Consider the following 43,685-nt stretch of genomic DNA (forward strand, 5'->3'; position numbering starts at 1 on the left):
AGAAAAACAAAGAGATTATGGCAAGAAAGGAAGAGATAAAGAAAATAGTTTCCGACAATTCATCTAATGAAATTCCAACTGAGTTAAAACTATGGGATGGAGAAGTTGTAAATGTAGTAGGACCATTAGAAAAGAATACATCCTTATTAGAAGTTCTGTACCCAGTAACATTTACCTTATCAATTGTAATAGCAGGTATATTAGTCTTTATAATGGTACTTCGTCGCTCGACGGATGCAGCGATTTTACGGATATTAGGTGTAAAGGAAAAAGAAGTGAGATGGAGTCTATTTAGAGAAAATCTTATACTGGTATTAATAGGAACAGTCATAGCGTGTATAACAGTATTTGCTATATCCATAAAATCTTATCCGATAGATTTAATGAAATATATAATGGTAATAGGGGGATATATGCTAGGTACTACAGCAGGACTGATACTGGGTATAGGAAAGGTAACCAATAAAAAGCCGCTGGAAATGCTTCAGGTAAAAGAATAGATAGAAGGGGGAAATCAATATGGCAAGGTTAGAACTGGAAAATATTTTTTTATAGATATAAAAGTGCAGATAAAGATGTACTAAGGGATATTAATTGTACATTTGAAGGAGGAAAATTAAATGCAATAGTAGGACCTTCTGGTAGTGGAAAAACCACTTTACTCTCTATCATGCAGGACTTGATGAACCTACCCAAGGAAAAATCTCCATAAATGGCAGTGATTTAAAAGACATGGACTTAGATGAATACAGGAGAGATAATGTTTCAATGATATTTCAAGCATTTCAGTTATTCCCGTTGCTTACTGCTTTGGAAAATGTAAGTTTTCCTATGGAATATAAGGGAGTACCTAAAGAAGAGGCAAGAGAAAAAGGAAAAACGGTGTTGGATTCCTTGGGTATAGATGGAGATAAGCTATCTCGCTACCCTTCCAATCTATCAGGAGGAGAACAGCAAAGAGTAGCCATAGGAAGGACATTAGCCACAGGGGCAAAGGTAATACTTGCTGATGAACCTACGGGAAATTTAGATGATGAAAATAGTGATAAAATCATCGATATATTGAAACAACTAGCTCATCAACAGGATTTTTGTGTAATCATAGTAACTCATGATATGGAAATCGCAGAAGAATCGGATCATGTATGGAGAATTAAGGATGGAACTATTGAGATGATAAAATAAAGATTTGGGAGAGAGTATCTATGCAAGTCTTTCTCCTAATATAATAAGCGAGGTTTTATTATGTTTAAAGATTTTCGGAATAAATATAAAGATAATATAAAGGATTTTGTACAGGTATTCTCTTGGTGCATCAGTCTTTCTTGGAAAGTCTCCCCGATATATACATTGTTGAGAGTATTCTCGGAACTATTTAATCCTATATTAAATATAGTAGGTGCTTTTGTTTCAAAACAGATAATCAATTATATATCTGGATATACAGGGGGCTATCATAGCAGATACATATATAATCTTTTGATTTTGATGGCATTGATAGCATTGGTAAAAGTAATTATGATAAAGGTTCAAATATATACTAGAATGGTTCATTCAGAGGAATTAGATCAGTGGATGGTAAGAAATATGATGGATTTTTCTTTTGATGTAGATTTGGCTTATTTTGATGACCCCAATTATCAAGATAAGATTACATCAGCTATGAGGGATGGATCAATTCTTATTCAAGCCTTAGGGTCAAGTATTTCAGCTATATCTGCTGCTATATCATTTTTAATAGCTTTTATAATTCTCTCAAAAGAAAATATATTTTATTCCCTATTAATGATAGCAGTTGCGATACCATCTGGAGCAGCCCTAAAATATTATACGGAATCTCTTTACGACTTAAGTTTAGACCAAATAGCAAATAGGAGAAAGCTATCTTATATTCAAAATATTGCTTTTGATAGAAGATTTAGCCAAGATATGAGACTTTTTCAATCCAGCAAAATGCTTAAGGATTCTTATGACAAGCTATGGGGCAGACTATTTATTCAGCGTAAGAAAATTTTAAAAGAAAGGTCGAGAGTAACACTAATCTTAGATTTTTTACCTGAGATAGTCTTGGTTATCGTTAGCGGACATATTATTTTCAATATATTAGATGGAAAATTATTAATAGGAGATTATGTATTTTTAAGCGGATTATTAGGACAACTATGGTACTCTACATCGGGGTTTATAGCCTCTACTATGGAAATAGTTGAAAATAAGCTGAGGATGAATAATTATCAGTCTTTATTTAAATACATCAACAGAATCCAGGATGAAGGTGAATTGGAGTTAAATAAAGTAGAGAGTATTGCTTTTGAAAATGTTAGTTTTATATATCCACTTAGTGAAAAGTATGCCCTAAAAGATATTAGCTTCTATATTGATGCTCCAGAGCATGTAGCTTTTGTAGGGTTAAACGGTTCAGGAAAATCAACTCTTATAAAGCTGTTATTGAGATTTTATGAGCCGACTTCCGGAATAATTAAGATTAATGGCATAAATATAAGCTTATACTCTATTAATTCTTTAAGAAAAGCTTTCAGTGTTTACTTTCAAGATATGAATAACTTTGCTTTTAGTATTAGAGAAAATTTTCATTTAACAAATCCAAATGAAATAAATAAAGATGATGAGATAATAGAAGCGTTGGATAAATCCGATTTTATGGAAATATTAAGTTTAAATGATGCTGGATTAGATGCATATATATCAAAATTCTTTACTTCAGAGGGTTTGATTTTATCAGGAGGACAAACACAGAAACTAGCATTAGCTAGGGTGTTATATAGAAAAGATACTATTCTTATTTTAGATGAAGTTTCTTCCAATTTAGACCCTAAGGCAGAGCATGAAATTTTTAATAAGCTACAGGAGATGACTAAGGGCAGATTAACTTTATTTACATCCCATAGACTTTCTAATTTATCTCTGGCTGATAGGGTTATAGTATTGGAAAAAGGTGAAATTATAGAGGATGGTAAACCAGAAAAACTATTAAAAGATAATAAACGATATGCTGAGCTCTTTAGATACCAGCAAAAGAAATATATGGTAAAGGCCGAGGGATAGATTATGAAAATAGCTGTAATAGATGAAGGTGTAATATCGGAATTTAAGGATGAATTAAATATAATAGAGGACTTGATTGTAAATGACAAGAACTTGGTGGTAAATAGGTCAGATGATATTCGAGAGATAACAGACCATGGTTTTAATGTGTGCAAAATTATAAATTTATATGCTCCGGAAGCGGAGCTGGTGAGTATAAGAATATTTAGTACATTAGAAATGAAGACAAGTATTGAGGCTTTGATGGCTGCCTTTGAATACTGTTTGGATAAGAGAATTCCGATTATACATTTAAGTGGAGGTACGGTAAATCTTTCTGATGATTATCGTTTAAAAAATATAATTAAAAAGATTATAAATAATAATCAAATAATCGTGACAGCTCATAGTAATAATAAAGGTCTTTCTTTCCCAGCTGCTTATTTAGGTGTTTTTTCTGCTAGAGCTGGTGAATTGTTTAATTCTTATAATAATGTTAGAGATAGATGGGGATATAGCTTTTTGATGCCCTCTAAGCATAGAATAAATATAAACAAAAATTTGAATTATGTTACCCAAATAGCCAACAGTTATGCAGCACCAGCCTTAACAGCAAATATACATAATATTATCAAATCTAATAACAGTAGTAAGTCAGCAACAATATTAAATGAATTAGGTGTGACTAATAATATGTTTCTATGTGAACATCCAATTTTTTTTGATAAGGTTATTATAATTAATCTAGATGGGAAAGTAATTCTAGAAGAAGCTCTACCCTTTGAGATTATAAATATATATAATGATATAATATTTGAAGCAGATGGTGAAGATTATGTATTTATCCCTCATAACGATAAAGAGGTTAATGTTAAAAAGCTCAGAGGATTTTTAAATGCACTTCCTGTTAATGATAATATAATTCGTGTACTTTACTTAGGTATAATGGATGGTGATATTGAGTCAATAATGAAATGTTATCCATTTGAATTTTGGTTGTTGCCAGCTGATGATACTTATCCAATTTGTGCTTCTAATACTCAATTAACTAATTGTGCTACTATATATTTCCAAGGTAATAAAGAGGTTGTGTACTATATCATGACTCGATTAAGAGATGCTTTCCTAGATGATGGGTTTAATTGTTTTGCTATTTCAGATTATTTAGAAGCTGCTTTATATGGCATATACTATTTTAAAGATTTAATTAACTCTATCAGAAGGAAGCAGTTAGAATATGTTTTTGAACCAGATGTTGAATTAGTATATCCCAAATCTGAATCTTGCAGAGAAATAGAGGATTCAATGTTAATTGAAGTTATGGAAGAATGTAATAAGATAAAGCTATCAATTAGTGTTGGAAATATCAAAGAAGAAGTAGATATATGCGGTGAAGAAGATATTAAAAAGCTGTTTGCTAAAATTATAAATATGGGATAAAATTTTAGATACGAGAATATAGAATATGGCAACTAATATAATACAACATATTACAAGGGGGAAGATGAAAACGTTATATGCTAAAATAATCAAAAAAGCTATTTATATTTTGTTTATTGCCTTTGTTCTAATATATACTATTCCATTTCCAATTAATAAGGAGTCTGATGCCGTGGAAATAAAACTGGATGATCCCGCCTATCTAGAAACACATAAGATTTATATTTCAGGAAAATATAGATTAAATCTATTTACAGACAATACTTTTCAAGGTGAAATTTCTGTTCCTGAATATGAATTAACCTCTAATGAAATGGAAAGGCTACAATTTATAAAAGGTATAGATCATGAATCGCCATTAGTATATACTTACAAAGAGGGTGTTGATACTGATGGACGTCTAATCACAAAATACTATCATTTTGGAAAGATTGTGTCTAGGCCGCTTTTGTATAGAATGGTGATAGTGTTATATGAACAGTATGAAGGTAAAGATGGTGACTATGGTGGACACTTCAACAATAATACAGGCCATTGTATTGTTCCATTTGTAAGTGATCGTGAAGAAGCCTTGAAAATATTGGAGAAATATGATATACTCCCATCTAAATAGTAATAAACAAAATCCCCTGCAAAGATCCTTTATAAAGAGTCCTTGCAGGGGATTTCTTATTCCCAGTCCTTACAAACATCTATCCATTTACAGCTTTTAGATATTCTTTCCAACTCATCTAAATTAAGTTCAATAGCAGAATTGCTGCTGCCACAGGCAGGAAACATCGTAGGAAATCTTCTCATAGAATCATCTAGATATACTTTTACATTGTCAGGCAGAGCAAAGGGGCATACACCTCCGACCTCATGACCTGTAAAGCTTACGGTATCCTCTGGAGATAACATTTTGGGCTTAAAATTAAATTCACTTTTAAACTTTTTGTTGTCAACCTTTGCGTCTCCTGCAACTACTACAATCATGGCTCTATCTCCATCATAGAAGGATAGAGATTTTGCGATTCTTGCTTCTTCAGTACCCAAAGCAATTGCTGCCAATTGAACTGTAGCAGTTGATTGTTCCATTTCGAGAACATCTTTATCCTTATTGAATTGCTTTAAATATTCTTTTACTTTTTCTATAGACATTTTTCCGTTACTCCTCTAAATTATTAAGTATTTCAACCATAATACAGCAAATCCTAAAAAAAATCAAGTTTAAGTAAAAATAAAAGACTCCATATGTCCAAATAAAAAAGGATGGTTCTTCTGCACTATAGAAGAATCATCCGCTCGTGTCATATATCTATAATTTACATAATTCAGATGCTATTTGCGCTCCTAGCTTTACATTGTTATATACCAATTGAATATTTGCTGTAAGACTTTTGCCTTCTGTTAGTTTCTGAATTTTATCAAGTAAATAAGGGGTTGTTTCCTTTCCTTTGATACCAAGTTTTTCTGCTTCTACAATTGCATCATTTATAGCATTATTTATATATGAATAATCCATAGCATATTCTATAGGAATAGGGTTGGCAATTACCATAGAGCCTTTCATATTTAAATTTTCCTTTGCCTTTAAAGCTCTTGCAATTTCATCAGGAGTATCCATTCTATAATTTACTTTAAATCCACTTTCTCTAGTATAAAATGCAGGGAGATCATCTGTTTGATAGCCAATAACAGGAACACCTTTGGTTTCTAGATATTCCATAGTTAAACCAAGGTCCAAAATGGATTTTGCTCCAGCACATACAACGGCTACCTCAGTATTAGAGAGTTCCTCGAGGTCAGCAGAAATATCCATAGTTATCTCTGCACCTCGATGAACTCCGCCAATTCCACCTGTAGCAAAAACTTTTATTCCGGCAAGAGAAGCGATTATCATTGTAGCGGCAACAGTTGTGGCACCATCTTCTTTCCTTGAAACAAGAATGGGAATATCCCTTCTGCTGGCTTTTGTTACGTTAAGTCCTTTTTTACCAAGATGGTCAATTTCCTCATGAGTAATACCTACAGTAAGTTTTCCTCCTATTATAGCAATAGTTGCAGGGATGGCTCCATTTTCCCTAACTATCTTTTCAACTGTTAGAGCTGTCTCTACATTCTGAGGATAAGGCATGCCATGGGATATAATAGTAGATTCTAATGCTACTACAGGTCTATTTTCATCAATAGCCTTTTGTACTTCAGGATTTATTACTAAAATATCTTTTAAATTCATCATATTGCCTCCAATTATTTTCCATTATATTTTCAATATTTTGTGCTGATATATCTTTTGATACTGTTTGATTTGATCTTACACAAATATAAGATGCGGCTAGGCCGGCTTTAGCTGATTTTTCTAAATCAAAATCCTTTAAATACGCCCAAGCAACAGCAGCTATATAACTATCACCTGCTCCAGTAGTATTGATTATTTCAGTTGGTATAGGTAAGATACTTCCTTTAATAGTCCCATCAGTATAGTATACACCCCTAGCACCTAAAGACACAAACAGTCTTTTAATACCTTTTTTAAGGATAATACTAGTTGCCTTTTCTAAATCTTCTGCGGTGATAATTTTCATATTAGAAAGAATTTCTGCTTCTATAATATTAGGTTTTAAGGTATGAACGTTACGAATAGAATCTTTGATTTTTTCAGTCTTTTTAGTAGAAACGGTATCAAGAAATATAGGAACTTTAGAATTATCCATTAGATATTCCAATGACTCTTCAGGGATGTTAGTGTCTACTACACATGCTGCTCCGCCATTGATTATTTCAAGCTTTTTTTCTAAATAACTGGGAGTTATATATTTGTAAATCTCCATATCAGAAATGGCTACTTGCATTTCACCTAATTCATTATTAATACAAATATAAGTAGAAGTTCGTTCATTAGGCATAATCTGAGAATGTTCTAAGCTAATATTAAGTTCCTTACAGCTATCTTCTATTTCACGAGAATAACTATCATTTCCTAATACAGTTATAAATTCTATATTGACTCCTAATCTACTAAGGTTTTCAGCAATATTTCTTGCAACTCCACCTAATGTCAATGTTGTTCTACCTGGATTGGAATCATTGGGAGTTAAATTATAATAGGGTGTACCTATAATATCAATATTGGCACCACCAATAACAGACACATATTGTCTTTCCATCTATTTACCTACCTCCTGAATACCATAATATATCTTTATAGTAAACTTAGTATCTAAGATTGTCAACGGCTTACAAATGGATTTGTGAGAAAAAATAAAGAAGTAAATTGGATTTTCTGAAATAAGAACTAAAATCAAAATAAAATCCAATTCTTCAGAAGAAGAATTCGATTTTATAGATAGAACCTGCCCAGTTCAAGACACTATGACAAATTCACCTACTATGAAAACTGAGTTTGTTGTAGAGAAATAAGAGTTAGATAAATGGTATAAAATATAAGGTGGAGTATACTGATAAGCTCCACCTTTATCTATTCTAATATTTAAAACAATATATGCATAAACAATGCAGTTATAGGTATAGCTATAATAGTTCTTTCAAAGAAACATATGATTAATTCACTTAATTTTACTGGCAATTTTGCTGCCATCATTACAACTATAGTTTCAGAGAAGAAAATAATTTGGACTATTGAAATAGTTGTGACTACATATCTAGCACCGATATCTAACAACTCTACTTTATCAGCAATTAATAATACTGGTAAAAACATTTCAGCGATTCCTACTGGGAGAGAAGGTGCTATTTCAACGGCATTAGGTACTTGAAACAACTTAAGTAGTGGAACAAATAGAGCTCCGAGCCAATTAAAAAAAGGAGTATATTCAGCAACAATTAGTCCTAAAATTCCCATGGAAGCTAATAAGGTCAACACCTTAGGAAATACAATATATCCATCAATTAAACTAGATTTTATTTCACTGAAAATATTATTAGCAGTATAAGATTTTTTTATAGCTCTATCCAATCCTGTTTTAATAATTCCTTTTCCCTTATTTTTTTGAGTTTTAATATCGTCTTTCGTTTGAGCTTTACCATTATAATAAATATCTTTTTTTCTACATAAAGGTGATATCCTTGCCATTATTGCACTAATCAATAGAGTGATGAATAATGCTATAAAATACACTTTTAAGAAATGATCAGCTAAACCTGCCGTTTTAATTACCATATAAGCAAATCCTACACTTACTGCACTAAATCCTGTGGCAACGAGGACAGCTTCTTTCTCTGTATAGACTCCTGTATGATATAGCTTATTTGTAATCAAAACTCCTACTGAGGAGGAACTGACAAAAGATGCTATAGCATTTACTGCTGCTCTTCCAGGAACTTTAAAAACAGGTCTCATCAGAGGTTCCATCAATGACCCGACAAAATCTATTACTCCATAATTTAATAGAAAAGGCATAAAGAAACAGCCAACTGGGATTATCCAAGCTACACCCATTACTATTGCTGGGACAACAGTTCCGCCGGTGCTAGCTCCTACTATCCATTCTGGACCTGTAAATCCAGGAACTGTTGCATCCAGAGTATATAATAAGGTAAAGAAACCACCTAGTAAAAACATGAAGGGATGAAACACAGAATCTTCACCAAAATAGTTACCTAACATAGTATCTTTTTTAGCAAAAAATTTTCCATATACGCTCAAAACTCCAGTAAATACTATAACTAAGGTTATTAACCATAGTCCAAAATTTCCTAAAGCCTTTATAAAGAAATTGTAGATAAAACCAAAAGGAACATCTGCCGCTCCATTTATGGTTAAAGGTATAAAGAATACGAATATGGCAATTGCAGTAAAAAAAACAGATTTTATCAAACCTATTTGGCTGCTTTTTTTGTTTAAGGATAAAGAGTCTAGAACTGTAACATCATTTAAATCTAGATTTAATTTTTTTAGTTCTTCTAAATTATCTCCCCTAATCAAAGTATCGGACATATATAAATCCTCCAGTCTTTGGTTTATTTTTATCTTATTATCTACTATTTTTTTTCTTTAGAGCAAGGATTGATAAAAACTCAAAAGCAATATTAGCAGCCATATATGATGTAATCTCTCCAAAATCATATGGTGGTGCAACTTCAACAATATCAAAACCTACAAAGTTTAATTCCTTAATTCCTCTAATTAAATTTAAAGTTTCAAGGGAAGTGAATCCTGCTACTTCTGGTGTTCCTGTACCAGGAGCATAGGCTGGGTCTACAAAATCAATATCAAAGGTAAGAAAAGCTTTTTTATCTCCTACCCTTTCTTTAATTTGTTTTAATAGCTCTTCAAAGCCCATTTCTCTGATTTTGTGAGCTGGGATTAGCTTTAGACCTAGTTCAGCAGCCATTTTATGTTCATTAGGGTCATATAAGGAGCCCCTCATACCAATTTGGATAGAATGTGAAGGATCTATTAAGCCTTCTTCAATAGCTCTTCTAAAAGGAGTTCCATGATTGTATTTTTCACCAAATACTTCTTCATTAATATCCGCATGGGAATCAAAATGAACCAATGCTACTGGACCATGTTTTTTGGCAATTGCTCTTAATTCAGCAAGGGTTATTGAGTGATCTCCTCCTAAAGCTATTGGTGTAACATCTGCATTGACGATTTTAGTCATTTCCTCTTCGATTTTTTCATAGCTAGGTAGTATATAGCCTGGGACTATATTTATGTCCCCATAGTCTCCGCCCTTTAGCTCATCTAAGATATTGATTTCCATTATTACATTATTAGGCTTCATCATTACAGAAATGTTTCTGATTCCATTAGGACCAAATCTTGCACCTGTTCTAAAGGAACTTGCTGTGTCAAAAGGAATGCCCACAATAGCAAAGTCTAAACCTTCTAATTTATCAATTCTTGGCATCCTCATAAATGTACCCATATTAACAAATCTTGGTGAGGATGAAGCACTTGCTGGTTGGTTTGCATTAATATTTTCCATTTTTATACCTCCAAATAAATTTTATTTTTCGATATACTATATAGCAAGTCCTATGCCAAAAAAACAACCTGATAAATCAAGGGTTTACAACAAGAAAACTGAAAACAGGAGGAATAATTTCCTCCGCAAGATGCTTAAATGATTATAAAATAAGAGCCAGTCAATACCAATAATTTAAGGAGGAATAATTTCCTCGTGGGAAATCAGTCCTCCTTAAATTCTAGTTTGATATTTAGCCTTTTGAATTTCTTTCTTATGGTACTCCTATCTAAGTCTAGTATTTCACCCATTTCATAGGTGCTTTTGCATTGAGACATTATATCTAGGAGTAGTTTTCTTTCATATTCTGCAATAATATTTTTATAGCTGCTGATTTTATTTATATCAAAGTTTGAATAATCTCCTATAGAAACTAATTGGCAATCAATGATATCCTGTCTATTAATAATATCATCATTAGTTGTGACCACTAGTCTTTCAATAAGGTTTTCAATTTCTCGAATATTTCCAGACCAATTATAACTCAACAATATTTTCATAGCTTCTGGACTTATCTTTTTATTATAATTATATTTTTCATTAAACCTATTTAAGAAATTTAAAATGAGAGGGGGTATATCCTCTTTTCGCTCTCTTAGTGGAGGAATTGTTATGGGAACAACCTTGAGTCTATAATACAAATCTTCTCTAAAAGCTTTATTTTTTACCATATCTTGTAGATTTCTATTAGTAGCTGCAATAATTCTAATATCAATAGGAATAGTAGTTGTGCCTCCAACCTTAGTTAATTCTTTATTTTGTATTACATTTAATAATTTTACTTGTAAGTTAAGTGGTAATTCTCCTATCTCATCAAGAAATAAAGTTCCTTTATCTGCTAATTGAATTAATCCCACTTTTCCATCTTTATTTGCACCAGTGAAAGAGCCTTTTTCATAACCAAATAATTCTGATTCTAAAAGATTCTCGGGTATTGCACCACAATTAATTTTAATAAAAGGCTTATTATATCTAAGACTGTTGTTGTGTAAGAAGTAACTTAAAACTCCCTTACCAACACCAGACTCACCTTCAATAAGAACTGTTGAATCAACTTTAGCAACCCGAAGCTAGATCTATTATTTTATCCATCTTGTCACTATTATAGATGATATTGCTATTCTTTGCTTTATCCTTAGAGCTGATAATATCCAATTCTTGTTGATATTTTTTGTTGATTAATTTAGCTTCTTCGAGACCTCTTTTCAAATCCCTTAATTCAGTTATATCTCTAGAATTGATGACAATTCTATATAATTCTCCATTTTTAAATATTGGAGTTCCAGTTCCTATAACTTCTTTACCATTTACTTGTTGGAGCATGGAAATTTGTTTTTTTTCTTTAATTACAGCTAAAGCAACGGACTCTGAATATATACCTTCTGCTACTAATTCTTCCATATGTTTTCCTATTACATAATCAGCCTTTACACCATCAATTCTTTCACATGATTTATTAAATCTTAAAGTTACCCCTTTTCCATCAGTAATATGTATTCCATCGTTTGAGGCGTCGAGAATAGCATTAAATTCTTCCATTAAATCCTCATAAGCATTTTCGCAGTCTTTTATTCTATTATGTTTTACGGTAATAGGAAAAATATCTGTAAAGTTATTTTCATTCATAATTATATCCTCCACAAAAGTTAAAAATCTTTCTAAGTTTTCATTTCTATTTTCTAATACTTATATTATATCATTTGAATTTATTTTATTTAACAAAATAGATTATATACTATTAATTCGGTATAGTATAATAATATACTTACTTTATTATACTAACTATGGTATAATATTAATAGGTGGTGAATGAAAATGGAAAAATATCATTTATGTCCAAAATTTGAAGATGCATTTGAATTGTTAGGAAAAAGATGGACTGGACTAATTATAAGAACATTATTAAATGGACAAAAACGTTTTACTGATATATCAGCAGCAATACCTAATATGAGCGCACGAATGCTCACAGAAAGATTTAAAGAACTAGAGCAAGAAGGCATAGTTATACGAAAGGTATATCCAGAAACCCCTGTAAGAATTGAATACGAGCTTACAGACAAAGGAAAGGAACTTAGCACAGCCATGGATGAAATACAAAAGTGGGCTGAAAAGTGGGGCTAATAACTAAATGAACTATCAAAAATCCTCTATTTTAATTAGAGGATTTTTTTATAACCCACAGGAAAGTTTTATCTCATTTTAATTGTAACTTTCAATAGAATGGATTTAGAAAGATGCTTCCTAAATTGATAATTCAATGGAAGTATTTTTTATTTAAAATATTTTTAAATTCTGCTTGACATATAAATTATCTTATGTAATAATATAACTAAACTAAGTAACTAAAAGTAACTAAGTAATAAATAAAAATAAAATAATAAAAAATAACTAAATAAAGGAGAGAAGATTATGTTAAGAAAGCTAGATAATAAAAACATGGGTAGATCTGATTTAGGCTGGCTAAAAAGTATTTTTCATTTTTCTTTTTCAAACTATTACAATAAGGATAATATGAACTTTGGAGTGTTAAGAGTATTAAATGATGATTTGGTTAAAACTAATACCGGATTTGAAATGCATCCTCATAAAGATATGGAGATAGTATCCTATGTAGTAGATGGAGAGCTTACACATGGAGATAGTATGGGGAATAAAAATACTATCACAAGAGGACATGTACAATATATGAGTGCAGGGACGGGAATCTATCATAGTGAACATAATTTAGGAGAAAATACTTCAAGGTTTTTACAAATATGGATAATTCCAAATGAAAAAGGACTTACGCCAAACTATGGTGATTATAGGTTTCAATGGGAAGATAGAAGGAATAAATGGCTTCAAATAGTATCAAGTACTGAAGGAAATGCACCTATAAAAATATATCAAGATGCAAATATACACGTACTAGAATTAGAAAAAAATAAAGAAATAGATTTTAAAGTTAGAGAAGGAAGACAGGCATATTTAGTACAGATAGAAGGGATTTCAGAGATAAATGAAATTGAATTAAAGGATAGAGATGCATTGGAAGTAGTAGAAGAAGATATACTAATAAAAGCAAGAGAAACATCTCATGTTTTGGTAATAGAAATGAAAAAAGGAAATTAAATGGAGGAATAGAAAATGACTATGAATTTTAATCAAGCGGTAGAAAAAAGAAGAACATATTATGGGATTAGTAAGGATAAAGTAGTATCTGACGAAAAGGTTCAAGAAATTATAGAACATGCAGTAAAACATACACCATCAGCTTTTAACTCACAAACTGCGAGAGTAGTGTTGCTATTAGATAAACATCACACTAGATTATGGAATATAACTAAAGAAGCATTGAGAGAGAGAGTAGCAGCTGATAAATTTCTTCTACAGAAGAAAAGATTAACTCATTTAGCGCTGGATATGGTACAATTTTATTCTTTGAAGATACTAACATAGTAGAATATTTGCAAAGAGAATTTCCAACTTATAAAGATAATTTCCCTATCTGGTCACAGCAATCAAGTGGAATGCATCAATTTGTAATATGGACATCATTAGAAATAGAAGGATATGGAGCATCATTGCAACATTATAATGAACTTATTGAAGAAGATGTGAAAAAAGAGTGGAATATACCTAGCAGCTGGAAATTAATTGCTCAGATGCCATTTGGAAAACCAACTACTGAACCAGGAGAAAAAGAATATAACTCTTTAGAGGAAAGAATTAAGATATTTAAATAATAATAAATACTCCTTTCTAGGAATAATCAAATAAGATTAAACTAGAAAGGAGTATTATTTTATCGTATAACCTTTCTTAAAAAGTCTTGAGTTCTCGGATGTTCTGGATTATTAAATATTTTATCAGGAGTACCTGTTTCTACAATTCTTCCATCATCCATAAAGATAACCCTATCTCCCACTTCCTTAGCAAATCCCATTTCATGAGTAACTACTATCATAGTCATCCCGTCCTTCGCTAAGGACTGCATTACATCCAATACCTCTCCAACCATTTCCGGATCTAGAGCAGAAGTAGGTTCATCAAAAAGCATGAGATCAGGTGACATTGCCAATGCTCTTATAATGGCTATTCTTTGTTTTTGTCCTCCAGATAATTGATTTGGGTAATTATATGCCTTATCCTCTAAACCAATTCGTTTAAGCAAGCTCATGGCAATTTTTTCAGCTTCTTCACTAGTAATGTTTTTAACCTTTATAGGTGCTATGGTTATATTTTCTAAGACTGTAAGATGAGGAAATAGGTTAAATTGCTGGAAGACCATACCCATTTTTTCCCTTACCTTGTTTATATCTGTATTTTTATCAGTAATGGATTTACCCTCGAACATTATATCTCCACTACTTGGATTTTCCAATAGGTTTAGACATCTTAGAAAAGTGCTCTTTCCAGATCCACTAGGACCTATTATTACAACTACCTCACCTTTTTTTATATCTTCATCAATTCCTTTTAATACATCTAAATTACCAAATTTTTTATAGAGATTCTTTACTTTTATCACTAGCACCTAACCTCCTTTCCAAAATGCCTAATAGTTTTGAAAGTGAGAATGTAATAATAAAATAAATAATACCTGCAAATATTAAAGGAGCAAAAGGCCTATAAGTTATACCTCTTAAAGTATCAGCATTATACATTAGATCTTGTACTCCAATAACAGATATTATTGCAGACTCTTTTATCAGAACAATAAATTCGTTACCTAATGCTGGCAATATATTCTTAAAAGCTTGTGGAATAATTATATATTTCATTGCCATACTTTGAGGCATACCTAAAGACCTTGATGCCTCCATCTGACCCTTGTCTATAGATTGAATCCCTGCTCTTATTATTTCTGCTACATAGGCTGCACTATTTAAAAATACAGCTATGGTCCCAAGAAATATTCTAGAAGATGGTAGAGGGATTAATTTTGGAAGTCCGTGATATACTAAAAATATTTGTAGTATTAAAGGAGTTCCTCTCACAATTTCTATATAGGATGCAGCAATCCCTTTTAAAAACTTATTGTTTGAAAGTTTCATCAAAGCTAATAATATTCCTACTAAGCTCCCAAAGATTACACCAAATAATGAAATAAGAAGGGTTGTGCCAGTACCCTTTAAAAAATAACTATAATATTCAACAAAAAATTCTATATCCATGGATACACCTCCTAAAATCTAAGCTATATAAAAGATATGGGCAAAAGGAAATATCTGTTTCCTTTTGCCAATTATATTTTATATTAATCTTGATCTGCTAATTCGGTTGCTTCCTGAATTAGCTTATCTATTGAGCCATCTTTTATTAGCTTGTCCAGTGTTCCATTAATAGATTCCAACAAATCTGATTTACCTTTATTGATTGCCACTGATACACCAGATTCTTCACCTAAAATAACTTCAGGCATATATAAGTTTGGGTTTTGAGCTATATAAGCTTCAGCTACTGGCTCAGCCAGTATTATACCATCTATTTTATTATTATTAAGTTCAAGTACTAAATCAGTAATTTTACTTAATCCTATTACTTCAGCATCAGTAAATTTCTCTATTGCAATTTCCTCTTGGGTTGTTGATTTTTGTACCCCTATTTTAAGACCTTTAAAGTCCTCTGGTCCTTTTAATTTAGCAGCATCTTCTTTTCTTACGATCATTCTCTGTTTACCTGCATAATATGGTATAGAAAAATCTACAACTTTAGCTCTCTCTGGTTTTGGTACCATACCAGCCACTATAAAATCAATATCATCAGTAACTAGTGCTGCTAATAAACCATCAAATTTCATATCGACAATTTCAAGTTCTACTCCGATATCGGCTGCTATCTGTTTAGCAATTTCAATATCAAATCCTACTATTTCATCTTTACCATTAATTAACTTATGAAATTCATAAGGTGGATAATCTGCTGATGTACCTAGAACTATCTTGCCTTTTTCTTTTATTTCAGTAAGCTTACTTCCAGATGACTTATTGCATCCTACCATTCCAATCATCATACTTATAACAAGAATACCAATAATTATTTTTTTATACATTTTTATTCCTCCCAAAATTATATATTATAGTTATAATTTTGAGGAATGTCTGGTGTCTTCGGAATTCTTTCCAAGCTTAATTGTAATAGAATTCCAAGTGCTCTCGTAGGTGTCTGGACTTTTCAAGATTAAGGCCTCCTTTGCATAGTATAATAAATTTTAAAAACCATTATATTACAGAAAATATAAAGATGCAAGAAGTTTTTTAAAAAACTTCTTGCATCTTTTTTAAATCAGGAAATTTTTACTTATCAAAAATAGAAATCATTATAACTGCTAATAGTATTAATCCAATTCCAAAGATAGTCTTTAGTCCAAAACTTTCATTTAATATTAATATTCCTATAATAACACTGGTAATAGGTTCAAAAGTACTTAAAATAGATGTATTTTGAGGACCAACTATTTTGATTCCAATTTGAAAAAAATTTACGCCTAATCCTACTGATAAAGATAAGAATAGCGCCATCAGCCATCCTAAGGGTTTCATATTTATTGTAAATGTTCTAGTTATTATACTAAAGATTAGCATCATAATAGATGCAATTAAACATAGATAAAAAGTTAATTTCATTGTGTTCATTTGCTTTAGACCACTTTTATCTAAGTAGATAGTATAAAAGGCAAAAGTAATACTTGATGCAAAAGCAAGGAATATTCCAGCGAAATTAATATTTCCATTACCATCATAGAACATCAGGACTCCCAGCAAACAAAGTATAACTGCAATTATTTTTATGATACTTGGCTTTTCTTTAAAAAATAATATACAGCCAAGTATTACAAATACAGGATATATAAAATGGATTGTTGTTGCCATGCCAGAAGGGATGTAGTTATAGGATAAATATAATAATAATGCTGTTGCTCCATATCCTAATGTACCTACAAAGACTATTTTTTTAAACTCTTCTTTTGTAATTTTTAAAGTTTCCTTATCATTTCTCTTAATTAACAAGTATAAAAAAGGAAGTATCAATGAAAACCTATAAAATGTCAGACTTATTGCATTACCACCTGATTCATAAACAATTTTAGCCATTAGAGGCATACTTCCAAAAATAGTTGCAGAAATAATAACTGCTAATATACCTTTAGATTTGATACTCATAATCAATCCCCCATTATGTAATTCATCATAATTTCAGTATATAGAACTTTTATATTATAATCAATCAAATACTTGATATTAGCAAAAACTACTCTTTGAAAATGTATATTATTTAACATCTTGCAAGAAAAAAATAAAAACTTGCAAAAATGCACTTGATATTATTTTGAAACTATGCTAGAATTGTTTAAAATATTATTTAATACATTAAAGCAAGGAATTGGAAGGAAAAACCATATAATCGCCGTAAGGCAGTGAATAAACTAGATGAAGCAAGATGAGGCTAGACAAAAAAGAAAAAAGTCATTAGAAATCAGAGGATGTAGTAGTAAGAAAAATAAAATGTTGATTTTTTAAAAAAGAAATATAAAATAAGTAAACTTGCAAAAAAGAACATAACACAAATGAGGGGGAAGAAAAATGATTTACAGTGGCATCGATACTTTAAGACCAAATCTTTTTAAGGAAGCATTTCCTTATTCCGAAATACCAAAAGTAAAATTTAATAATATTCAATTACCAATGGATATTCCAGAAAATATATGGATTACTGATACTACCTTTAGAGATGGGCAGCAATCCATGTCATCTATGACAGTAGAGCAAATGGTTAGAATCTATGATTATCTTCATGAGTTAGATAATGGCTCAGGCATCATAAGACAAACTGAGTTTTTTTATATTCTGATAAGGATAGAAAAGCCGTAGAAGAATGTATTAAAAGAGGATATGAGTTTCCACAGATTACTTCTTGGATTAGGGCTAATAAAGAGGATTTTAAATTAGTAAAAGAGATGGGAATTAAAGAAACAGGTATACTTATGTCTTGCTCTGACTATCACATATTTCATAAACTAAATATGACTAGAAGAGAAGCAATGCAGACTTATCTTTCTATTGCTGAGGCCGCTTTGGAAAATGGAATCACTCCGAGATGTCATTTTGAAGATATAACTCGTGCAGATTTCTTTGGATTTGTAGCTCCATTGGCGAAGAATTTAATGGGATTATCTGATAAGTATAAAATACCTGTGAAGATAAGGGCTTGTGATACCTTAGGGGTAGGAATTCCTCATGTTGGAGTAGAGTTACCTAGATCGGTACCTGCCCTTATTCATGGATTAAGATATTATTGTGATGTGCCTTCATCATCTATCGAGTGGCATGGACATAATGATTTTAATTCTGTGGTTGTAAATTCAACTACTTCTTGGTTATTTGGAGGTTCCTCTGTCAATTCTACATTATTTGGAATTGGTGAAAGAACTGGGAATTGTCCATTAGAAGCCATGGTATTTGAATATGCACAAATAAAGGGAACTACTAAGAATATGGATCTTAAAATAATTTCTGATATAGCTGATTATTTTGGAAGGGAATTGAACTATATTGTACCAGCTCGTACACCTTTTGTAGGGAGTGAATTTAATGTCACTAGGGCTGGAATCCATGCAGATGGTATGTTAAAAAATAAAGAAATATATAATAGCTTTGATACTGAAAAGATTCTAGGTAGACCACCAATAGTTGCAGTAAATTCATACTCTGGATTGGCAGGTATTGCTGCTTGGATAAATGGATATTTTAAACTAAGTGATATAAAGAAAATAGATAAAAATGACCAGAGGATTTTGCCAATTAAAAAATGGATGGATGAAGAATATGCTAATGGAAGAACTTCAAATATTGGCAATGATGAGCTTAAGGAATTAGTATTTAAATTTATTCCAAATATCTTAGGCAAGGAAGAAACAAAGGCAATTTAGATGTTGATTGGAGGTAAAAAAGATGAAATTAACTGTTGCAGAAAAGATAATAAAGGATCACCTAGTTACTGGAGATTTAATAAGAGGAAGTGAAATAGGATTAAAAATAGATCAAACTCTTACACAGGATTCAACTGGAACCATGGCTTATTTACAGTTTGAGGCCATTGGAGTAGATAGAGTTAAGACAAAAAAATCAGTAGCCTATATTGACCACAATATGCTTCAAACTGGTCCAGAAAATGCAGATGACCATTTATATATTCAGACAGTTGCGAAAAAATATGGAATATATTTTTCAAAGCCAGGAAATGGAATATGTCATCAAGTACACTTAGAAAGATTTGGAGTACCTGGGGAAACGCTTTTAGGGTCTGATAGCCATACACCTACCTGCGGAGGATTAGGAATGTTAGCCATAGGGGCAGGAGGACTAGATGTGGCTGTAGCAATGGCTGGGGGAGAGTATTATATAACTATGCCTTATATTGTGAAAGTTGAGCTAACAGGTAAATTAAATCCTGGTGTATCTGCTAAGGATATTATTCTTGAAGTTTTAAAAAGATATAAGGTAGTAGGTGGACTTAATAAAATATTTGAATATATAGGCGAAGGGGTTAAATCTTTATCTGTCCCAGAAAGAGCAACCATAACTAATATGGGAGCAGAACTAGGTGCTACAACCTCTATATTTCCTTCTGATGAAATTACTTATGAATTTTTAAAACTTCAAGGAAGGGAGAAGGAATATAGGAACATAGTGGCTGATGATGATGCTTTTTATGACGAAGAAATAGTAATAAATCTTGATGAATTAGAGCCAATGGTAGCTTGTCCTCATAGTCCCGATAACGTAGTTCCAGTATCTACATTAAAAGATATTAAAGTAAATCAAGTAGCAATAGGGAGCTGTACTAATTCATCTTATATGGATCTAATGAAAGTTGCAGAAATTTTAGATGGAAAAACTATATCAGAGGATGTGTCTTTGGTTATTTCTCCAGGTTCAAAACAAGTGTTAAATATGCTTGCTGCAAATGGAGGACTTTCTAAACTTATATCAGCTGGAGCTAGAATACTTGAATCTGGATGTGGTCCCTGCATAGGTATGGGACAGGCTCCAATTACTGATGGTATATCTTTGAGGACATTTAATAGAAATTTTAAAGGAAGATGTGGAACTCCTTCTGCAAATGTATATTTAGTAAGTCCTGAAGTAGCAGCAGTGTCAGCTTTAACGGGATATATTACTAATCCATCAGGTTATATGGAAAATATAAATATATTTATGCCAGAAAGGTTTTTAATAAATGATAATTTAATTGTTAATTCAGCTGATTATGGAGAAGATATAGATATTATCCGTGGACCAAACATTAAACCTTTTCCAAAATCTAAGGAATTAGGAGGAGAGATTAAGGGAAAAGTATTAATTAAAGTGAGAGATGATATAACTACAGATCATATAATGCCTTCTAATGCTAAGCTTTTACCATATAGATCTAATATTCCATATCTATCGGATTACTGTTTAACACCTTGTGACATAGAGTTTCCTAAAAGAGCTAAGGAAAATGGCGGAGGTATTATTGTCGCAGGATTTAACTATGGGCAAGGTTCAAGTCGTGAACATGCAGCTTTAGTTCCAGTATATCTGGGGATTAGGTCTATAATAGCTAAATCCTTTGCAAGAATTCATAAACAAAACTTAATCAATAATGGGATAATTCCTTTAGTGTTCGAGAATGAAGATGATTTTAATGATATAGATATGTTAGATGAATTAGTTATTGAAAATATGCTGGATCAGATTAATGAAGATAAGATTATTGTAAATAATAGAATTAAAAGTAAAGTATATAAATTGATATTAGATATAACTGAAAGGCAAAGAGATATGCTCAAAGCTGGTGGACTTCTAAATATGAAAGGGGAATAATTATGGAACATAATATATCTTTAATTTTAGGAGATGGTATAGGACCAGAAGTTATATCTTCTGTAGTAGAAATTATTGAAGCCACCAATCTTAATATAAATTGGGAAATAGTTAAGGCTGGAGAGAGTTCCATTACAACTTATGGTACACCTCTTCCGGATTATGTACTAAATAGCATAAAGAAAAATAAAGTAGCATTAAAAGGGCCTATAACTACTCCAATAGGCAAAGGATTTAGAAGCGTTAATGTAGGATTGAGACAGGGATTAAATCTCTTTGCAAATATAAGACCAATAAAATCTTATCCTGGTGTTGATGGTTTACATAAAAATGTAGATTTCATCATAGTAAGGGAAAATACAGAGGATCTATATGCAGGTATAGAGCATATGATAGGTGAAGATGCGGCTGAGAGTATCAAAATAATAACTAGAAAAGCAAGTGAAAGGATATGTAGATATGCTTTTGAATTGGCAAAGAAGGAAGGAAGAAAAAAAGTCACACTAGCCCATAAAGCCAATATTATGAAATTATCCGATGGTTTATTTCTAGAATGTGGAAGAAAGATTTCAGAAGAGTATAAGGATATAGAATTTGAAGACATAATAATAGATGCTATGTGTATGAAACTTGTTCAATTACCAAGTGATTATGATATAATCGTTGCACCCAATCTATATGGTGATATATTATCCGATTTATCAGCAGGATTTATAGGTGGATTAGGGTTAGCCCCTGGAGCTAATATAGGAGAAGGAATTGCAGTGTTTGAGCCAGTTCATGGATCAGCACCAGACATTGCAGGAAAGAATATAGCAAACCCTACTTCAGCAATATTATCTGGAATAATGATGTTGAAACATATAGGTGAGCTTGAAGCTGCAATTAGAATAGAGAAAGCTTTGGCTTTTACATTCGAGAATAAAGATAGTAAGACAATAGATCTAGGAGGAAATCTAGGAACTAAAGAATTTACAGAAGAGATTATTAAGCATCTGGAGGTGTTATAAATGGAAAATAAATTTAAAAAGGTGTTAGTCGCCAATAGAGGAGAAATCGCAATAAGGATATTCAGAGCTTGTAATGAACTTGGAATAAGGACCGTGGCTATTTATTCTAATGAAGATAAGAACTCCTTATTTAGAACAAAAGCTGATGAATCTTATTTAATAGGAAGAAATAAAGGACCTATAGAAGCATATTTAAATATAGATGAAATTATTAAATTATCATTGAAAAAAGGAGTAGATGCTATCCATCCAGGTTATGGATTTTTATCTGAGAATCCAGAGTTAGCAAGAAAATGTAAAGAAGTAGGCATTGAATTTATAGGACCAACACATGAGATGATGGATAGTCTAGGGGATAAGATAAAGTCTAAAAAGGTAGCACATAGTGTTGGAGTACCAACTATCCCAGGAATTGAAAAAGCAGTAGCTTCTGAAGAAGAAGCAATAGAGTTTGCTAGATTTGCCGGATATCCTGTTATACTTAAAGCAGCTGCTGGCGGCGGCGGCAGAGGCATGAGGGTTGTAAGAGATGAAAAGGATTTAATAAGGGAATACTATAGTGCAAAAAATGAAGCTAAAAAAGCTTTTGGTATTGATGATATATTTATTGAAAAATATCTTGAAAAGCCAAAGCATATAGAGGTTCAGATATTAGGAGATAAATATGGAAATATAGTTCATTTATTTGAGAGGGATTGCTCTATACAGAGAAGACATCAAAAGGTTATTGAATATACTCCTGCATTTTCTATTACAGAAGAGCAAAGGCAAAATATATGTAATGATGCAGTTAAAATAGCGAAGGCTGTTAATTATAGAAATGCTGGGACTGTTGAATTTTTATTAGATAAACATGGAAATCACTATTTTATTGAGGTAAATCCTAGGATACAGGTAGAACATACTGTATCTGAGATGGTTACAGGAATTGATATAGTCCAGTCTCAAATTTTAATAGCTCAGGGATATCCTCTCGATTCTGATGAAATAGGAATTAAAGGACAGGAAAGCATACAGATAAGAGGCTATGCAATACAATGCAGGGTTACTACAGAGGATCCATTAAATAACTTTGCTCCAGATACAGGTAATATTGATATATATAGAACTGGTTCTGGGTTTGGTATCAGACTTGACGGAGGTAGTGGATTTACTGGCGCAAACATTAGCCCCTATTATGATAGTCTTTTAGTAAAGGTAACTTCCTGGTCTAGGACTTTTGAAGATGCTGCAAGAAAAGTAAAAAGAGCATTAAAGGAAGTAAAAATTAGAGGAGTAAAGACTAATATTCCTTTTTTAATAAATGTATTAAATCATGAGGATTTTTTAAATGGAAAATGTGATACTGGATTTATTTCTCATAATCCAGAATTATTTGATATTACTGCAAAGGTGGATATTGAACTAAAGGTTCTAAACTTTATAGGAGAAAAGGTAGTAAATGAAACTATAGGTAACAAACCAGATTTTGATATTCCAAAGGTGCCGAAGGTAAATAGACCTAGAGGCCAATACGGTACTAAGCAAATATTAGATGAAAAAGGTCCTGAAGGTTTAGTAGAATGGATTAAAGACAGTAAATCTCTGCTAATTACAGATACTACACTAAGGGATGCACATCAATCTCTGATGGCCACTAGAATGAGAACTGCTGATATGCATAGAATCTCTAAAGCTATTTCAGTGCTAGGAAAAGAGTTATTTTCTTTAGAAATGTGGGGAGGAGCAACCTTTGATGTGGCTTATAGGTTTTTAAAAGAATCTCCTTGGGAAAGATTAGAAGTCCTAAGAAAGAAGATACCTAATGTATTGTTTCAAATGCTTCTAAGAGGTGCCAACGCAGTAGGATATAGAAATTATCCAGATAATGTAATTAGGGAGTTCGTAAGAGAAGCTGCTGAAAAGGGTATAGATGTTTTTAGAATATTTGACTCACTGAATTGGCTAAAGGGCATGGAAGTAGCTATAGATGAGGTTTTGAAGGTAGGAAAAGTAGCGGAAGCCTGTATCTGTTATACTGGAGATATTTTAGATAAATCAAAGACTAAATATAACTTGGATTATTATATAAAGACCGCTAAGGAAATAGAAAAAACGGGAGCTCATATACTGGGGATTAAAGATATGTCTTCCTTATTAAAACCTCAAGCAGCCTATGAATTAGTTAAGGCATTGAAATCAGAGATTAGTATTCCTATTCATCTTCATACCCATGATACCAGTGGAAATGGAATAGCAACAGTACTAATGGCAGCTCATGCCGGTGTAGATATATTAGATACTGCATTTAATAGCATGGCAGGTTTAACATCTCAACCTGCATTAAATTCTGTAGTTGCAGCTTTGGAACATACAGATAGATGTACAGGATTAAATTTAGATGATTTACAAGTTATCTCTGACTATTGGAGTACAATAAGGCCAATATATAGTCAATTTGAATCGGGGTTAAAATCAGGAACTGCAGAAATATATAAATATGAAATTCCAGGAGGACAATATTCCAACCTTAAACCTCAGGTTGAGAGTTTTGGGTTAGGCCATAGATTTGATGATGTAAAAGAAATGTATAGAGTTGTTAATGAAATGCTTGGAGATATTGTAAAGGTAACACCAACTTCCAAGGTTGTAGGAGATATGGCTATATTTATGGTGCAAAATGACTTAACTCCAGAAAATATCTATGATAAAGCTAAGGATATGGCATTTCCAGATTCAGTAGTTTCATATTTTCAAGGTATGATGGGTCAACCCATGGGGGGATTCCCTGAGAGGCTTCAAAAATTGGTATTAAAAGGTGAAGAGCCTATTACCTGTAGACCAGGAGAATTACTTCCTCCTGAGGATTTTGAAAAAATTGAAGAGTATCTAAATGAGAAATATAATATAATTCCACAAAGGAAAGACTTATTATCTTATTCCCTATATCCTAAGGTTTTCGAGGATTATCTAAGGTATGTTGAAGAACATGGAGACTTTAGTAGAATGGGTAGCGATATATTCTTTTATGGTTTAAGGGAAGGTGAAACTGGAGAAGTAGAAGTAGAAGAGGGTAAGATTTTAGTCATTAAGCTCCTTGAAATAGGTAGATTAGATGATAGAGGATATAGAACTTTATATTTTGAAGTCAATGATAGTAGAAGAGCTATAAAAATACTTGATAAGGCAAGTAATATTGTAAAGGAAGGAGCCTTTACAATACAGATGGCAGACCCTGAAAATAAATTGGAGATTGGATCAAGTATTCCGGGAACAGTAGCAAAGATTCTAATAAAAACTGGTGAGAAAGTTATAGAAGGCCAATTAGTTGCAATAATTGAGGCAATGAAGATGGAAACACAAATTACTGCAGCTGCTGCGGGTACTGTAAGTTCAATAGCTGTTAAGGAAGGTCAAAATGTAGAAGCTGGTGAACTTTTGATAAGATTAGAATAGGAAATATAAAAGGTTAGGCTAAATAATTAGCTTAACCTTTTAATAATTTATTCTAAAAAAGCATAGCAAGATTGGAGAAAATTATGTAGAATATATAAGATGAAAATTTTCTTAAAGGGTGAGAATATAAATGGATGTAAAAAAGATAGATGTAAAGGAATAATTTTAGCGGCAATTGCCGCAATAATGTGGAGCACAGGTGGTATATTTGTTAAATTAGTAGATTGGAATCCAGTATCAATATCAGGGCTGAGAAGCTTTATAGCTGCATTAGTGATGCTGACCTATATAAAGAAACCCAAATTTACAAAAACAAAGCCACAGGTTTTAGGAGCTATAACCACTTGCACTACTATGTTATTTTTTATTATGGCAAATAAACTTACTACATCAGCAAATGCAATATTATTACAATATACAGCACCTATATTTGTTGCAATTTTAGGAGTATGGATTTTAAAGGAAAAGATTCGATGGTATGATATAATTTCAATTGCAATTGTATTTTTAGGAATGATATTATTTTTCATAGATAATGTGAATATAGGGAATACATTAGGTAATATTATAGCTATACTATCGGGATTTTCTATGGCTTGTATGACTATATCACTTAGATTGCAAAAAGATGGTTCTGCTATGGATACTACTTTTTTTGGAAATATTTTAACATTTATTGTAGCGATACCTTTTCTGATATTTACTCCATTACCAGATATCAAAAGTATCATTATAATCCTTATAATGGGAGTATTTCAACTTGGTATTCCTTATATTTTTTACGTGAATTCAACAAAATACCTTACTGCATTAGAAGCTATTTTAATTACTGTGATGGAGCCTTTGTTAAATCCGTTATGGGTATATATTTTTGCAGGCGAAAAGCCGGAACATATGCTATCATAGGCGGTATAGTGGTTATAGTTACTGTAGTATTAAGAGGAATTTATGTATCTAAGTTGGAAAGTGTGGAGGGATAAGATATTAAAATAAGCAGAGAATTTGTTCCAATTTTAAATTTATATAATATTAAATAGATGTAAAAAAGAAGGAGTTTGCTTACTAATCTATAATAATGGGAGTGGTTATTTTGGAAAAATGGGAATATAAGACTATTAAGGTTGAACCTAGAGGTATGATGGGAGGTATACTAGAGATAGAGGAATTTGATTATGAGCTTAATAAATTGGGAGAGCAAGGATGGGAACTAGTATCTTGTTTTTCAACAAATGCCAGTAATGGCTATAGCAGAGAAGCAATAGCTGTCTTCAAAAGAAGAAAATAGTATTAAGCAAAAAAATATAGGGAAATTTGTTGGGAGTAATATGCAAAACAATATCACAATTGTAAATACAAATAAACCTAAATAACTTATAACAATGACCTTAGACCTTTGGTCAGATAATACATATGAAGGTATTCAGGCAGAGATATTAAAGTTAATATGTAGAGGTAAGATATTTTTCTAAAGTAAAAAAACTAGTAGATTTTGAGAAAGAGGTAAGACTTTTAGAATTTTGCTGCTATAGATGAATCTGTTATAATTGGACTAAATTAGTAAACCTTCATATTACAAGGTTTTATCTAAGTTAGTCCATTTTTATGTTATAAATTATAAGAAAAGCTTCTAAAGTTACATTAAAGGCAGCTTTTCTTGGCCGCTGCATAAGCGACTTGCACGAAATCAAAGATTTCGGCAATCTGCTTAAGATTCATTGAGGTCATAGCAAGTTCTCAATTCTAAAATGTTAGAATAGAACTTCCCTATTGGTTGTAAAAAATATGAACCTAATTAGAAGTTATTACAATATATAGATGAGAGGCCGATCAATGTATAATATTTTTTAAGAAAGGTTAAGGCAGAGGAGGGGATAAGGGATTGGATGTTGCAGAGTTAACTCATTTAATTGAAAACCATGGTAAGGATGTGTATGGATTTTGTTGTAAATTGACAATGGATAAACATCAGGCGGATGATTTATATCAGGAAACCTTTTTGAAAGCCATAGAGTTATGCCATAAAATAGATAGAAACAAAAATCCAAAGAGCTTTCTCATAGCTATTGCAGCAAATATATGGAAGAATCAGAATAGAAAATTTGGTTGGAGGCATAGGATTGCAAAGATAGTAGAATTTAAAGATGATTTTGATAATGAGTCATACATGATTGATACTACAACACCAGAACTTGTAGCCATAAACAATGAAGCTTATACGATGATTGATAGAGCTTCAGCATCGTTAAATGATAGATTGAAAATACCTTTATATATGTACTACAATACTGGATTATCGATTGAAGATATTGCATCCGCACTTAAAATTCCAACTGGAACTGTAAAGAGTAGCTTTATAAAGCCAGAAAATTAATTAAAGAATATATGGAGGTCAATGGATATGAAGGATTTTGAAAGATTAGACAAAATGCTATGGCAAGTCCTTTCTTCAGATAATGAACCAGATGACAGCTTGAATCGAAAAATTATAAATAAGATAGGGGAGAGAAGTAGGATGAAAGGTATAAATAAAAGGAGATTATCGGTATCAGCTATGGTTGTTATACTTATAGTAGCAACATCTATTTCAGCATTTGCAGCATGGAAGCTACTAACACCTAAGGAAATTGCAGAGAATTTAGGGGATAATGGACTTGCCCTTGCTTTTGATGGTGAAGGAGCTGTATCTATAGATCAGACTCAGACTATTGGAGATTATAAGATAACCTTAATGGGAATAGTATCTGGTAAAGAAATCAGTGATTTTAAACACTCTGCAGAAGAAATATTTCCAAATAGAACATATTCAGTACTCGCTATTTCCAAGGTAGACGGAACACCAATGCCTGATTCCCGTGATCCATTATATGATGAAATATCATTTCTTGTTTCACCTTTTATAAAAGGACATCACCCGAAAGACCTTAATATTTTTACAATGAATGGTGGAGCAAGCTGGTTTGTAAAAGATGGGATAATGTATAGGACCATGGAATGTGATGATATAGAAGTTTTTGCAGACAGAGGATTGTACATTGCTGTTATGGATAATTTCGATATTACTAATGCCTATAAGTTTAATGCAGAGACAGGTGAAATCAGCCGTAATACAGATTATGAAGGAATCAACGCTTTATTTGATTTACCTATAGATCCATCAAAAGGAAATTATGAGGAAGCAGAGAAGTATATTCAGACATTGCTAAGAAATCAGGAGACATCAGATGAAGAATCAATGAATGAAGAACTAATAGATATTGAAGCTTTATTAAAAGATGCTGTATTAATACCAGAATCGGTACAGAAAGTGGTTCCTGACAAGGAGGGTATGATTAATTACTACTTTGCTGAACATAAACTTAAAGCAGATATTAATAGTTTATTTGAAGAAGGTCAAGTAGGCTTCTCTGACAGTAGATTTATGGATGATGACAATATCCTTGTTTTTTCGAGAGATGCTGATGGAGTCATTACAGTTATGACCTATAGAAAAAATAATTAATGTATTGGTTAGTGTGAACAATATATTATCATTAGCAAGATAGTTCTTTAGTCCTCCTTAAATATCATATTGAATGAATCAATAAAATACTATATTATAATCCTATAGTTAATTGTGAAAGAGAGGACTGAAGATGCTTAAATCAAACGTAGGAGAATTAGCTGCACTAGCCACTGCCTTTTGTTGGTCATTAAGTGCTACGGCATTTGAGTTATCAGGAAAAAAAGTGGGATCATTATCAGTAAATTATATTCGATTAGTTACAGGTTTTATATTCATTAGTGTATTTACCTTTTTTACTAGAGGATATTTTCTACCTATTGATGCAACATCAAAAAATTGGATATTTTTAAGTATATCTGGATTAATAGGGTTTTTTATAGGTGATTTATTTTTATTTCAATCCTATCTAGAGGTGGGGTCTAGAGTATCTATGCTGATAATGGCCACATCTCCACCTATTGCGGCATTACTTGGATTTATTATTTTTGGTGAAAAGCTAAGGGTAATTAGCATTCTTGGAATGGCAATAACACTCCTTGGAATAGCAATAGTTATATTGAGTAAAAATCCCGATGAGAAAAAGATAAAAATAACTCATTCGGTAAAGGGACTTACTTATGCATTTTTAGGTTCTCTTGGACAATCGGTAGGACTAATATTTAGTAAAATAGGTATGGGAGAATATAATCCTTTTGCAGCAACTCAGATACGTATAATAGCTGGATTTATAAGTTTTACAATATTGTTTATATATTTGAAAAAATGGGATGACTTGAGGTTAGCGTTAAAAGATAAAAAGGCAATGTTGGGAATTACTATAGGTTCTATCTTTGGACCCTTTGTTGGAGTATCATTATCATTACTATCCTTGCAATATACTTCAGCGGGAATATCATCTACGATAACTTCAATAGTTCCAGTAACTATAATACCATTATCAATGTTAGTTTTTAAAGAGAAGATAAAACTTAAAGAAATACTAGGGGCGATAACAACTGTTGCGGGTGTAGCAGTATTATTTTTATTTTAAATCTTAGCATTATAGTAAGAATATATGTAATGAGACTAAATCTTTTAGATTTAGTCTCATTACATATGCTGTTGAAATAATTATATTTATGATATACTAAATATCATAAATAAATTTCGGGAGGAAATTATGTTATTTAGTAGTCTTATTTTCTTATTTGTTTTTTTACCATCAGTAATTTTGCTTTATTATATATCTCCAAGGAAATTGAGAAATTCAGTACTATTGATATTTAGCTTGTTTTTTTATGGATATGGAGAACCAAAGTATTTAATTATTATGCTTCTATCCATATTTGTAAATTATTTAATGGGACTATTTGTAGATAAATATAGAAATGAAAAGAAGATGGCTAGATTTATTATATTTTTGTCTGTATTTATCAATCTTTTCATTATTGGAATATTATAAATATACTAATTTTATAGTAGAGAATATTAATCAAATATTTAATTCATCACTTCCTTTACTTAATATTGTAATGCCTATTGGAATTTCATTCTTTACATTCCAAGGATTAAGTTATGTTATAGATGTTTATCGTGGTGATGGTAAAGTTCAGAGAAATCCTTTTAATGTTGCTTTGTATATATCTCTTTTTCCACAATTAATTGCTGGTCCAATTGTAAGATATGAAACAGTAGCAGAGCAAATAGATGATAGAACTGAAAACCTAGAAGGTTTCTCTTATGGAATTGAAAGATTCATATTAGGTTTAAGTAAAAAAGTTTTAATCGCTAATAATGTAGGGTTTATTGCTGATGAAATATTTAAGCTTCAAACATCAGATTTGTCTGTAATCCTTGCATGGATTGGAATAATATCATATACTGCACAAATTTACTTTGATTTTTCAGGATATTCAGATATGGCAATTGGGCTAGGGCATATGTTTGGATTTGAATTTTTAGAGAATTTCAATTATCCATATATTTCTAGATCTATTACTGAATTCTGGAGACGTTGGCATATATCTCTAAGTACTTGGTTTAGAGATTATGTTTATATACCTTTAGGAGGTAATAGAGTAAGTAAAAGTAAGTTTTTAAGAAATATATTTGTAGTGTGGTTTCTAACTGGATTATGGCATGGAGCAGCTTGGAACTTTATTCTTTGGGGATTATATTATGGATTTATATTAGTATTAGAAAAGATGTTTATTGGAAAATATATTGAAAAATTAAAGAGACCATTTCAGCATATATATACAATGTTTTTTGTAATTATAGGATGGTTACTTTTTAGATCCGAAACCATTTCATATGCCAAAGATTATCTTATGGCTATGTTTGGCATAGGTGGACAAGGATTGATCAGTTCACAAGGAATATATTATTTAATTGAATATAAATATCTATTTATAATAGCTATAATAGCATCTATTCCAGTCTATCCTGCTATTCAGAAGAGATTAGATAAGATGTCAGATTCATGGATTAAAGTCTTAATCATTGATTATGTAAAGCCCTTTTTTATTATAGCATTATTTTTACTATGCATTATGTATTTGATAAATTCAACATTCAACCCATTTATTTACTTTAGATTTTAGAGGTGTTTTAATGAAAAGTCTTAAAAAATATTACCTGACAGTTTCTTTTCTGCTTATAATTTATTTAGGTATATTTATGACTATAATTACAGAAGATGAGAAAGTGTCTATACTTGAGAATAGAACATTAGCAAATGCCCCATTCTTTACCAGAGAGTCCTTGCTAAGTGGAGAATATTTTAAAGGATGGGAAACTTATTTAACAGACCATATTTATAGCAGGGATTATTGGATTGAGAAATATATTTTTCTGAATATGTCCATTTTAAATAAAAGTGATATTAATAAAATTGTAATGGCTAAAGAAGGAAATCTATTACCATTTATACCATTTAATACAAATCATGATTTAAAATTTTATAGTGAAAAAATTAATACTATGGCTAATAATATTGGTGAGCTTGATAAATATATTAGGGAATATGGCGGACATTTTTTATTTGTTGGTATTCCAGAGCAAGCTTCTTATTTGAGAAGCAAATATCCAGATTATTATCGTAACAATGAAGAGTATTTAGATAATAATGAAACAACTATGTTTGAAGCATTAAAAGAAAATAAGATTGATTATATTAATATGGCTGAAAAATATAGACAAGATGTTAGGGAAGATTATTATTTTAAAACTGATCATCATTATACATTTAGAGGAGCATATAAGGCTTATACAGAGATAATTCAAAATTTAATTGATAAGGTTAGGATAGATAATGTTAGATTGCCTTTGGCAGAAGACGAAATAGATTTCATTACTCTTTCTAATCCGATTTCAGGAAGTAGAAATAGAAAACTAGCTTATCTATATCCTACCGATGAAAAGATAGAAATTGGTTATCCCATTGAAAAAATTTCATATGAGAAATTCACAAATGGACAATTAGATCCTGATTTCTATCAAATTAATAAGGATAATGATGGAAGACCTACCTATAATGTATTTATGGGAGGAGATCATGCAGAAACTGTTATCAAAACTAATAGAAAAGATCTGCCTAATTTATTGATCTTTGGTGACTCTTTTACGAATGCAATGGAACCACTACTTTACTATCATTTTAATGAAACTCGAATATTGGACTTAAGACATTATAAAGATAAGAGCTTATATGATTATATTAAAGAGCATAAGCCTGATATTGTTCTTATGATTAGAGATGATTTAAATTATGGTACTTTGGAGGGTAATGGAAAATTTGATTAGATTAATAAATATTTTTTTAGAAGTCTTAATGAATATCATTAAGGCTTTTTCTTTTATATAGATATACAAGCACCTTAAATTTTTAAATACATAATATGTATTACTTAATGTCTTTTTAAGTATGGGAGGGAAGGTATGAGAATATCAGTATTAGGTGGAGACGAGAGAAGTATTAAATTAGCAAAACTGCTTAGAAAAGATGGTCATAATATTAAATTATTTGGTTTTGATAGGTTAGAAAATAACACGTTAGAAATAAGTGAGAAACTAGACTTAGTTATTAAAGAATCTAATATAATTATAGGACCACTACCATGCTCTAATGACAATACTCTACTAAATACACCTTTGTATTCGGAAAAAATAATTATAGAAGAAATATTTAAGAATATGAATTCCGATCAACTATTTATAGCAGGTAAAATATCTAAGGAAATATCTAGTATTGCATCCTTCTACAATATTAATACTATAGATCTCCTCAGAAGAGAGGAAATGGCAGTATTAAATGCTATTCCTACAGCAGAGGGTGCTATTCAAGTAGCTATGGAAGAACTAGATATTACTATTCATGGAGCAAACACTATGGTTTTAGGATTTGGTAGAATAGGTAAAGTTCTAGCTAATATGCTTCAAGGCATAGGAGCAAATGTATATGTTGAGGCTAGAAACTATACGGACTTAGCATGGGTCAGCAGCTATGGCTATATTCCATTACATTTAAATGAGATAGGGGCTTATATTCATGAGATGGATGTAATATTCAATACTATTCCATCTATGGTTTTAAATGAAGAGATGTTACTGAAGCTAAGGAAAGAATCCTTGATAGTTGACCTTGCTTCTATACCAGGTGGAGTAGATTTTGAAAAATCTAAAGAACTAGGGATAAAAACTGTTTGGGCATTGGGACTACCTGGTAAAGTAGCACCTATGACAGCAGCTGAAATTATGAAAGATACTATTTATAATATTATTGAAGAGTTGGGGGGATAGGAATGTTATTGAAAGATGTAAAGGTTGGTATAGCTATTACAGGTTCATTTTGTACATTTGAAACAATTTTAGTTGAAATAGAGAGACTGGTTAATGAAGGAGCAGATGTATATCCAATTATGTCATATAATGCAAATGATTTTGATACTAGGTTTGGATTAGCAAAAGAATGGAAAGATAAGATAACAAAGGCAACAGGTAAGGAAATTATATCTACTATACAGGATGCAGAGGGTATAGGTCCAGGAAATTTCTAGATATAATAGTTGTAGCCCCATGTACAGGAAATACCCTTGCAAAACTGGCGAATGCCATTACTGATACACCAGTATGTATGGCTTTTAAGGCCCATTTAAGGAATAACAAACCTGCAATAATTGCTATATCTACTAATGATGGACTCAGTGGAAATGCAAAAAATTTAGGTATGTTGCTAGATAAAAAAAATGTTTATTTTGTACCTTTTGGGCAAGATGACCCTGTAAAAAAATCTACCTCATTAATAGCTCACTATGATATGATAATACCTACTATAATTGAAGCATTAAAGAGTAAGCAAATACAGCCATTGCTAGTATAATAAAAGAGTTGTAAATAAGTAACGCTTTTGGTGCCTGACACCAAAAGCGTTACTTATTTATTTTAAAAAGGATGTAATTAATATATAAAAAATAATCAAAATATTTTAAATTTTCAACCTCGGTTTTATAGAAATATAACAAAGGATATTCTAATATTTTAGAGAAATTATGCATATAGAGTAGTAATTAATATTAGACGGGAGGGATAACATGGATACAATATTAAAGATGTGTTCAATATCCAAGTATTTTGGAACATTGGTAGCAAATGAAGGTATTAATTTTGAGGTAAAGAAAGGAGAAATACATTCTCTTTTAGGAGAAAATGGTGCGGGAAAGTCAACATTGATGAATGTATTATATGGTCTGTATCAACCTGATAAGGGAGAAATATTTTTTGAAGACAAAAAGCTTAACTTAAAATCCTCTAAAGATGCCATAGATTTAGGAATAGGAATGATACATCAACATTTCATGCTTGTACCAGTTCATACAGTATTAGAAAATATCATCATGGGCATGGGAAAGGAAAAAGGTTTGGTAATTAAGGAGGAAAAACTCAAAGAGGAAATAGAAAGAATTGCAGCCAAATATGGAATGGAAATATCCTTAGATACAAAGGTTTCAGACCTATCTGTAGGAGAACAACAAAGAGTTGAAATAGTTAAAGCTCTATATAGAGGAGCAAAATTACTTATAATGGATGAACCAACAGCTGTACTTACTCCACAGGAAACTGAAGAGTTGTTTACTACACTAAGAAAAATGGCTGATACTGGAATGTCTATAATATTGATTACTCATAAATTAAAGGAAGTAATGTTTGTATGCGATAGAGTTACTGTATTGAGGGATGGTAGAGTAACAAAGACAATTAATACTAAAGAGACAAATGACCTTGAACTTGCAAAATTTATGATAGGCAGAGAACTTTCAGCTATGGAAAAAGATAGTGTTTGTTGTCCGGGAGGGCCTGTACTTGAATTAAAGAATTTATCTTATGAAATGGAAAAAGGAATAAAAGCTTTAGAGAATATAAGCTTAAAAATATGCTCTGGAGAAATTTTAGGCATTGCTGGAGTAGATGGGAATGGACAAAAAGAATTGGCAGAGGCAATAGTTGGACTAATTCAAGGGAATTCAGGCAGCATTTTATTAAATGGCGAGGAAATTAAAGGGAAATCCATTTCAGAAATAATAAAAAGAGGTGTAGGTTATATTCCAGAAGATAGACATAAAAGAGGGTTAATATTAGATTTTTCTGTTAGTGAGAATCTAATACTGAAAGATTATTATAAGAATCCATTTAGAAAAAGATTTTTCTTTGATTTCAATACAATAAATAAACATGCTGACCATATGATTGAAAAATATTCAATTAAAACTCCATGCAGAAATTCTGAAGCTAGGAAACTATCAGGTGGAAACCAGCAAAAAATAGTCGTAGCAAGGGAAGTAGATAAATTGCCAAAATTACTAATTGCTGTCCAGCCTACTAGAGGAGTAGATATAGGAGCATCGGAATTTATTCATCAACAGATTATAAAAGCTAAAGAGCAAGGCACTGCAGTACTGTTAATTTCTACAGAACTTTCAGAAATTAACCTACTATCTGATAGAATCGCTGTAATATATAAAGGCAGTATAGTAGGGGAGATGGATAAGAATGATTTTGAAGAAAGCAAAATAGGTTTAATGATGGCAGGAGCTAATTAAAGGAGGAAAAATTGTGAACAAAATTCAGGATTATCTTAATAAGAAAATCTCAAGTAAAGTCTTTAATAGGAATAAAATTTTGACAATTTTTATACCGCTGGTATCAGTATTATTAGCATTGCTGATTGGGAGCGTACTTTTACTATTTATAGAGGTTAATCCACTAGAAGCTTATAAATATTTAATCTTTGGGAATTTCACAAACATCTACAATATTGCTGAGATTTTTGTAAAAGCTACACCTATTATATTAACAGGACTTTCCTTTGCATTTGCTTTTAGGACAGGGCTATTTAATATAGGCGGGGAAGGACAAATGTTTGCAGGTGCTATGGCGGCAGCATTTGTAGGATTAAAAACTGGGCATCTCAGTCCGTTTATCACCATATCCCTTTGCTTATTGGCAGCAATAATAGCAGGTGGAATATGGGGAATGATACCAGGGATACTTAAAGGAATATTTGGCTCATCTGAGATAATTACTACAATAATGTTTAACTATGTGGCATTATATTTTATTAGTTATTTAGTAGATAAACCGCTTAGAGAATCAAGTGGATTTTATCCACAAACAGATCTAATAGGAGAAAATGGATTTCTTCCCTATGTAGTTTCCAACACTAGACTACATATAGGTTTTATTATAGCAGTGATAATTTCAATAACGGTATATATTATTTTATGGAAAACTCCCTTTGGTTATAGACTTAGGGCTGTAGGATATAATTCAGATGGTGCAGAATATTCAGGTATAAATATTAGAAAAAATATTATAATTTCTCTAGCCATAAGCGGAGCTTTGGCAGGGGTAGCGGGCTTTACAGAAATAAATGGTATTCACCATAGACTCTTGGATAATTTCTCTAAAAATGTTGGTTTTGATGGGATAGCAGCAGCACTTTTAGGTAATGCAAATCCTGTAGGTGTGGTTATATCATCAATACTTCTTGGTATGCTTCAAACAGGAGCAAATTCAATGCAAAGAGGGGTAGGAGTTCCAGCAAACATAGTAAGCATAATCCAAGCTTTAATTATAATATTTGTCCTAGGGGGAAATGCCATAAGACCTAAGATTGAACTTATGTTAAATCGCAAAGAAAGGGTGTTAGAGTGATGAAAGACATACTAAGTATTACGTTTATTGTTGCGTTATTATCTGCATCCATTAGGCTTTCAGTTCCAATACTATTTGCTGCATTAGGGGGAATGTATTCAGAAAGATCTGGAGTAGTAAACATAGGTCTGGAAGGCATGATGTTAGTTGGAGCTTTTGCAGGAGTAGTAGGGTCTTATTTTACAGGAAGCTATTGGATTGGAGCTTTGGTGGCAATATTAAGTGGAATTTTAATATCTGCACTTTTTGCTTTTATAACAGTAAAAATCAAAATAAATCAAATAGTTAGTGGTGTTGCAATAAATCTTTTGGCCATAGGACTAACTAGTTTTTTTATAGAGCTCTATTTGGAATAACTACTGTACCTATAACTGTAAAAGCTTTTGAACCAGTGAATATCCCAATCCTTTCCAACATACCAATAATAGGTGAAATATTTTTTAGACAAACCATACTTGTATATATAGCATTTTTACTTGTGCCAATATCTTATTACATTTTTTATAAGACATCTATAGGGCTTAGTATTAGAACAGTAGGAGAACATCCAATGGCAGCAGATACTGTAGGTATACCTGTAAATAAAGTAAGAACAATATGTGTATTGGTATCTGGCGCATTGGCGGGGCTTGGAGGATGCTTTTTATCACTTGGACAATTTAATATGTTTGTTGATAATATGGTATCGGGAAGAGGATTTATAGCAGTAGCAGCTGTAATATTTGGAAAGTGGAATCCCAAGGGAGTATTAATGGCCTCCTTAATATTCGGGGTTGCAGATGCACTTCAAATAAGGATGCAAATGGCAGGACTAGGAATACCTTATCAATTTCTGCTGATGTTTCCATATTTACTTACTGTAGTAGCAGTCACAGGAATTGTTGGACGCACTACGTCACCAAAGGCGCTTGGAAGGGCATACGAGAAATAATTACAAAAGGAGGGGAGGTGTTTTAATATACCATCCGCTATTACAATCCAATATATATAAAATTAAGGGGGAATAAAAATGTTTACAAAGAAAAGAATTTTAGCATTACTCCTAGTTTCAATGTTTTTAGTTGGTTTATTAGCAGGTTGTTCATCAAGAAAAGATAATGATACTTCCACTACAGCAGATGGAAAAAAAGATTATAAAATAGTATTATTATTACCAGGACCTATAAATGATCAGGGGTGGAATGCCACGGCTTATGAAGGATTAAAGCTAGTAGAAAAGGATTTAGGTATAAAAATGGAGTATATAGAATCTGTTCAACAAGCTGATTTTGAAGCTGTATTTACAGACTATGGAACAAAAGGGTATGATTTAGTATTCGCCCATGGAACTCAGTTTTTTGATGCAGCAAAAAAGTAGGACCTCAATTTCCTAATACTTTCTATATGGTTATAAATAGTGAAGAAGGTCAAGAGCCAAATGTTGGTGGAATCGGTGTTAGAGAATGGGAAGGCGGATATATAGCAGGTATAATTTCTGCTATGAATACTAAAAACAAACAATTGGGAGCCATTGGTTCATTCCCATTCCCAGTTATAGCTGGTACTTTGGATGCATTTGAAGTGGCAGCACAAACTATTGATCCTTCAATAAAGGTTACAAAAACCTATGTAAACTCTTGGGAGGATATACAAAAAGGTAAAGAAACTGCTCTTGCAATGGCAGAAGCTGGGGCAGATGTTATTTTCTGTAGTGCTAATCAAGTTGGTTTAGGTTCAATAGAAGCTGCAAAATCAAAGGGTGTTAAAGCTGTAGGATATATTTCGCCACAAAACGATGTTGCCCCAGATACTGTTATTTCATCTGTTACTTATAATACTCCGGGATTATTTAAAAATACTGTTGAGCAATTAATAAATGGTGAGCTTAAACCTGTAGGAGCTTCACTAGGATGGGCAGACGATGTACTGGATATGCAATGGGGAAAAGATGTAAAGCAAGATGTGAAAGACAAAGTAAATGAAGCTATTAAAGAGCTTAAAGAAGGAAAAATTACAAATCCATATAAAGGTCAATAATTAAAATATAAAGGATTCCAGTCAGGTTCATTAATCTGATTGGAATTTTTTATGACATATAGGAGAATTCTCATTTGATTTTGATTTTGTAAAAAGAACTTGATCTATATAGATTTTTAAAAATGCTATCTTACAATATTTCGTTAAAAGTTCTTTTATATTTTTATTTACTATACTATAATTGAAATTAAAAATATTAAATTAAACTAGGGATAAAAAAGCTAGAATTATAGTATAATTAAGATAAAGCTATAGATAAAGAAATGAAGGAAACTTAAGATGGAGGTTTGAAAATGAAGATAGATGTTGAAGAAATTTTAAGACGATTAGAAGGAAAGGCTAATACAATTTATTTTGATAGAGACAGATTAAAGAATCTGTTGAATTCAACTAAGAAAAAGGTAGAAGGCAATAAAACATTGATGGAAGTTTGGGAAGATATAAAACTATTTTTAGATTTACTTAAAGATTGGATGAGAGGAGATTATAGAGAAATATCGAAAGGCTCTATAATAATGATAATAATATCTTTGCTATACTTAGTAAATCCATTAGATTTGATACCAGATTTTTTAGTGGCTGGATTTATTGATGATTTAGCCGTAATTGCATATGTGATTAAAAAAATCTCAGATGAGCTAAATGTATATAAAAAATGGAAAGTTGCCAATGATAATGAGGATTCAATAGAAGTGGAGGTAGAAATTGTTGAGGATGTAGAAGATGTTGACCACAAGGAGAATAATGGTGAAGAAAATTGATATAGAAGAACTATATTGGGTTGATTGGAATGAAATATCAAGAAAACCAGAGAAATTAAATGAAATCTTTGCATATATAAGAGACTATGATTCAAGAAATATAGAAGAATTGGGTAAAATTTTGAAACTATATAGCAATCCTTCTGGAGAGTTTACAATAGAATTTGCTAAGATTGCTGGAGAAATCTATAAAAATGATAAGATAAAATTTATTAAAGCTCTAAATCTAGTAAGAGATGAAGCTATTAATCTTGTATATGTGTTTAGAATGGAGAAAATATTTGAAGATGAAGATAAAGAGTCCACGGAAATCCTTAGTTCTAGCCAACTAACAGAAGAAGAAATTGATACTACTTATACCTTCTTCAAAATGTATAAGACGATATGTGCAACTTGAGTATAAGAAAAGAGAGAGTTCCTCTCTTTTTGTTTTGCAAAAATGTAAAAAAATAACACAATAAAGCTGAATATTCAGTATAATTTAATAAAAGAATCAAAATATAAAAAACTTGCAATATTTAATGAAACATAGTATAATAAAAAAATATTCAACATTACTTTAGAACAGTAATGCAATAGTGATGGACAGTATAATATTACTTAAGGAGGTATACTATGTTACAAGGCATTGAAAGAATTGTTTCAATTTTAAACAACTGGCTTTATTCTTATATCTTAATAGTCTTACTAATTGGACTTGGAGTTTACTTTACTTTTAAAAGCAAATTTTCTCAATTTACACTATTAGGTCATAGTATTGGCCTATTGACAGAGGAAGCAGAAATGAGAGACGGTAAGAAAGGAATATCATCATTTCAAGCTTTCTGTATATCTGCTGCTTCTAGAATAGGAACTGGAAATATAGCTGGTGTAGCTATTGCCATAGCCACAGGTGGACCAGGAGCAGTATTCTGGATGTGGATTATTGCCTTAATTGGTGCAGGTTCAAGTTTAGTTGAAAGTACATTAGGACAAATTTATAAAGTTAGAGATGGGGAAACCTTCAGAGGAGGACCAGCATATTATATTAATCAAGGTCTAAATATGAGATGGCTTGGAGTAATATTTTCAGTACTAATTACAATAACCTTTGGATTTGTATTTAATACTGTGCAGTCCAATACCATAGCAGGAGCGTTTAATGAAGCTTTTGGAATTAAAGAAATTATTACTGGAATTATTTTAGTTATTATTACAGGATATATAATATTTGGTGGAGTTAAGAGAATAGCTTCAGTATCTGCAATTATAGTACCTATTATGGCTACTTTATATATAGGGGTTGCCATATTCATAATGATAAAAAATATAACTTTAATTCCATCTATGTTTAAATTAATATTTCAGAATGCTTTCGGGATTACACAGATAGCAGGTGGCACACTAGGCGTAACAATTATGAATGGTGTTAGAAGAGGATTATTTTCAAATGAAGCGGGGATGGGAAGCGTTCCAAATGCAGCTGCAACAGCAGATACATCGCATCCAATAAAGCAAGGCTTTATACAAAGTATTGGAGTTTTTGTAGATACCCTTCTAGTATGTAGTGCTACTGCATTTATAATATTATTATCAGGAGTTCTTGAAAATTCATCAGGACTCAAAGGAGTACAGATTACACAGGCAGCTGTAGCTTCCCAAGTGGGCTCTTGGGGTAGCACTTTTATTGCAATATGCGTCTTTTTATTTGCTTATAGCTCAATAATTGGAAACTATTATTATGGAGAAACAAATATTGAATTTTTAGATACAAATCCAGTGTTTCTAATTGGGTATAGAATATTAGCTTTAGCTATGGTATTCTTTGGCTCAATAAGTAGTTTTTCATTAGTATGGGATACGGCAGATGTATTTATGGGTATTTTAGCAGTTATTAATTTATTGGTAATAACTAAATTATCTCCTATAGTATTTGCAGCATTAAAGGATTACGTTGGACAGTTAAGAGAGGGAAAAAATCCAAAATTCAAATCTAAAAGTATTCCACAACTAGGGAATGTAGATTGGTGGAATGAAGAATAGATACTAGATTTAAGATCTTCTTATGTAAATAAGAAGGTCTTTTTTATTTTTATATATTGACATAAGTATTAGAACGAGTTACAATGAATTTAACAATAGTAAATGATTTTTACGTATAGTAAAAAAGGGGGAGTAAATATGAAAAGAGAAATATCAATGATGGTAGGACCAACGGCGGTCCCAGAGAGGGTTTTAAATGCAATGAATAGAAAATCAATATCCCATAGATCCAAGGAATATTGTGAAATTCATGAAAGAGTAAGAAATGGATTAAAAAAATTATTTAAAACAGAAAATGAAGTTTATATATTAACATCATCAGGAACAGGAGCCATGGAAGCAGCTATACAAAATTGTTTTTCCTTTGGAGATGAAGTAGTAGTACCAGTTTTAGGAACTTTTAGCAAGCAGTTTGCAGATATGGCAGAAGCTTATCAGTTAAAGGTCATTAGAGTAGAATTTGATTTAGGTGAAGCAGCAGACGTTGGTAAGGTGATGGATCATTTAACTCCTAATACTAAAGGAGTATTTATAATTCATAATGAGAGTGCAACAGGAATATCTAATGATTTAGAAGCATTTGGCAAAGCATTAGGAGATAGTGATATACTATTAATAACAGACTCCGTAAGTGGAGCAGGCGGATTAGAAATGAGAATGGATGAATGGAATATAGACGTAGTTTTATCAAGTTCTCAAAAAGCACTTATGGTACCAGCAGGATTATCATTCATATCTTTAAATGATAAGGCTTGGAGGGCAGTAGAAAATTCTAATATTCCAAAATTCTACTTTGATTTAAAGAAGGCAAGAGCATTCCAAGAAAAAAATCAAACACCAAATACTCCATCTGTATATAATGTGTTTGCAGTAGATGAGGCTCTAAAAATGATATTTGAAGAAGGATTGGATAATGTATATAAGAGACATACTGAAAATACAATGAGAATAATAGAAGGGGTTAAAGAACTTGGATATAGTATATTTCCCAAAGATGAAAAATACGCTTCTAAAACTTTAACAGCAGTATATGCTCCAGGAAAAGCTAAAGAAATAGTCAAAGCTCTGGGAGAGCAGGGGATAGTAGTAAATGGAGGACTAGACCCTATTGCTGATGATATGTTTAGAGTAGGTACTATGGGATATGTGTATAAGGAAGATGTAGAAGCCTTTCTTGAAGCATTAGCAAAGATAAAATAAAAAAACTTAATCAATTAAAGGAGATACTTCTCTTAAATGTATTTAATACTGAAAGGGGAGTATCTTTTTAGATGGCTGAAATAAGCGATCCTTTTATAAAAAGTGGTAGTTTTTATACGAAATTTTCTTATAAATAATTTTATTTATTGATTCATTGTATTTAACATGGTAAAATAGAAATTAACAATAGTAAAAAGGGAGGAAGTAATAATGAAAAATCGTAAATTAGTAATGAT

The 43,685-nt window shown here is 31.5% G+C and carries 41 protein-coding genes and 3 pseudogenes; 33 read left to right on the forward strand and 11 right to left on the reverse strand.

Annotated elements, in window-relative coordinates:
• The 5 genes and pseudogenes from CIW83_RS17795 to CIW83_RS17815 form a co-directional block, all read left to right on the forward strand.
• A partial coding sequence (locus tag CIW83_RS17795; protein WP_143598589.1) for an FtsX-like permease family protein occupies positions 1-500 on the forward strand: 500 nt, incomplete at its 5' end.
• A 125-nt stretch (positions 501-625) separates the two neighbouring features.
• A pseudogene (locus tag CIW83_RS17800) lies at positions 626-1,185 on the forward strand (ABC transporter ATP-binding protein).
• Positions 1,186-1,245: 60 nt separating this feature from the next.
• Positions 1,246-3,066, forward strand: a complete 1,821-nt coding sequence (locus tag CIW83_RS17805; protein ID WP_094903718.1) for an ABC transporter ATP-binding protein — start codon at positions 1,246-1,248, stop codon at positions 3,064-3,066.
• Between the two features lie 3 nt (positions 3,067-3,069).
• Positions 3,070-4,485, forward strand: a complete 1,416-nt coding sequence (locus CIW83_RS17810) for a S8 family serine peptidase (protein WP_094903720.1) — start codon at positions 3,070-3,072, stop codon at positions 4,483-4,485.
• 64 nt (positions 4,486-4,549) lie between these two features.
• A complete protein-coding gene (locus CIW83_RS17815) occupies positions 4,550-5,098 on the forward strand; it encodes a hypothetical protein (protein WP_094903722.1) in 549 nt (182 codons plus the stop codon).
• A 56-nt stretch (positions 5,099-5,154) separates the two neighbouring features.
• Here CIW83_RS17815 and CIW83_RS17820 read toward each other — a convergent pair whose 3' ends face one another.
• The 7 genes from CIW83_RS17820 to CIW83_RS17850 form a co-directional block, all read right to left on the reverse strand.
• The gene (locus tag CIW83_RS17820; protein WP_094903724.1) at positions 5,155-5,625 is read right to left on the reverse strand and encodes a YbaK/EbsC family protein; all 471 of its coding nucleotides are present in this window, start codon (positions 5,623-5,625) and stop codon (positions 5,155-5,157) included.
• Positions 5,626-5,782: 157 nt separating this feature from the next.
• Positions 5,783-6,703 (reverse strand): pseudouridine-5'-phosphate glycosidase, encoded by a 921-nt coding sequence (locus CIW83_RS17825; RefSeq protein ID WP_304440626.1) that lies wholly within the window; start codon positions 6,701-6,703, stop codon positions 5,783-5,785.
• Positions 6,669-7,634, reverse strand: a complete 966-nt coding sequence (locus CIW83_RS17830) for a carbohydrate kinase family protein (RefSeq protein ID WP_094903728.1) — start codon at positions 7,632-7,634, stop codon at positions 6,669-6,671. Before CIW83_RS17830 ends, CIW83_RS17825 begins: the two co-directional genes overlap by 35 nt.
• A 323-nt stretch (positions 7,635-7,957) precedes the next feature.
• Positions 7,958-9,424: a YjiH family protein gene (locus CIW83_RS17835; RefSeq protein ID WP_094903730.1), complete on the reverse strand. Its 1,467-nt coding sequence runs from the start codon at positions 9,422-9,424 to the stop codon at positions 7,958-7,960.
• A gap of 37 nt (positions 9,425-9,461) precedes the next feature.
• Positions 9,462-10,421, reverse strand: a complete 960-nt coding sequence (gene speB, locus CIW83_RS17840) for an agmatinase (RefSeq protein ID WP_094903732.1) — start codon at positions 10,419-10,421, stop codon at positions 9,462-9,464.
• 203 nt (positions 10,422-10,624) lie between these two features.
• The gene (locus CIW83_RS17845; RefSeq protein ID WP_094903734.1) at positions 10,625-11,497 is read right to left on the reverse strand and encodes a sigma-54-dependent Fis family transcriptional regulator; all 873 of its coding nucleotides are present in this window, start codon (positions 11,495-11,497) and stop codon (positions 10,625-10,627) included.
• 19 nt (positions 11,498-11,516) lie between these two features.
• Complete coding sequence (locus tag CIW83_RS17850; protein WP_094903736.1) at positions 11,517-12,086, reverse strand: PAS domain S-box protein; 570 nt, start codon at positions 12,084-12,086, stop codon at positions 11,517-11,519.
• 189 nt (positions 12,087-12,275) lie between these two features.
• On the opposite strand from CIW83_RS17850, the gene CIW83_RS17855 reads away from it, so the two are divergent.
• From CIW83_RS17855 to CIW83_RS25000, 3 genes and pseudogenes are all read left to right on the forward strand, one after another.
• Positions 12,276-12,584 carry a helix-turn-helix domain-containing protein gene (locus CIW83_RS17855; protein WP_094903738.1) on the forward strand — a complete coding sequence of 103 codons (309 nt, stop codon included), beginning with the start codon at positions 12,276-12,278 and terminating at the stop codon, positions 12,582-12,584.
• Between the two features lie 288 nt (positions 12,585-12,872).
• Entirely contained in the window at positions 12,873-13,574 is a 702-nt protein-coding gene (locus tag CIW83_RS17860; protein WP_094903739.1) for a pirin family protein, read from the forward strand.
• Between the two features lie 21 nt (positions 13,575-13,595).
• A pseudogene (locus CIW83_RS25000) lies at positions 13,596-14,188 on the forward strand (nitroreductase family protein).
• Between the two features lie 59 nt (positions 14,189-14,247).
• Here CIW83_RS25000 and CIW83_RS17870 read toward each other — a convergent pair.
• From CIW83_RS17870 to CIW83_RS17885, 4 genes are all read right to left on the reverse strand, one after another.
• Complete coding sequence (locus CIW83_RS17870) at positions 14,248-14,973, reverse strand: amino acid ABC transporter ATP-binding protein (protein WP_094903741.1); 726 nt, start codon at positions 14,971-14,973, stop codon at positions 14,248-14,250.
• On the reverse strand, positions 14,948-15,619 hold the full coding sequence (locus CIW83_RS17875) for an amino acid ABC transporter permease (protein WP_094903743.1): 672 nt from the start codon (positions 15,617-15,619) through the stop codon (positions 14,948-14,950). Before CIW83_RS17875 ends, CIW83_RS17870 begins: the two co-directional genes overlap by 26 nt.
• Before the next feature lie 83 nt (positions 15,620-15,702).
• The gene (locus CIW83_RS17880) at positions 15,703-16,497 is read right to left on the reverse strand and encodes a transporter substrate-binding domain-containing protein (RefSeq protein ID WP_094903745.1); all 795 of its coding nucleotides are present in this window, start codon (positions 16,495-16,497) and stop codon (positions 15,703-15,705) included.
• A 244-nt stretch (positions 16,498-16,741) separates the two neighbouring features.
• Positions 16,742-17,608 (reverse strand): DMT family transporter, encoded by an 867-nt coding sequence (locus CIW83_RS17885; protein ID WP_094903747.1) that lies wholly within the window; start codon positions 17,606-17,608, stop codon positions 16,742-16,744.
• A gap of 420 nt (positions 17,609-18,028) precedes the next feature.
• On the opposite strand from CIW83_RS17885, the gene CIW83_RS23965 reads away from it, so the two are divergent.
• The 25 genes and pseudogenes from CIW83_RS23965 to CIW83_RS17995 all read left to right on the forward strand — a co-directional run bounded on the left by CIW83_RS23965 (position 18,029) and on the right by CIW83_RS17995 (position 43,449).
• Positions 18,029-18,316 (forward strand): hypothetical protein, encoded by a 288-nt coding sequence (locus tag CIW83_RS23965; RefSeq protein WP_235601403.1) that lies wholly within the window; start codon positions 18,029-18,031, stop codon positions 18,314-18,316.
• A 35-nt stretch (positions 18,317-18,351) separates the two neighbouring features.
• Positions 18,352-19,374 carry a 2-isopropylmalate synthase gene (locus CIW83_RS17890; RefSeq protein WP_235601404.1) on the forward strand — a complete coding sequence of 341 codons (1,023 nt, stop codon included), beginning with the start codon at positions 18,352-18,354 and terminating at the stop codon, positions 19,372-19,374.
• A 22-nt stretch (positions 19,375-19,396) separates the two neighbouring features.
• Complete coding sequence (locus tag CIW83_RS17895; protein WP_094903750.1) at positions 19,397-21,313, forward strand: aconitate hydratase; 1,917 nt, start codon at positions 19,397-19,399, stop codon at positions 21,311-21,313.
• Positions 21,314-21,315: 2 nt separating this feature from the next.
• On the forward strand, positions 21,316-22,323 hold the full coding sequence (locus tag CIW83_RS17900; RefSeq protein ID WP_094903752.1) for an isocitrate/isopropylmalate dehydrogenase family protein: 1,008 nt from the start codon (positions 21,316-21,318) through the stop codon (positions 22,321-22,323).
• The gene (locus CIW83_RS17905) at positions 22,324-25,758 is read left to right on the forward strand and encodes a pyruvate carboxylase (protein ID WP_094903754.1); all 3,435 of its coding nucleotides are present in this window, start codon (positions 22,324-22,326) and stop codon (positions 25,756-25,758) included.
• A 99-nt stretch (positions 25,759-25,857) separates the two neighbouring features.
• Positions 25,858-26,664 carry a DMT family transporter gene (locus CIW83_RS17910; protein ID WP_201260012.1) on the forward strand — a complete coding sequence of 269 codons (807 nt, stop codon included), beginning with the start codon at positions 25,858-25,860 and terminating at the stop codon, positions 26,662-26,664.
• Between the two features lie 184 nt (positions 26,665-26,848).
• Complete coding sequence (locus tag CIW83_RS17915; protein ID WP_094903756.1) at positions 26,849-27,043, forward strand: DUF4177 domain-containing protein; 195 nt, start codon at positions 26,849-26,851, stop codon at positions 27,041-27,043.
• 594 nt (positions 27,044-27,637) lie between these two features.
• Complete coding sequence (locus CIW83_RS17920; RefSeq protein ID WP_201260013.1) at positions 27,638-28,129, forward strand: RNA polymerase sigma factor; 492 nt, start codon at positions 27,638-27,640, stop codon at positions 28,127-28,129.
• A 27-nt stretch (positions 28,130-28,156) separates the two neighbouring features.
• On the forward strand, positions 28,157-29,257 hold the full coding sequence (locus CIW83_RS17925) for a hypothetical protein (RefSeq protein ID WP_094903758.1): 1,101 nt from the start codon (positions 28,157-28,159) through the stop codon (positions 29,255-29,257).
• 133 nt (positions 29,258-29,390) lie between these two features.
• Complete coding sequence (locus CIW83_RS17930) at positions 29,391-30,290, forward strand: DMT family transporter (protein WP_094903760.1); 900 nt, start codon at positions 29,391-29,393, stop codon at positions 30,288-30,290.
• Between the two features lie 129 nt (positions 30,291-30,419).
• Positions 30,420-30,701, forward strand: coding sequence for a hypothetical protein (locus tag CIW83_RS23305; protein WP_201260014.1), 282 nt, complete (start codon positions 30,420-30,422; stop codon positions 30,699-30,701).
• Positions 30,628-31,842, forward strand: a complete 1,215-nt coding sequence (locus tag CIW83_RS17935; RefSeq protein ID WP_201260015.1) for an MBOAT family protein — start codon at positions 30,628-30,630, stop codon at positions 31,840-31,842. The genes CIW83_RS23305 and CIW83_RS17935 overlap by 74 nt, the downstream gene beginning before the upstream one ends.
• A 10-nt stretch (positions 31,843-31,852) precedes the next feature.
• Positions 31,853-33,043 (forward strand): DHHW family protein, encoded by a 1,191-nt coding sequence (locus CIW83_RS17940; RefSeq protein WP_094903763.1) that lies wholly within the window; start codon positions 31,853-31,855, stop codon positions 33,041-33,043.
• 135 nt (positions 33,044-33,178) lie between these two features.
• A complete protein-coding gene (dpsA, locus tag CIW83_RS17945) occupies positions 33,179-34,039 on the forward strand; it encodes a dipicolinate synthase subunit DpsA (RefSeq protein ID WP_094903765.1) in 861 nt (286 codons plus the stop codon).
• Positions 34,040-34,041: 2 nt separating this feature from the next.
• On the forward strand, positions 34,042-34,296 hold the full coding sequence (locus CIW83_RS24525) for a flavoprotein (RefSeq protein ID WP_201260016.1): 255 nt from the start codon (positions 34,042-34,044) through the stop codon (positions 34,294-34,296).
• Between the two features lie 44 nt (positions 34,297-34,340).
• Positions 34,341-34,619: a flavoprotein gene (locus CIW83_RS24530; RefSeq protein WP_255374515.1), complete on the forward strand. Its 279-nt coding sequence runs from the start codon at positions 34,341-34,343 to the stop codon at positions 34,617-34,619.
• Positions 34,620-34,830: 211 nt separating this feature from the next.
• Complete coding sequence (locus CIW83_RS17955; protein ID WP_094903767.1) at positions 34,831-36,336, forward strand: ABC transporter ATP-binding protein; 1,506 nt, start codon at positions 34,831-34,833, stop codon at positions 36,334-36,336.
• Positions 36,337-36,349: 13 nt separating this feature from the next.
• The gene (locus tag CIW83_RS17960; RefSeq protein WP_158220169.1) at positions 36,350-37,450 is read left to right on the forward strand and encodes an ABC transporter permease; all 1,101 of its coding nucleotides are present in this window, start codon (positions 36,350-36,352) and stop codon (positions 37,448-37,450) included.
• On the forward strand, positions 37,450-37,806 hold the full coding sequence (locus tag CIW83_RS24535) for a hypothetical protein (RefSeq protein ID WP_201260017.1): 357 nt from the start codon (positions 37,450-37,452) through the stop codon (positions 37,804-37,806). The genes CIW83_RS17960 and CIW83_RS24535 overlap by 1 nt, the downstream gene beginning before the upstream one ends.
• A gap of 35 nt (positions 37,807-37,841) precedes the next feature.
• Positions 37,842-38,381 carry an ABC transporter permease gene (locus CIW83_RS24540; RefSeq protein WP_201260018.1) on the forward strand — a complete coding sequence of 180 codons (540 nt, stop codon included), beginning with the start codon at positions 37,842-37,844 and terminating at the stop codon, positions 38,379-38,381.
• A 120-nt stretch (positions 38,382-38,501) separates the two neighbouring features.
• Positions 38,502-39,466: pseudogene (locus CIW83_RS17975) on the forward strand (BMP family protein).
• Positions 39,467-39,759: 293 nt separating this feature from the next.
• Positions 39,760-40,227 carry a YkvA family protein gene (locus tag CIW83_RS17980; protein ID WP_094903775.1) on the forward strand — a complete coding sequence of 156 codons (468 nt, stop codon included), beginning with the start codon at positions 39,760-39,762 and terminating at the stop codon, positions 40,225-40,227.
• A complete protein-coding gene (locus tag CIW83_RS17985; protein ID WP_094903777.1) occupies positions 40,214-40,624 on the forward strand; it encodes a hypothetical protein in 411 nt (136 codons plus the stop codon). The genes CIW83_RS17980 and CIW83_RS17985 overlap by 14 nt, the downstream gene beginning before the upstream one ends.
• A gap of 218 nt (positions 40,625-40,842) precedes the next feature.
• Positions 40,843-42,249 (forward strand): sodium:alanine symporter family protein, encoded by a 1,407-nt coding sequence (locus CIW83_RS17990; RefSeq protein WP_094903779.1) that lies wholly within the window; start codon positions 40,843-40,845, stop codon positions 42,247-42,249.
• Positions 42,250-42,387: 138 nt separating this feature from the next.
• Positions 42,388-43,449 (forward strand): alanine--glyoxylate aminotransferase family protein, encoded by a 1,062-nt coding sequence (locus CIW83_RS17995; protein ID WP_094903781.1) that lies wholly within the window; start codon positions 42,388-42,390, stop codon positions 43,447-43,449.
• Positions 43,450-43,685 lie beyond the last annotated feature (236 nt).

The organism is Tissierella sp. P1 (assembly GCF_002266425.1).
In the GTDB taxonomy this organism is placed as follows: domain Bacteria; phylum Bacillota; class Clostridia; order Tissierellales; family Tissierellaceae; genus Tissierella; species Tissierella carlieri.

Bases quoted from the DNA above. Each gene is read 5' to 3' on its own strand.
- CIW83_RS17805 (WP_094903718.1), top strand. From the start codon at position 1,246: ATGTTTAAAGATTTTCGGAATAAATATAAAGATAATATAAAGGATTTT.
- CIW83_RS17810 (WP_094903720.1), top strand. From the start codon at position 3,070: ATGAAAATAGCTGTAATAGATGAAGGTGTAATATCGGAATTTAAGGAT.
- CIW83_RS17815 (WP_094903722.1), top strand. From the start codon at position 4,550: ATGAAAACGTTATATGCTAAAATAATCAAAAAAGCTATTTATATTTTG.
- CIW83_RS17820 (WP_094903724.1), bottom strand. From the start codon at position 5,625: ATGTCTATAGAAAAAGTAAAAGAATATTTAAAGCAATTCAATAAGGAT.
- CIW83_RS17825 (WP_304440626.1), bottom strand. From the start codon at position 6,703: ATGAATTTAAAAGATATTTTAGTAATAAATCCTGAAGTACAAAAGGCT.
- CIW83_RS17830 (WP_094903728.1), bottom strand. From the start codon at position 7,634: ATGGAAAGACAATATGTGTCTGTTATTGGTGGTGCCAATATTGATATT.
- CIW83_RS17835 (WP_094903730.1), bottom strand. From the start codon at position 9,424: ATGTCCGATACTTTGATTAGGGGAGATAATTTAGAAGAACTAAAAAAA.
- speB (WP_094903732.1), bottom strand. From the start codon at position 10,421: ATGGAAAATATTAATGCAAACCAACCAGCAAGTGCTTCATCCTCACCA.
- CIW83_RS17850 (WP_094903736.1), bottom strand. From the start codon at position 12,086: ATGAATGAAAATAACTTTACAGATATTTTTCCTATTACCGTAAAACAT.
- CIW83_RS17855 (WP_094903738.1), top strand. From the start codon at position 12,276: ATGGAAAAATATCATTTATGTCCAAAATTTGAAGATGCATTTGAATTG.
- CIW83_RS17860 (WP_094903739.1), top strand. From the start codon at position 12,873: ATGTTAAGAAAGCTAGATAATAAAAACATGGGTAGATCTGATTTAGGC.
- CIW83_RS17875 (WP_094903743.1), bottom strand. From the start codon at position 15,619: ATGGATATAGAATTTTTTGTTGAATATTATAGTTATTTTTTAAAGGGT.
- CIW83_RS17880 (WP_094903745.1), bottom strand. From the start codon at position 16,497: ATGTATAAAAAAATAATTATTGGTATTCTTGTTATAAGTATGATGATT.
- CIW83_RS17885 (WP_094903747.1), bottom strand. From the start codon at position 17,608: ATGAGTATCAAATCTAAAGGTATATTAGCAGTTATTATTTCTGCAACT.
- CIW83_RS23965 (WP_235601403.1), top strand. From the start codon at position 18,029: ATGATTTACAGTGGCATCGATACTTTAAGACCAAATCTTTTTAAGGAA.
- CIW83_RS17895 (WP_094903750.1), top strand. From the start codon at position 19,397: ATGAAATTAACTGTTGCAGAAAAGATAATAAAGGATCACCTAGTTACT.
- CIW83_RS17900 (WP_094903752.1), top strand. From the start codon at position 21,316: ATGGAACATAATATATCTTTAATTTTAGGAGATGGTATAGGACCAGAA.
- CIW83_RS17905 (WP_094903754.1), top strand. From the start codon at position 22,324: ATGGAAAATAAATTTAAAAAGGTGTTAGTCGCCAATAGAGGAGAAATC.
- CIW83_RS17910 (WP_201260012.1), top strand. From the start codon at position 25,858: ATGAAAATTTTCTTAAAGGGTGAGAATATAAATGGATGTAAAAAAGAT.
- CIW83_RS17925 (WP_094903758.1), top strand. From the start codon at position 28,157: ATGAAGGATTTTGAAAGATTAGACAAAATGCTATGGCAAGTCCTTTCT.
- CIW83_RS17930 (WP_094903760.1), top strand. From the start codon at position 29,391: ATGCTTAAATCAAACGTAGGAGAATTAGCTGCACTAGCCACTGCCTTT.
- CIW83_RS23305 (WP_201260014.1), top strand. From the start codon at position 30,420: ATGTTATTTAGTAGTCTTATTTTCTTATTTGTTTTTTTACCATCAGTA.
- CIW83_RS17935 (WP_201260015.1), top strand. From the start codon at position 30,628: ATGAAAAGAAGATGGCTAGATTTATTATATTTTTGTCTGTATTTATCA.
- CIW83_RS17940 (WP_094903763.1), top strand. From the start codon at position 31,853: ATGAAAAGTCTTAAAAAATATTACCTGACAGTTTCTTTTCTGCTTATA.
- dpsA (WP_094903765.1), top strand. From the start codon at position 33,179: ATGAGAATATCAGTATTAGGTGGAGACGAGAGAAGTATTAAATTAGCA.
- CIW83_RS24525 (WP_201260016.1), top strand. From the start codon at position 34,042: ATGTTATTGAAAGATGTAAAGGTTGGTATAGCTATTACAGGTTCATTT.
- CIW83_RS17955 (WP_094903767.1), top strand. From the start codon at position 34,831: ATGGATACAATATTAAAGATGTGTTCAATATCCAAGTATTTTGGAACA.
- CIW83_RS24535 (WP_201260017.1), top strand. From the start codon at position 37,450: ATGAAAGACATACTAAGTATTACGTTTATTGTTGCGTTATTATCTGCA.
- CIW83_RS17980 (WP_094903775.1), top strand. From the start codon at position 39,760: ATGAAGATAGATGTTGAAGAAATTTTAAGACGATTAGAAGGAAAGGCT.
- CIW83_RS17990 (WP_094903779.1), top strand. From the start codon at position 40,843: ATGTTACAAGGCATTGAAAGAATTGTTTCAATTTTAAACAACTGGCTT.
- CIW83_RS17995 (WP_094903781.1), top strand. From the start codon at position 42,388: ATGAAAAGAGAAATATCAATGATGGTAGGACCAACGGCGGTCCCAGAG.